Source organism: Riemerella columbipharyngis (assembly GCF_900101995.1).
Lineage (GTDB): Bacteria > Bacteroidota > Bacteroidia > Flavobacteriales > Weeksellaceae > Riemerella > Riemerella columbipharyngis.
Genome location: NZ_FNAS01000013.1, coordinates 1 through 57671 on the forward strand (window position 1 = coordinate 1; position 57671 = coordinate 57671).

General features: G+C 36.9%; 48 protein-coding genes (1 of these 48 running past the window's edge). 18 read left to right on the forward strand and 30 right to left on the reverse strand.

The features are described from left to right. Positions 1 to 287 precede the first annotated feature (287 nt). Both BLS89_RS07385 and BLS89_RS07390 read left to right on the forward strand, forming a co-directional pair. Positions 288 to 497, forward strand: a complete 210-nt coding sequence (locus tag BLS89_RS07385) for a hypothetical protein (protein ID WP_092737079.1) — start codon at positions 288 to 290, stop codon at positions 495 to 497. A 10-nt stretch (positions 498 to 507) separates the two neighbouring features. Further along, positions 508 to 1245 (forward strand): Mom family adenine methylcarbamoylation protein, encoded by a 738-nt coding sequence (locus BLS89_RS07390; protein ID WP_092737193.1) that lies wholly within the window; start codon positions 508 to 510, stop codon positions 1243 to 1245. A gap of 1137 nt (positions 1246 to 2382) precedes the next feature. Here BLS89_RS07390 and polA read toward each other — a convergent pair. From polA to BLS89_RS07410, 4 genes are all read right to left on the reverse strand, one after another. Continuing rightward, complete coding sequence (polA, locus tag BLS89_RS07395; RefSeq protein ID WP_092737081.1) at positions 2383 to 5190, reverse strand: DNA polymerase I; 2808 nt, start codon at positions 5188 to 5190, stop codon at positions 2383 to 2385. A 672-nt stretch (positions 5191 to 5862) separates the two neighbouring features. Beyond that, entirely contained in the window at positions 5863 to 6432 is a 570-nt protein-coding gene (locus BLS89_RS07400) for a hypothetical protein (RefSeq protein ID WP_092737083.1), read from the reverse strand. Positions 6433 to 6489: 57 nt separating this feature from the next. Further along, a complete protein-coding gene (locus BLS89_RS07405) occupies positions 6490 to 7071 on the reverse strand; it encodes a DUF3109 family protein (protein ID WP_092737085.1) in 582 nt (193 codons plus the stop codon). Then, the gene (locus BLS89_RS07410) at positions 7068 to 7988 is read right to left on the reverse strand and encodes a DUF6427 family protein (protein ID WP_092737087.1); all 921 of its coding nucleotides are present in this window, start codon (positions 7986 to 7988) and stop codon (positions 7068 to 7070) included. The genes BLS89_RS07405 and BLS89_RS07410 overlap by 4 nt, the downstream gene beginning before the upstream one ends. Before the next feature lie 42 nt (positions 7989 to 8030). On the opposite strand from BLS89_RS07410, the gene BLS89_RS07415 reads away from it, so the two are divergent. Continuing rightward, positions 8031 to 8264 (forward strand): DUF6341 family protein, encoded by a 234-nt coding sequence (locus tag BLS89_RS07415; protein WP_092737089.1) that lies wholly within the window; start codon positions 8031 to 8033, stop codon positions 8262 to 8264. A gap of 77 nt (positions 8265 to 8341) precedes the next feature. Here BLS89_RS07415 and BLS89_RS07420 read toward each other — a convergent pair whose 3' ends face one another. The 6 genes from BLS89_RS07420 to BLS89_RS07445 all read right to left on the reverse strand — a co-directional run bounded on the left by BLS89_RS07420 (position 8342) and on the right by BLS89_RS07445 (position 12997). After that, entirely contained in the window at positions 8342 to 8776 is a 435-nt protein-coding gene (locus BLS89_RS07420) for a universal stress protein (RefSeq protein ID WP_092737091.1), read from the reverse strand. Positions 8777 to 8860: 84 nt separating this feature from the next. Then, entirely contained in the window at positions 8861 to 9280 is a 420-nt protein-coding gene (locus tag BLS89_RS07425; protein ID WP_092737093.1) for a DUF2147 domain-containing protein, read from the reverse strand. A 64-nt stretch (positions 9281 to 9344) separates the two neighbouring features. Further along, positions 9345 to 11267 (reverse strand): LTA synthase family protein, encoded by a 1923-nt coding sequence (locus tag BLS89_RS07430; protein WP_092737095.1) that lies wholly within the window; start codon positions 11265 to 11267, stop codon positions 9345 to 9347. A 241-nt stretch (positions 11268 to 11508) separates the two neighbouring features. Then, positions 11509 to 11763, reverse strand: a complete 255-nt coding sequence (locus BLS89_RS07435) for a hypothetical protein (RefSeq protein ID WP_092737097.1) — start codon at positions 11761 to 11763, stop codon at positions 11509 to 11511. Between the two features lie 84 nt (positions 11764 to 11847). Continuing rightward, positions 11848 to 12444: an RNA polymerase sigma factor gene (locus tag BLS89_RS07440; RefSeq protein WP_092737099.1), complete on the reverse strand. Its 597-nt coding sequence runs from the start codon at positions 12442 to 12444 to the stop codon at positions 11848 to 11850. A 259-nt stretch (positions 12445 to 12703) separates the two neighbouring features. After that, positions 12704 to 12997 (reverse strand): hypothetical protein, encoded by a 294-nt coding sequence (locus BLS89_RS07445; RefSeq protein ID WP_092737101.1) that lies wholly within the window; start codon positions 12995 to 12997, stop codon positions 12704 to 12706. Positions 12998 to 13175: 178 nt separating this feature from the next. Between BLS89_RS07445 and BLS89_RS07450 the strand changes: the two genes are divergently transcribed. Both BLS89_RS07450 and BLS89_RS07455 read left to right on the forward strand, forming a co-directional pair. After that, positions 13176 to 14288: a hypothetical protein gene (locus BLS89_RS07450; RefSeq protein ID WP_092737103.1), complete on the forward strand. Its 1113-nt coding sequence runs from the start codon at positions 13176 to 13178 to the stop codon at positions 14286 to 14288. Next, on the forward strand, positions 14285 to 14890 hold the full coding sequence (locus tag BLS89_RS07455; RefSeq protein ID WP_092737105.1) for a hypothetical protein: 606 nt from the start codon (positions 14285 to 14287) through the stop codon (positions 14888 to 14890). Before BLS89_RS07450 ends, BLS89_RS07455 begins: the two co-directional genes overlap by 4 nt. Here BLS89_RS07455 and BLS89_RS07460 read toward each other — a convergent pair. The 4 genes from BLS89_RS07460 to BLS89_RS07475 all read right to left on the reverse strand — a co-directional run bounded on the left by BLS89_RS07460 (position 14824) and on the right by BLS89_RS07475 (position 18440). Continuing rightward, entirely contained in the window at positions 14824 to 15390 is a 567-nt protein-coding gene (locus tag BLS89_RS07460; protein WP_092737107.1) for a 5-formyltetrahydrofolate cyclo-ligase, read from the reverse strand. The two genes, BLS89_RS07455 and BLS89_RS07460, sit on opposite strands and share 67 nt — an antisense overlap. Beyond that, on the reverse strand, positions 15387 to 15617 hold the full coding sequence (locus tag BLS89_RS07465; RefSeq protein WP_092737109.1) for a ferredoxin: 231 nt from the start codon (positions 15615 to 15617) through the stop codon (positions 15387 to 15389). The genes BLS89_RS07460 and BLS89_RS07465 overlap by 4 nt, the downstream gene beginning before the upstream one ends. Before the next feature lie 10 nt (positions 15618 to 15627). After that, a complete protein-coding gene (locus BLS89_RS07470) occupies positions 15628 to 16872 on the reverse strand; it encodes a peptidase U32 family protein (RefSeq protein WP_092737110.1) in 1245 nt (414 codons plus the stop codon). 65 nt (positions 16873 to 16937) lie between these two features. Further along, a complete protein-coding gene (locus tag BLS89_RS07475) occupies positions 16938 to 18440 on the reverse strand; it encodes a GH3 auxin-responsive promoter family protein (RefSeq protein ID WP_092737112.1) in 1503 nt (500 codons plus the stop codon). 266 nt (positions 18441 to 18706) lie between these two features. Here BLS89_RS07475 and pepT point away from each other — a divergent pair, with 266 nt between their 5' ends. Then, positions 18707 to 19993, forward strand: a complete 1287-nt coding sequence (pepT, locus tag BLS89_RS07480; protein WP_092737114.1) for a peptidase T — start codon at positions 18707 to 18709, stop codon at positions 19991 to 19993. Positions 19994 to 20037: 44 nt separating this feature from the next. Here the strand turns inward: pepT and BLS89_RS07485 are convergent, their stop codons facing one another. The 9 genes from BLS89_RS07485 to BLS89_RS07525 all read right to left on the reverse strand — a co-directional run bounded on the left by BLS89_RS07485 (position 20038) and on the right by BLS89_RS07525 (position 32322). Next, on the reverse strand, positions 20038 to 20874 hold the full coding sequence (locus BLS89_RS07485) for a mechanosensitive ion channel family protein (protein ID WP_245688928.1): 837 nt from the start codon (positions 20872 to 20874) through the stop codon (positions 20038 to 20040). A 31-nt stretch (positions 20875 to 20905) separates the two neighbouring features. Then, positions 20906 to 21433 (reverse strand): RNA methyltransferase, encoded by a 528-nt coding sequence (locus BLS89_RS07490; RefSeq protein ID WP_092737118.1) that lies wholly within the window; start codon positions 21431 to 21433, stop codon positions 20906 to 20908. A gap of 1 nt (position 21434) precedes the next feature. Next, complete coding sequence (locus tag BLS89_RS07495; RefSeq protein ID WP_092737120.1) at positions 21435 to 23483, reverse strand: S9 family peptidase; 2049 nt, start codon at positions 23481 to 23483, stop codon at positions 21435 to 21437. Positions 23484 to 23554: 71 nt separating this feature from the next. Beyond that, the gene (locus BLS89_RS07500; protein WP_092737122.1) at positions 23555 to 24295 is read right to left on the reverse strand and encodes a uroporphyrinogen-III synthase; all 741 of its coding nucleotides are present in this window, start codon (positions 24293 to 24295) and stop codon (positions 23555 to 23557) included. A gap of 16 nt (positions 24296 to 24311) precedes the next feature. Continuing rightward, complete coding sequence (locus tag BLS89_RS07505; RefSeq protein ID WP_092737124.1) at positions 24312 to 24953, reverse strand: DUF4271 domain-containing protein; 642 nt, start codon at positions 24951 to 24953, stop codon at positions 24312 to 24314. Positions 24954 to 25092: 139 nt separating this feature from the next. Beyond that, entirely contained in the window at positions 25093 to 26349 is a 1257-nt protein-coding gene (locus BLS89_RS07510; protein WP_092737126.1) for a T9SS type A sorting domain-containing protein, read from the reverse strand. Positions 26350 to 26375: 26 nt separating this feature from the next. Further along, a complete protein-coding gene (locus BLS89_RS07515; RefSeq protein ID WP_092737128.1) occupies positions 26376 to 30665 on the reverse strand; it encodes a T9SS-dependent choice-of-anchor J family protein in 4290 nt (1429 codons plus the stop codon). A 181-nt stretch (positions 30666 to 30846) separates the two neighbouring features. Next, positions 30847 to 31521, reverse strand: coding sequence for a 16S rRNA (cytidine(1402)-2'-O)-methyltransferase (gene rsmI, locus BLS89_RS07520; RefSeq protein WP_092737130.1), 675 nt, complete (start codon positions 31519 to 31521; stop codon positions 30847 to 30849). A gap of 9 nt (positions 31522 to 31530) precedes the next feature. After that, positions 31531 to 32322 carry a hypothetical protein gene (locus tag BLS89_RS07525; protein ID WP_092737132.1) on the reverse strand — a complete coding sequence of 264 codons (792 nt, stop codon included), beginning with the start codon at positions 32320 to 32322 and terminating at the stop codon, positions 31531 to 31533. A 61-nt stretch (positions 32323 to 32383) separates the two neighbouring features. On the opposite strand from BLS89_RS07525, the gene BLS89_RS07530 reads away from it, so the two are divergent. From BLS89_RS07530 to BLS89_RS07555, 6 genes are all read left to right on the forward strand, one after another. Further along, entirely contained in the window at positions 32384 to 32971 is a 588-nt protein-coding gene (locus BLS89_RS07530) for a thymidine kinase (protein ID WP_092737134.1), read from the forward strand. 3 nt (positions 32972 to 32974) lie between these two features. Continuing rightward, positions 32975 to 35419 carry a bifunctional UDP-N-acetylmuramoyl-tripeptide:D-alanyl-D-alanine ligase/alanine racemase gene (locus BLS89_RS07535; protein ID WP_092737136.1) on the forward strand — a complete coding sequence of 815 codons (2445 nt, stop codon included), beginning with the start codon at positions 32975 to 32977 and terminating at the stop codon, positions 35417 to 35419. A gap of 919 nt (positions 35420 to 36338) precedes the next feature. Beyond that, on the forward strand, positions 36339 to 36923 hold the full coding sequence (locus tag BLS89_RS07540; protein WP_245688930.1) for a TetR/AcrR family transcriptional regulator: 585 nt from the start codon (positions 36339 to 36341) through the stop codon (positions 36921 to 36923). Continuing rightward, complete coding sequence (locus BLS89_RS07545; protein ID WP_092737140.1) at positions 36913 to 38250, forward strand: TolC family protein; 1338 nt, start codon at positions 36913 to 36915, stop codon at positions 38248 to 38250. The genes BLS89_RS07540 and BLS89_RS07545 overlap by 11 nt, the downstream gene beginning before the upstream one ends. Positions 38251 to 38261: 11 nt before the next feature. Then, positions 38262 to 39317 (forward strand): efflux RND transporter periplasmic adaptor subunit, encoded by a 1056-nt coding sequence (locus BLS89_RS07550; protein ID WP_092737142.1) that lies wholly within the window; start codon positions 38262 to 38264, stop codon positions 39315 to 39317. 75 nt (positions 39318 to 39392) lie between these two features. Next, positions 39393 to 42548 carry an efflux RND transporter permease subunit gene (locus BLS89_RS07555; protein ID WP_092737144.1) on the forward strand — a complete coding sequence of 1052 codons (3156 nt, stop codon included), beginning with the start codon at positions 39393 to 39395 and terminating at the stop codon, positions 42546 to 42548. 318 nt (positions 42549 to 42866) lie between these two features. On the opposite strand, the gene BLS89_RS07560 is transcribed toward BLS89_RS07555, so the two are convergent. Both BLS89_RS07560 and BLS89_RS07565 read right to left on the reverse strand, forming a co-directional pair. After that, a complete protein-coding gene (locus BLS89_RS07560; RefSeq protein ID WP_143017747.1) occupies positions 42867 to 43127 on the reverse strand; it encodes a hypothetical protein in 261 nt (86 codons plus the stop codon). A gap of 82 nt (positions 43128 to 43209) precedes the next feature. Continuing rightward, positions 43210 to 44223 carry an NAD(P)H-dependent glycerol-3-phosphate dehydrogenase gene (locus tag BLS89_RS07565; RefSeq protein ID WP_092737148.1) on the reverse strand — a complete coding sequence of 338 codons (1014 nt, stop codon included), beginning with the start codon at positions 44221 to 44223 and terminating at the stop codon, positions 43210 to 43212. Positions 44224 to 44406: 183 nt separating this feature from the next. Between BLS89_RS07565 and BLS89_RS07570 the strand changes: the two genes are divergently transcribed. Next, entirely contained in the window at positions 44407 to 46518 is a 2112-nt protein-coding gene (locus tag BLS89_RS07570) for a S8 family peptidase (RefSeq protein WP_092737150.1), read from the forward strand. Positions 46519 to 46607: 89 nt separating this feature from the next. Here BLS89_RS07570 and BLS89_RS07575 read toward each other — a convergent pair whose 3' ends face one another. The 5 genes from BLS89_RS07575 to idi form a co-directional block, all read right to left on the reverse strand. Next, positions 46608 to 47924, reverse strand: a complete 1317-nt coding sequence (locus BLS89_RS07575) for a hypothetical protein (protein WP_092737152.1) — start codon at positions 47922 to 47924, stop codon at positions 46608 to 46610. Positions 47925 to 47929: 5 nt separating this feature from the next. Continuing rightward, positions 47930 to 48475 (reverse strand): LptE family protein, encoded by a 546-nt coding sequence (locus BLS89_RS07580; RefSeq protein ID WP_092737154.1) that lies wholly within the window; start codon positions 48473 to 48475, stop codon positions 47930 to 47932. Between the two features lie 4 nt (positions 48476 to 48479). Continuing rightward, positions 48480 to 49751, reverse strand: coding sequence for a sigma-54 interaction domain-containing protein (locus BLS89_RS07585; RefSeq protein WP_092737156.1), 1272 nt, complete (start codon positions 49749 to 49751; stop codon positions 48480 to 48482). A gap of 53 nt (positions 49752 to 49804) precedes the next feature. Beyond that, positions 49805 to 51238 (reverse strand): tRNA (N6-isopentenyl adenosine(37)-C2)-methylthiotransferase MiaB, encoded by a 1434-nt coding sequence (miaB, locus tag BLS89_RS07590; protein ID WP_092737158.1) that lies wholly within the window; start codon positions 51236 to 51238, stop codon positions 49805 to 49807. Positions 51239 to 51402: 164 nt separating this feature from the next. Next, positions 51403 to 51918 carry an isopentenyl-diphosphate Delta-isomerase gene (gene idi, locus BLS89_RS07595; protein ID WP_092737159.1) on the reverse strand — a complete coding sequence of 172 codons (516 nt, stop codon included), beginning with the start codon at positions 51916 to 51918 and terminating at the stop codon, positions 51403 to 51405. Positions 51919 to 52371: 453 nt separating this feature from the next. On the opposite strand from idi, the gene BLS89_RS07600 reads away from it, so the two are divergent. The 5 genes from BLS89_RS07600 to pheS all read left to right on the forward strand — a co-directional run. Next, entirely contained in the window at positions 52372 to 52650 is a 279-nt protein-coding gene (locus BLS89_RS07600) for a hypothetical protein (RefSeq protein ID WP_092737161.1), read from the forward strand. 358 nt (positions 52651 to 53008) lie between these two features. Next, positions 53009 to 54049: a recombinase RecA gene (gene recA, locus BLS89_RS07605; protein WP_092737163.1), complete on the forward strand. Its 1041-nt coding sequence runs from the start codon at positions 53009 to 53011 to the stop codon at positions 54047 to 54049. Between the two features lie 59 nt (positions 54050 to 54108). Continuing rightward, on the forward strand, positions 54109 to 55011 hold the full coding sequence (locus BLS89_RS07610) for a GYDIA family GHMP kinase (RefSeq protein ID WP_092737165.1): 903 nt from the start codon (positions 54109 to 54111) through the stop codon (positions 55009 to 55011). A gap of 134 nt (positions 55012 to 55145) precedes the next feature. Then, a complete protein-coding gene (gene pckA / locus BLS89_RS07615; RefSeq protein WP_092737167.1) occupies positions 55146 to 56735 on the forward strand; it encodes a phosphoenolpyruvate carboxykinase (ATP) in 1590 nt (529 codons plus the stop codon). A 670-nt stretch (positions 56736 to 57405) separates the two neighbouring features. Continuing rightward, positions 57406 to 57671, forward strand: the start of a protein-coding gene (pheS, locus tag BLS89_RS07625) for a phenylalanine--tRNA ligase subunit alpha (RefSeq protein ID WP_092737171.1). Its footprint extends 745 nt past the window's final position; only the first 266 of its 1011 coding nucleotides appear in the window; the start codon lies at positions 57406 to 57408; its stop codon lies off the right edge, out of view.

Genomic DNA, 57671 nt, shown 5'->3' on the forward strand with positions numbered 1-57671 from the left:
AATTTCAAGTATTTGCTGTGGGTGGTTATTCTGTTCGGAATCGCTTTTATCGGATATTCCAGCGGTATTTTTGGAGTGTTTAAAAGGCTTTTAAATAGAGATTAAATCCCGCTTAAACTTCTTTTTTTAGGAGGACGAGAAGTAAAAAAAGTCCTCCGCTTTTTAAAAATCTCTGACCACTTTTAAAAACACGAGCCACAGGCTACGGAGGACAATATGTCTTCTGTACCTGTGTTTTTTTTTGTGTTAAGTAGTCAGAGCGACAAAGATAATAAAAATTAAATAATATGAATAAGTATCATCAAATTTTAGAGAAAATTTTAAAGAAAGGGAAAGTACAGGAAAATAAAAAGGGCAGTATCAAATATCTGCTCGACCAACAACTAAAACCGCCATTAAAGAGCATCACGCTAAATCTCTGTAATGTGCATATTTACGAAAACAATATAAAAGGAACAAAACAACAGTTACAAGGAGAAAAAGTAAAATTTGAATAAAATGTGTAAGATGGAAATACGAATTAAAACGAAATCATTGGGTAGCTTGGTTATAAAACCCATAAGTAAAGCAAAAGCTAAGGATTTAATAATTAAAAATCATTATTCGCACAAGTGGAATAATGCAGGCTTTGGACTATATAACTTTGGTATATTCAGAGAGGGTAAAGAGTTGGAGACTCAATGTTTAGGCGTTGCGGTTTACGGATATATGAAGAATCTCAATGCGAAAATATTTACACATCCAAGCCCCGATGCGATAATGTTAGAATTAAACAGGATGTGGATAGATGATTCTTTAGGGAAAAATGCAGAAAGCCTGCTCATTGCTCATTCTCTGAAAGCGATTAAGAGATTAAACAAGAATGTGGTTGCAGTGCAGTCCTTTGCCGACGGGCGTTTAGGATGCGGTACTATATACAAGGCATCGAATTTTAAGTATTACGGAAAGCATCAAACAGTTTTCCTGCGTAACAAGAGAACTAAGGAAATAACACATCATCAGAATTTGACCAATACAACATGCCGGTCTATTTATGTGCGTGAAAACATTGCATATCTATTGGGGGACTTCGAGCATTTCAAGGTGGATACTTATCGGTATATTTTTCCGCTTTGCAAGCATTTTAAGTTCAAGAATCCCGAGAAGCCTTATCCTCCATATAATAAAGGAGAATATCCATTTGAATGGGTAAGAGATAGGGCAAAGATAAAAGAGCGGTTAAAGAGGTTTATTGATGAGTTGTAAAAGCCCTCAAATAAGAGGGCTTTTTTACGACTTATTGTAACGAAAAAAGTTACAACCATGCCTCTAAAAAATTGCACATTTCGTTTTGCGGATTATAATATTGTTAATATTTATACTGCTTTCATTCAACTTTGTTATTTTTTTTGTTTGATTATCTAAAAAATTTAACATTAAGAATGAAATAATTATTATTGCAGATATAGAAGCAATAGCAAATATATTATTGTTTCTTAAACAAATTAACTTATTATTCATCTTTTACACCAATTATTAAGAAATCACCATATTATTTCAATAATTCACCTATATAGCTTTAAAATATTTATACCTTAAAAAATATTTATTTCTCATTTATTATTTTATTATTTAAGCTATCTATCCTCGTTAATAGTTTCCTTATCTCTACTCTTTGGTTTGGTAATTCTTCATATTTGATTTGATTTGTTTTATATGCCAATCTTTTTTTCATTACTAAAACTCTGTCTTAGTTCTATAATTTTATATTCAAAAGAAATTGTGAGAGCATATTTTGTAAATTGGTAGATTATAGTTATTACTACTATAACTATTGGGATGAAAGACCACCACCCTCCAAGAACTTTTTTACACTTATTTAATATAAGTGTAGAATTTTTACTTAATTGGGAGACTTTAACTTGGATACAAAATCAAATAAAAAACTCTTATTAATCTATTTTGAGGATACATTCAACCAATGCGATAATTGATAAAAGAGGTCTTTCGGAGTTTCTAAAAGTTAAGTTTTCCCTTGGTCTTCGATTATTTCTTTGATATATTCATTATCAATGATACTAAATTCTGATGATTTCTAAATATGTTGTCTGACTCATTTATTGCTGTATTCATTCAATATTCTTTCCCATAAACTATACAGATGTGCAAAATAAAATTCAAACTACAATTTTTTTATATCCTTTTGATGATGAGCAAACTCAACATCATCACTGGTAATAGACTTTAAGGCAACAGCATACTTATCACGGTTTGTGCCAGTGCTTCTGCATTTTCCCCTTAAAAGAATCCCCTTAATAAAAATAAAGCTTCTATCTCATTTGTCGCTTTTTATATTCAAACTTAGGAGAGACTTATTTCTAAATTATTACCCCAAAAACTATTCTAATGTGCTTTCAACCAATTATCTCCTACACCTACTTCGGTGAGCAACGGTACTTTGGACGAAAATGCGTTTTCCATTTCGTTTTTGATGATTTTTGAGGCATCTTCTACTTCTGCTATCGGACTTTCAAATACCAATTCATCGTGTACTTGCAGCAGCATTTTAGTTTCCATTTGCAACTGTGCCAGCCGTGCATCTATCTTTATCATTGCTACTTTTATAATGTCTGCAGCACTCCCTTGTATAGGGGCATTTACGGCATTACGCTCTGCATGGCCTCTTACGACGAAGTTGCTGGAATTAATGTCTTTCAGATGGCGTTTTCTCCCCATAATCGTTTCTACATAGCCTAATTCTCGGGCTTTATCCACTTGCTCTTTCATAAATTCTTTCAGCCTTGGGTAGGTTTCAAAGTAGGCGTCAATCATCGCTTTGCTTTCTGCACGAGAGAGATTGGTCTGTTCGCTCAGTCCAAATGCTGATACCCCATAGATAATCCCAAAATTAACCGTTTTGGCTTGGCTTCTTTGCAGCCGTGTTACTTCATTGATAGGGACATGGAATAGCCGTGATGCTGTAGCAGTATGGATATCTTCGCCTTTTTGGAATGCTTCTATCATATTTTCTTCACCTGAAATCTCGGCAATCAGTCTAAGCTCTATCTGGGAGTAGTCTGCGGCGATGATTTTCTTCCCTTCTCCTGCCACAAAAGCACCTCGCACCTGCTGTCCCCGAGGGGTGCGGATAGGAATGTTTTGCAGATTGGGATTGGTGCTTGATAGCCTTCCTGTAGCCGCTACGGTTTGCATAAAGTTGGTATGCACACGGTGGTCTTTTTTGTCAATCTGCTCGGGTAGTGCATCTACATAGGTAGATTTTAATTTTTGTAGTTGTCTGTATTCCAGTATTTTTGATATGATTTCATGCTTGGAGGCGAGTTTTTGCAAGACTTCTTCGGAGGTAGAGTATTGTCCTGTTTTGGTTTTTTTAGCTTTAGCGTCAAGTTTTAGTTTATCAAAAAGAATATCTCCGAGTTGTTTTGGAGAGTTCATATTAAAGGCTTCTCCGGCAAGCTCAAAAATACCTTTTTCTAAAGTAGTCAAATCTTGTTCAAGATCAATACTTTCTTGTTTCAAGAATTTAGTATCCAGAGCTATTCCCTCCAGTTCCATTTTGGCTAAAACTTTCAGCAGGGGGATTTCTATTTTGTAGAATAGATTTTCCAGTCCTTCTTTTTTTAGTTGAGGTGCAAAAAGCTCGTAGAGCTGAAAGGTAACATCGGCATCTTCGGCGGCATAGTCGGTTTGGGCTCTTAGATCTACGTCTCTCAGGGTAAGTTGTTTTTTCCCTTTTTTACCGATTAGAGATTCTATGGAGATAGGGGTGTAGTTGAGGTAAACATCAGAGAGATAATCCATATTGTGTCTGCCATCGGGGTTTAGCAGATAGTGGGCAATCATAGTGTCAAACAGATTTCCGGCGACCTCTATCCCGTATTGTTTCAAGATTTTATAGTCAAATTTCAGATTGTGGGCAATTTTAAGGATATCCTCTTTTTCAAAAAACGGGCGGAATATTTCTACTACATTTTGAGCCTGTTCTCGTCCTTCGGGTATGGGTACATAGTACGCCAATCCTTTTTTGTACGAAAAACTAAACCCTATAAGCTCTGCTTCCAACTCATTGAGGGAAGTAGTTTCCGTATCAAAACATACGGCTTTTTGCTGCAACAGATTTTCCAGCAAAACCCGTTGCATTTTTTCGTTGTCTACATATTGGTAGAGGTGGTCTGTGTTTTCTATGTTTGTACGGGTGGTCGTGGCACGTTCCAATTCTTCGAAATCCGAAAATAAGTCTAATTGGACAGAATTATTTTTCTCCGATGCTTTCTGAATGGGTTCATTGTTTGTCCCTACAGAGAATGTACGGTACAGATTTTCGTAAAGTCTTTTGAACTCTATTTCATCAAAAATTTCTTTGACTTTTTCAAAATCAGGAGTATCCATATTATACTCCTCTTCTTTGAAATCTATAGGGGCGTCGCATAGTATGGTTGCCAGTTTTTTGGACATAATGCCTCTTTCTGCAGAGGCTTCTACTTTTTCTTTCAATTTTCCTTTCAGTTGGTCTGTATTGGCGAGTAGATTTTCCATAGAGCCAAATTCTTTCAGGAATTTTTTTGCCATTTTCTCACCTACGCCTTCCAGCCCGGGAATGTTATCTACGCTGTCGCCCATCATTCCCAGATAATCTATAATCTGTTTCGGGTCGGATATTTCGTATTTTTCTAAGACCTCTTTTACGCCAAGAATTTCTGCCTCTCCGCCTTTTATTGCGGGTTTATAGATTTTTATATGTTCTGTTACCAGCTGGGCAAAATCTTTATCAGGTGTTACCATAAACACATTATATCCTTGTTTCTCTGCTTTGCCGGCTATGGTCCCAATCACATCGTCGGCTTCATAGCCCTCTACTCCCAAAATAGGGATATGCATTGCTTTAAGAATAGCCTCTATGTAAGGTACGGCTACTCGGATTGCTTCCGGCGTTTCGGCTCTGTTGGCTTTATAGTCGGTAAAATCTTCGTGTCTTACATTCTTTCTACCTACATCAAACGCCACTGCGATATGCGAGGGACGCTCCTTTTTGATGAGTTCTATAAGTGAATTGGTAAAGCCGTATATGGCAGAAGTGTCCAAGCCTTTGCTCGTTACTCTCGGATTTTTGATAAATGCATAATAACCTCTGAAAATCATGGCATAGGCATCTATCAGATATAGTCTTTTGTCTTTTTGCTCTGTACTCATAGCGACAAAGATACAAATTTTAGAAAGGCTCTAAGTTGATGTTGTTTTATAAATTGCTGGTTGCGTATTAAAAAAGTTGCTTAAATCGTTAATGATGATTGTATGATATTGGTTATAAGTTAGTTGCGCGCTGTCTTGTACCTAAGTTTTGAAGAGAGAATAACAGCTGATAAGCCGTATGAACAGAGCGTTGGCATAACAGTAAAAGGAATCTCGGGTTGATGAAAATGGCAGGCATTAAGGCGGTTTATTCTAATGCTGCATACAAGTATATAAGTGTAATTTGTATCAAATTTCGTATTTAAATAGTTAAGGCAAATCCGTTATACTACCAATCAATGGGAATAATGGTTTTATTTTTAACTGAAAGTATAATTAAAACTGTAAGTAAAAGAAGCCTAATACTACCCAACCAATTCCTCAGTATGATAATTGATTAAAAATTTCGTAGCTAAAAATGCTATTCCATCAGCAGGACTGTTAATCTAATTTTCTTTACATTTTTATTAGAGTTTAAAAATAGTAGGAATAACTTTTTTAGACAATAATTTCTATCCAAAGAAATATAGAAACATTTTTTGCACTACTAGATAAAAATCTATTTATCTTGGATTTCATTTAGCAATGCAATATCTTAAAGAGTTTATAGCTTATGAAAAAAACTATTTCCTATTAAAAATACTTCCCTCTGTGTCTCATCTGAGGATTGTGAAGATGTTTTTGCATAGAAGGCATTTTCAGCTGGTCTTTCATCATTTTGATTTGCTCTGTCATCAGCCCTGCTTTATCTAATCTTTTTGCCTCTTCCAAAAGTTTTTGTGCCTCTTGTTTTCTACCTCGCTGTATTGCTCCGGCAGCAAGATTTAGAGTTGCCATAGCTCTGTCTTGTCTCATATTAAGCCCGTATTCCAAGGCCTTTTTCATATGCGGCTCTACTTTTTTAGGCTCCTCTTGTGCAAAAGTCAGCCCCAGCAGATAGTGGTAATATCCGTATTGGGATTTATGAAGCTGAGATTTGGAATTCGTAATTTTCGAGAGCCACTTGCGAGCTTTTTCAGAGTTTTGTTTTCTCAAGAACCAAAAGGCGATGAGGATGTATTCGTTTTTATAAAACAACAATATAGGAATAGCCGAAACAAACACAAGCATAATCCCCCAGCCAATGTTTCTGTGGAACATAAGATAAACAGCTGCTGCCAAAATAAGTGCCGTAAATACGAATTTAATATATTTGTTTTTCATTGTTAGATTTTATCGGTGCAAAGATAAGTTTTTTAATCTATAAAAAATAGTGTATTCTTACTTTTCCATTTCTTTGAAATACTCTGTAGCAACTGCCGAGAGCGTTTCGTAGAAATCTTCTCCGTATTTTCGGATAAGCGGATTTTTCAGAAATTTGTAAACGGGGACTTTCAGTTCTTTCCCCAATTCACAGGCATCGCTGCAGATGGGCCACTCGTGATAATTGAATGCCGTGAAAGTGGTGTATTCCGTTACCCTAATCGGGTACAAATGGCAGGAAATCGGTTTTTGCCAATCTATCGCGCCCTCTTCGTAGGCTTTTTCTATACCGCATTTTGTGATGCCTTTTTCATCAAAAATAACATAGGCACAATCTCTGTTATCAATGAGCGGCGTTACCAAATCTCCTTCAAAATCTTCCACACTTGTGCCTTGTTTTTCTATGGCTTCCACCCCTTCTGGACGAAGATATGGTTTAATTTTAGGAAAAATCTCCTCCAATATATCCAATTCCGAAGCCTCCAGCGGTGCACCGGCATCACCCTCTATACAGCACGCACCTTTGCATTTGCTGAGGTTACATACAAATTCTTCGCTGAAAATATCCTCCGAAATTAGTTTGTCTTCTATCTGTATCATATATTCAATAAATATCTCGTATTCAAAAGCGGACTGATTTTGAACAATATTAAACTTACAATAATAATCCAAAGCCCCAATTCTTTCATCCAATACTTTGGCATAAGATTAAGTGCCCTACTGACGATAATACTGACGGGGAGCACTAAAAACAAAAGATACTCGTAAGTTTTCCCCATATACATTATGACAATGAAAAGCTGTGTAATGGTATATAATAGGACAAAGGTATATCTAAATCTCGTGGTAGGGCTTTTCTGCTGAAAAGTCATAAAATGATTAGCAATAGCCAATATCAGTAATACAGCAAGCGGAGATATGAAATAAAGCGGATAGAAATCGGTCTGAAATCCCATAGAAACAAACGGAACATATTCAGGATTAAAAGAATCATTGCCAATGAGATACATCACACCCAAATAAGAAAGAATGATAAGTATAAAACCAAAAAACAACCTGAAAATATTAAGCCCTATCCTATCCGAAGTAGCAGACAAATGCATCAATACAAAAAAAATGACTGCCCAAGTAGTAGGCAGAAACAGATATCCTATTGCCAATAAAGAACCTACTATAAGATAATAGTCTTTTTTTGTCACTTGATCTCTTGTGCTAAGAATCAATAAAATAAAAGCATTGGTAAAAAGGTTTACCGAAATCCCTATATCCAAATCCCCATTGTAAAATGCAAACACTAAAAAAGTATAAATAAAAAGCGGTAGATGGGTGCGATGGTTTAAGCCAATCGAATTAAAAGTAAAATACCCCAAAGCAATCCCCGCAAAACTAAAAACGCCCGAAAAGACATTAAACAAGCGGAAATCCAGCGCATTAAATACCACTACCATCAAAAACAAAAAGATGACATACAGAGGGATAGAAAAAATTTTGATTTCTTTTGACAGTAATCTAAACATTTTTTATAACTTTGTGCAAAGTTAAATTAAAAAAGAAAAACAATGACTTCTTTCTGGTTATTTTTAAGCGGTTTATTTAAATGGTCTTTTGGTTTCTATGACTACACAGCTTATTTTTTAAATTGGGTATTGTTCATCGTAGGATGTTGCTATTTCTTGTATTGGTGCTATGTATTAGTAGCTACTTTGGGTAATAATAAGGACAAAACATACTTCTCTCCTACAGAGGGGCATTTCCCTTACTACGACCCTAAAATTTATAAAAAAGAAGACTAAAATATCCCGTTTTAATATAAGAAAACGCCCTATCAAATACATAGGGCGGTTTTTCGTTGTAAAAAATCAATCTTCAATCAATGACAAGGGATTACCAGCACAGGAATGTGGGAATTCTTCGTCAAATCTTTGGTAAGACTGCCCACAAAAACATCGTAGATTCCACTTCTGCCGTGGGAACCCATTACGATATATTCTGCTTTTTTACTATCTGCATAGTCTAATATCGTTTCTTTAGCATTTCCTTGTCTTAATATATGTTCGCATTCCAAACCTTGAGCTTTAATTTTGGTTTCTATTTCATTTAGAATACTTAGTTCTTGTTTAATCTCATTTTGCTCCATTTCGGGAAAATACTGAAATCCCATATCTCCAATAGCAAAGCCAATGTCTGTAGGTGCAACATGGATAATGCAGATTTTCCCATTCATATCTTTTGCAAACCTGATGGCAGCATCTACCAATGTGTTTGTAGAACTTCCAAAATCTACAGGTAAAATAATGTTAATCATATCGTTATTTATTTTATACACAAATATACGAATATTTTATGGAAAAGAAGCAGAGAATTCTCCATAAGTAAACATTATCCAAGTTTAATCCACCTTAAGCCAAGTTTGTGTCCTTCCGAGCAATGAAAATCCGATATATCCTCTTACATTAAGTTTGTTGCCATCTCTGCTAATGGTACATTTGTAAACCTTCCCTGTTTTAGGGTCTGTGATAGTACCGCCGTCAAAATCACTTCCGTCTTTTTCTATGCCTCGGATAACCTCCATACCAAGTATTGGCGTATTTTTTCTATCATCTGTACACTTAGAGCACTTAGGATCTGCCGGAGTTATCAGGAGTTTGACCACCTTGCCATAATACCTCCCATCAGATTTTTTGTAGATTTCTACAATGGATTTGGCTTTTCCGATATTGTCGTCTATGGTTTTCCATTTGCCTTCTATTTGCGCAAACGAAAGAGAACTAAAACACAATACCAACATTAAAAAAAGTAATTTTCTCATATTCAATAATTTTTGATAAAGATAATCATTAAAATCAAATTAACAAAATGAAGCTCCTGCTTATTTAGTTTAATTTTTTGTTAATCACCCTATTCATATAGTCTTGATACCACGCTTTACACATCATTTTTCCTTTTTCTACATCTTCGGAACGGAGTGTTTTCATAAGATTGTTTTCCAATCCTAAATCATTAATATGATAAACCCCCGTAACCTCCTTGCCATCGAAGCGATAAATATAATCCCCTATCATAAACTGCTCTTGGATACCATCGGAGTTTACAATGATGGGGTGCTCGCTTTTATCTGATACCAAACTTCTCCCCCAGCTCCTTACCGACTTATTATACCCGATAAGGTCTGCCAGCGTCGGATAAATATCCGTCTGCTGTGCGAGGTCTGTACGCTTTCCAGAGAGACGATACTTGGGATTAGGCGAAAAGAAAATAAGCGGCAGTGCAAAGCGGTTCATTTGTTTTTCGAATTCCTTGTAGTAAATTTGATTGGTATGATCTCCTGTAATAACAAAAATGGTATTGTTGTACCAAGGCTGTTTCTTCGCCGTCTCAAAAAACCTTTTCAGAGAATAGTCCATATATTGAATAGGCTTGTGCATAGGGATATGCCCTTTTTTGAACTTGCCGTTATATTCCTCCGGAATTTTGAAAGGATGGTGAGATGACGCCGTAAATACGGTCGCCAAAAACGGCTGTGTCTTGCCTACATTCTTAGCAAAGTATTGCAAAAACGGTTCATCCCAGATCGCCCAAATTCCATCGAAGTCTTTATCATTATTATATTCTGTTTTACCGAAATAATGCTTAAACCCAAGAATATTACCAAAACCCAAAAATCCCATAGAGCCGTTAGGCGCACCATGATAAAAAGAAGTATCGTAGCCCAAATCATTACAAACCGAAACGATGGATTGTATCTTTTGATTAGAATAAGGCGAACTGGTAAACGCATCTACCAAACTCGGAATTCCCGCAAGAATACTACTCATCGCGTGTATAGACTGCCTGCCATTGGCATACGCATTGGTAAAATAGAGACTTTGTTTTGCAAGGCTGTCCACAAAAGGGGTATAAGACTCGTAGCCATTGATATTTTTCCCTTCATTGAATGTGCCGGAATACTCTCTGCCAAAACTTTCCACAATGAAAATCACAATATTGGGGCGGGGATTAGGCACTTCTCTCTCATAGTGTTTGTAAGGGTGAATATTTTTATTGATATAGTCTTCATCCACAAAATGAACCAGCTTAAAGCCGTTGGTATTTATAGTTCTAAAAAAAGAAAATGTACTATTAAGGACAATGTTTGCTTGTACCGGATTTTTAATGTGTCGGTTGGCATCTACTAAGTTAATGGGGCGCGTACTATGCTTAAAATCCCCACGAATACCACCCACCACCAAAACAGCTGTAACGCAGAGGGTAACAATAGACCATACAAAATAGGGAACCATTCGCTTAGGGGGCTTCGGTGCGACCTTTATCCGTTTGTACAAAAATACCCAAAGTGCCATCAATACCACAAACCAAATAATCACAAAAGGATGTTGATATACAGACTCTAAGCCGACACTCCCAAGATTATCTTCGTGCTTTACAACATCTAAAACCGCCGAAGTCAGCCTTGCTTGGCTAAACTTGAAGTAAATAAAATCCCCGAAGTTCATAGCGTAAGCAATTCCATTGGTGATAAAATACAGCCAAAACAGCATTTTTTGATACCCCGCCTTAGTATTAACAACCACCGGAACCAAACTCAAAAATATGAATAAGGCATTCACATAGAGAATGGCCGTCGTATCGAACGCCGTTCCGTAATAAGCTAATTTCAAATAGTCTGTAATGCCGTCTAAAGTAATGACATCTTTATTAAAATACCAAAACAGAAAACGAGCGATTTGATAGAAAAAATAAGCCAATAACAAACGATAAATAAGAGCCAAAACCTCTTTAGCACGAAATTCTTTCATAGAAGAATAGTCAGATTATATGTATTGTTAATGAAGTCCCGCAGTTAAAGCAATTATTCCAAAAATAAAAATAAGAATATATACACAGATAACAATTATCGTAAATATCCCCAAAAACTTATAAAACGACTTTAAATTACCAAAACTCAAACTAAGAATAGATTAATTTCTATTCTTTATAGCTACCGTTGCTTTATCAGCAAATACAAACAAATAATAACAAGGAATAAACGACAATAGATTACTGATAATATAATAGCCGCCAATATCCCCTAAAATACCCGATATTTCCTAATACAATCGCTTCACTAAATGCAGAAGACGCTACTGTACTAAAAGCCAATCCAACAATCAGACCTATTGCGATAAAAACAAAACCTATAATAGCTAAAAACTTAGCCCACTTAGCGGCTGTTAATAGATAGCTTTGTGCTTGAGCATCCAAAACCATATCCTGAGAATAGGTTTCGGCTTTTTGTAAATAATCTTGGTTCATAATTTATGGTTTTTATTTAGCCCAAATATAAACTAATTTTCAGACATCTACCAAACTCATTTCTCTTAACTTGAAAACCCACAACTATCTCGTGAGGACAATTTGATTTTCGTTCATTATTTTTCGAAGATTAAAAATGGCATAGCGTACTCTGCCCAGAGTCGTATTGATACTCGCTCCCGTATGCTCAGCGATTTCCTTAAAACTCAACCCATCGTAGAAACGAAGTTTTATAACTTCTTTCTGAATTTCAGGCAATTCATAAATCATCTTATTCAAGTCTTCTTGTATCTGCATAGACACCAGATATTCTTCTATATTTTCGGAAGATTCGTATAGAAAATCAAATATCGTAAACTCGTCATCGCTGTATCCACCGCTTATTTCCGATATTTTTCTAATTTTGGAATTAACACGATAGTAATCTACAATAAGGTTGTAGGCTATTCTTTTTACCCAAACAAGAAATTTCCCCTCATCTCTATATTGCCCGCTTTTTAGTTTGGTAATCACTTTAAGCAATGTATCTTGAAAAAAATCATCAGCCAAAGTTTTATCCATCACTTTATAAAAAATGAAGGCTTGTATATCTTTATGGTATTTTGAAATTAATTTTGAAAGAGCAGACTCGTTTCCCTCTTGGTATTCTCTGATAAGAACCTCATCTAATAATGTTTCCATAACAATACTTATTTGGACAGCTTTCCGGCTACCGATTACACATACACGATGAAAAAAATAAGTAATTATAGAACTATATAGATTGGTTTTGTAACACAAATATAATATTTTTTTCTAATAACAAAAGGGGTTAAGAAATTTTAAATCCGTATTTCCACTAAAAAACTCTAAAATTGAATAAAAATACAAACAATTATCAAAACTTAATAAAAAAAGAGTACCTTAAAAAGGCACTCTTAGTCAAAAAGCAAGTTAAAAACTATTTTGTAGCGTTTTCAACTTCAGCTTTAGCGTCTTGTGCAGCTTCTGTAACACCTTGTGCAGCGTCTTGTGCAGCATCTTTAACACTTTGTGCAGCGTCTTGTGCAGCATCTTTAACACCTTGTACAGCAGAATCAGCTTTAGTAGAGTCTGCTACTACAGGAGCAGTAGTAGAATCAGCTACTACAGCTGTTGAATCTTCCCCAGTTACAGTTGCATCAGCAGCTTCTTTTTTGTTACATGCTACCACAGCTAAAGCAGCAATAGCTGCTACGAATAATGATTTTTTCATAATAAATTAAATTTAATTTGTTAATGTTATTTTAATCGTTTTCTCTTGTTCATCAATTTGATCGCTGCAAATGTAAATCAAGAATTAAATTTGCATTAGAAAAATTATTGTAATATCTTTGTAAAATAGTTTTACAAATTTTTACATTTGAAAATCAATCAATTAACAAAATAAGATTTTGACTGATTTAGAATTATTACACTTTGAACAGCTTAAAAAAGAGGTTCAGAATCGTTTTTTAGAAAGACATACCCCTTCTGAAGAAAATATTTCGAAGTGGAAAGGCATTGATATTGTCTATTTCCAGGAAGACTTAAGAAAATTAGCTAAAGGAAGTCTTAGCGAAAAGTCTTTTTATACTTATTTCAAAACCTCTCCGGTAACTAAAATACCAAGAATAGACCTACTGAATATATTGTCTATATACTGTGGATACGCTTCTTGGCACGAATTTAAGAAAAATCATTTATTCAGCAATGAAATCCTTAAAGATACAGAAATTATCACAGAAGAGAAAGATTTAATCCCTCAAGAAATAGAGACTGACGATAGTATAATCAACGAAAAAAAATTAACGGAAAGTAAAGCCGAAAAACAAGATTTACAAAAAACATATTCTGAAAAACAGAAATTTAACCAAAATACAACAAAAGAAAAAAGCACTCCTCCATTAAAGAAAAGAAAACGAATTTTGATACTCTTGAGTATTTTGTTAGTCCTCCTCTTGGGAGTAGGGATTACATATTCCGATAACCTATTTATAAATAACTATTCTTTCAAGTTTATAGATGCAGACAGAAACTCCGCAATCAATGATTACTTGGACATCAAAGTATTCAAAGAAGGAGAAACGCCTCTGCTGTTCAAGGTAAAACCCAATGAAATTTTCACATATAAAACAAAAGAATCTTCATTAGCAATGGAAGTTTCATCTCCTTATTACAAAACGGATACGATAGTTCGAAATTATTCAAACAACGATTTTTCCGAAAAATACGAAACCATTGAACTCAAGCCTAATGAATATGCACAGATGCTCTATTATTATTCTCGCTCCCCAAAAGATTTAAAACGGAAAATAGAGCAGCTCAATGAACTCATCAGCGATGAAGCTCTAATATACCAAGTTTACGACAGTAATGATTACGGCGTAGAAACTCTAAATAAAGAGCGGTACATAGCTTTAGTTACTACCCCTACAAACTCACTCAAACATTTGGATGTCATTAACACTAAAATGAAAAACGGGAAAATAATCCTTATAAAATTTAAAATCAGTACAGAAAAATGAAAACTGCAAAATACCTAAGCACCATTTCTATTATACTATTATCTTTATTGGCTTGCGAAAAGCCCAAAGACTCTATGAGCGTATTAGAAAGATTGAGACAAAGCAATAATAAAAAAACATATTCCTCTGCCACTATGGATAGCTTGCAGGCCATCAAAAGTATTACACAACAGAAAGTTCAAGATGTCTTAGATCTATCCACCCTATACCTCTCCGGAAAAGGCGATACGGAAATAGATTCGGCAATTTATAAGCAATTAGACCGATACTTTGAAAATCCGGCAGACACCACTAAACTAAAATGCTTGTTTGAAGAACTGGACAGCCTAAAAGTAAAAAATGCAAAAGTCTTATCTTTAGATGTTTATAAACAAGAAAAAAATAAAGACACGCTGGATTTTGCTAAATTCGATGTTCAATATTTTGATGCAAACAACAAACCAATAGGCACTTACACAAAAATTGCCCAATATATATTAAAATCCTCTCCTGTAAAATTTAAAAAAGAATTTAAGTTTTATTTTCTGAATTTTTATCAGAACTCAAAAGACAGTACCTCGTCGGGTAAAACCAAAAAATTCAAAGAAACATCGGTACAGTAAAGATCTGTAATATTTTCATCGGGAGAAAAAAAACCTACTCCTACTCTCTTACAAGAAGATGCAATTTGAGCAAAAAAATTATCATAAAATCCTTTGCCATAACCTACTCGGTTCCCTCTGCGATCACAGTAAAGAAGAGGCGTAATCACAAAATCATAGTCCGAAATCTTTGAGTCCTCATCGCCTAACGGCTCCAATATTCCCCAGCTGTTCTTCTCCAAAATCGTATTTTGATTGAGTTTTATCGCAATCAGATTATCCTCTACCATTTTAGGAACATATACTTGTATTTTCTTTGAAAAAAAATAATCAATAAAAAAAAGTGTATTTACTTCATTAAATTTTTTAATCGGTAAAAAAATATGAACTTTCTGATTTTCAATAGGATTAAATTGTAAAATAAAGTTTTCTAAGATTTTCTTGGAGAGACAGTCTATCTGATTTTGGGATAAAGATTTCCTCTTTTCCAAATATTTTTTTCTTAAAGCTGCTTTATTCATATTTTTTTCACAGAAATAATGTTTACAGGGCAGGCTTTAGACGCTTTATCACAAGGCTCAAACGCATCGGGAAAAGGGGTCTTTACCGTATGAAATCCCTTTTTCTCCTTAGATTTCAATAGTACAGACTTGCCATCTTTCTTAGACATACGAAAGAACTCCGGAGCAAATTCTGCACAATAATTACACCCTATGCATTTCTCTCTTTGTAAAGTGATGATGATCATTTTAATCCTATTAAGCCTTAACAATCTTATATAGTTTGTCGCTCGGACGAACTCTAAACGGCGTAGGAAAAGTAATGACGTCAGCCTTAGAAGCTCTTTCGGCATCTCCCTTTCCATCTATCATCATAGTAGTAATTTCCATTTCTTGAGAGCCTGTGGTAGGTCCTTGTATAAGGACTTTATCCCCTATATTCAAATCATAAGCCTCAATTAAAAATTCAGCAATACCGGACTTTGGATAAAAATGTCGCCCTTTTCCTATATACACTTTTTTCTGGGTGGCATTAGATCCCGGATTAGGCGACCACTCGCCGAGCTCTTGACCTAAATAGTAACCACTCCAAAATCCTCTGTTATATACGGTCTCTAACATTTTCATCCAATTACCTATTTGCTCTTGGCTGTAAGTTCCTTCTGCTATGGCATCTATCGCTTCGCGGTAACATTTGGTAACAGTAGCCACATATTCCGGTGCTCTACCCCTGCCTTCTATCTTAAGAACTTTAACGCCCGCATCAATAATTTGGTCTAAAAACCCTATCGTGCAAAGATCTTTTGGAGACATCATATATTCATTGTCCAATTCTATTTCAAAACCACTTTCTTGGTCTATAACAGTATATTTTTTACGACAATTCTGCTTGCAAGCTCCTCTATTAGCCGAAGAATTGTGAGAATGTAAACTGAGATAACACTTACCGGAAACTGCCATACAAAGAGCTCCATGCCCAAATATTTCCACCTCTATAAGATTACCAGAGGGGCCTTTTACCTGCTCACGCTCTATTTGAGTACATATCTTTTTTATCTGACTGATACTTAGCTCCCTACTCATCACCATAGTATCCGCAAACATAGCATAGAACTTTACCGTTTCTATATTGGTAATATTGATTTGCGTAGAGATATGCACCTCCATTCCTATCTGCCTTGCATAGGAAATAACCGCCTGATCCATAGCAATTACTGCGGTAAGATCTGCTGCTTTAGCCTTATCCAAGAGTGTTTTGATAATGGACAAATCGTGGTCATAAATAATGGTATTAAGTGTGAGATAAGTTCTAACCCCTTTTTCCTTGCACCTCCTGGATATTTCCGGAAGATCGTCCAAAGTAAAATTGATAGAAGCTCTTGCCCTCATATTAAGCTGTTCCACACCAAAGTAAACAGAGTCTGCACCATTATCTATAGCTGCCTGAAGAGATGTAAAGTCTCCGGCAGGTGCCATTAGTTCTATTTTTCCGCTCTTTGTCATTTAAGAAAAATTTGTGCAAAGATAGGAATTTTGATTTTTCAAAAAGACACTGATTTTCAATATCTCTAAATTTTATAATTTTCCAAATATTCCGCTATTGTTCTGTCATTTGCCAATCTCGGTATTTTATTTTGTCCTCCGAGTTTTCCTTGGGACTTGGCATACTCTTGAAATGCATTTTTCTTAAGCCTTGTAACCACTAAAGGTTGTAGAATATTTCCGGAAATAAGGTCGTCGTAATAAGTATTCTTAGCTCTCATTTCCGTATCTAATTTTCTTGCAAAAGCAGTTAGGTTTTCCGGTTCTTTTTCAAACTCTATAAACCATTCATGATAAGGTAATTGCCCGTTTTGAGGCGATACTTTCGGGGCAAGATGAAACTCCGTAATACTGCACGGATAGGCCTCTACTGCAGCTTTTATAGATTCTTCTGCCTCGTAGGCAATGACATGTTCTCCAAACGCCGAGGTGTAATGCTTAGTCCTCCCAGATACCAATACTCTGTATGGATTTTTAGAGATAAATCTTACCACATCACCGATAGCATACGCCCATAGTCCGGAGTTGGTGGTAAGAACCATTGCATAATCTTTATTAAGCTCTATCTCCTCTATTGTAAGCCTTCGAGCATTTTTCTTTCCATACTCTTCCAATGGGATAAATTCATAAAAAATCCCGTGATTGGTCTGTAGCAGCAATCCCTCTTTCTGATAATCGTCCTGAAATGCAAAGAACCCTTCGCTGGCAGGAAATGTTTGTACAATATCCACCTTCCTGCCCAGCAATTCTTCCATTTTCTCCCGATAAGGTTCGTAATTTACCCCTCCGGTAATAATGAGTTGTAAATTTGGAAATAGCGAGGTGATTTTTTTTCCTGTACGCTCTATTAGTTTTTCAAAATACATAATCAGCCACGGTGGAATCCCCGAAATCAAGGTCATATCCTGCGTTTCTGTTTCCTCTACTATCTTATCTACTTTTGTTTCCCAGTCTTCTATACAATTGGTTTCATAGCTCGGGAGCCTATTTTTCTGAAGATATGAGGGAATATGGTGTGCTACAATTCCGGAAAGCCGACCTGTTTTCACCCCGTAGATTTCCTCCAATTTTGGAGAACCTTGTAAAAATATCATTTTACCGGAAACAAAATCTGCATTATTTTTTTTTGTAATATAATGAAAAATAGCACTCTGTGCCGCTTTTATTTGATAGAGTATTCCTTCTTTTGAGATTGGGATATACTTAGCTCCAGAAGTTGTACCGGAAGTTTTCGCAAAATACTCTGGGTGTCCTGGCCACAAGATATTAGCTTGTCCTTTTTTCATCCGCTCAATATAAGGTCTTAGCTCTTCATAGTCTATCACAGGAACCTGTTTCCGAAAATCTTCGATTGAACGAACATCCTCAAAACGATGTACCCTCCCAAACAGCGTTTTCTCTGCCATACGAACCATCGAAAGCAATAGTGCCTCTTGATCTTTAGGGGCATTATGCTTATAATATTCTGAGCGTTTCAAATGTTTTTTTGCCCAGAATTTGGCAATTTTTCTTTTAATAAAACTTAGCATAAGGCAAAGTTAAAGAAAAAAGTGGTAAGCAATAGTTTTTATAAATTTAACAGCAATAAAAATGATTCCTTGAGCAAGCAAAAAATTGTTTTCAAAATAATATTTATTATCAAGTTTCTCTATGTCAATGGTAAAGAAATTACTCACAAGCATCATATATTAATGATAATATGATATAGATTAATCCTTGCAAAAGAAAATTTATTCATTTCATTGCTGTACTTTTCTATAAATATTCTAATTTTGTTGAAATTTAATTTGCATCTATGACAACAATAGAATTTAATAACGAATGGAAAGAGCGGTTGCTCAATCGCTTTTTGAAGTATGTGAAAATTTACTCTACCAGCGACCCTGAATGCGAATCTACCCCATCTACTCCCCAGCAGTGGGATATGGCAAACCTTCTTTTCGAAGAGCTGAAATCCTTGGGGCTTGATGATGTTTCTATGGACGATAACGGCTATGTTTTTGGCTATGTCCCTTCTAATCTTGACGGTGAAGATGTGCCTACCGTAGGATTTATTTCTCATTATGACAGCTCACCGGATTTTAATGGCAAAGGGGTTAATCCTTTGGTTTGGGAAAACTATAACGGTAAAGACCTATTACTGAACGAAGAAACAGGATTTACACTTTCCCCTTCTAAATTTGAATCACTTAAAGACTATGTAGGGCAAACCCTTATTACTACAGATGGCACTTCACTTCTCTCTGCAGACGATAAGGCAGGAATTGCTGAAATTGTTACGGCAGTAGAATATCTTTTGGCACATCCGGGGATAAAACACGGAAGAATTGCAGTAGCTTTTAATCCTGATGAAGAAATAGGAAGAGGCGCTCACAAGTTTGATGTGGCAAAATTCGGTGCTGAATGGGCTTATACTATGGATGGCGGCGAGGTAGGAGAACTTGAATATGAAAACTTCAATGCAGCGGGTGCTGTCGTAAAAATACACGGGCTAAGCGTTCACCCCGGCTACTCTTTTGGAAAAATGGTAAATGCCTCTCTCTTAGCTGCAGAATTTATTCAAATGTTACCAGCGGGCGAAACCCCTTCTACTACCAGAGGCTATGAGGGATTTTATCATCTATTAGATGTTACTTCCGATGTTTCCGAAGCCAAACTCCAGTACATCATCAGAGACCACGACGCGGATAAATTTGAACAAAGAAAAACCTTTATGGAAAAGGTAGTGGCAGATTTCAATGCTAAACACGGCGAAGGAACTGCCGAAATTGAAATAAAAGAACAATATCGCAATATGAAACAGCAGTTTGAGGGGAAAATGCACATTGTAGATATTGCGGAACAAGCAATGAAAGAAGCCGGCATCACCCCGAAAATCAAAGCTATACGAGGCGGAACGGACGGAGCCCAATTGTCTTATATGGGACTGCCTTGTCCAAACATTTTCGCAGGAGGGCTGAACTTCCACGGTCCATACGAGTATGTCCCTCTCGAAAGTATGGAGAAAGCTGTAAAAGTAATTATCAATATCGCACAGTCTGTAAAAAAAATATTAAACAACATAGAAAAAACAAAAGGTTAGCTTCGCGGCTAACCTTTTAAATTTTAAACCTAAGCTTTTCGTTATTAAGATTCCTTTTTATCCGGTACGATATGAATATACCTCTGAGGGCAAGGTATGTCTATTCCATTGGCATCAAATGCTGTCTTTACTTCTCGGTTTAGTTTCCACCGAGTAGCCATATAGTCTGCCGATTTTACATAAGCATATATGGCAAGATTCACACTGCTTTCTCCAAACTCATTGATTTCCACCACATAGCCTTTATCGTGTATCAGAGTTGGTTCGTTCTTTAAAATATCTAATAAAATGGCTTTAGCTTTATCAAAATCGTCTTCGTAACCAATGCCTACCTCCAGCTCAATACGCCTTTCGCCCGATTTGGAATAGTTGATAATGACACTATTAAATACGCTCCCATTTGGTAATATCACGGTTTTCATATTCGGCATTAGCATTATTGTTTGTAGTATGGATATTTCTTGCACAGTTCCCGTATTCCCCATTACTTCTACGGTATCTCCTACCTTGAAGGGCTTAAACAAAAGGATCAAAAGCCCTCCTGCAAAATTTGCCAAACTCCCCTGTAGTGCCATACCAATCCCCACAGCTAAACCACCTAAAAGAGCGACAAAAGAAGTCGTCTGAACGCCAAGCGTATTCATTGCAACAAGAATCACCAAAATACGGATAAGCATCGCCACTAAATCTGCAATAAAACTTCTGAGAGAAACAGATAGTTCCGAACGCGTAAATTGTTTTTTAATGAGCCTGCCTACCCAAGAGGCTATCCAAAATCCTATAATGATAATTAAAATCCCTACCACCAGACTAACGCCAAAGTTCACTATTTTATCTTGATAGTGGCTGATATTTATATCACTCAAATTTATATTTTTCATTAACATCATTTTTTGAAAATAAAATACAAAATTAGATAAAATGTTTGAAGAAAGTCCACATCACAATTCCTCCACACACACTGACATTAAGAGAGTGTTTTGTGCCCAGCTGAGGTACTTCTAAAAACTTATCATAGTACGGCAGGGCTTCTTCACTCAGCCCCTCTACTTCATTACCCAAAACCAAAGCATATTTCTTATCCTCTATGGGAAATTCCTGAAGCGAAATACTATCCGTAGTCTGCTCCACTCCAAGTATCTCATAGCCCTCTACTTTAAGGCTTGATAAAGCCTCCTTTGTGGAAGGAGAATATTCCCACGCTACACTCTCCGTAGCACCAAGAGCCGCTTTGTGGATTTCTCTATGCGGAGGTACCGGCGTAATGCCGCATAATACGATCTTCTCTACCAAAAAAGCATCTCCTGTTCGGAAGACTGCTCCTACATTATGCATACTTCTCACATTATCCAGAACAATTACCAATGGTTTCTTTTCGGTCTTTCTGAATGTTTCTACATCTATACGCCCCAGTTCCTCTAATTTTAGTTTCTGAGCCATCTTAGTCTTTTATATTTTCTAATTTTAATAAAAATGCATACTCCAGGGCATCATCTTTCAAGCTCTCGAACCTGCCGCTTGCCCCTGAATGTCCGGAAGAGAAATCCGTTTTGAAAATCAACAGATTATTATCCGTTTTCAAATCTCTGAGCTTTGCCACCCATTTTGCAGGTTCCCAATATTGTACCTGGCTGTCATTAAACCCTGTCGTTACTAATATATTAGGATAAGATTTTGTGGCAACATTATCGTATGGAGAGTAAGATTTCATATAATGATAATATTCTTCATTCTTAGGATTCCCCCACTCGTCAAACTCTCCGGTAGTCAATGGAATATCCTCGTCCAGCATCGTGGTTACCACATCTACAAACGGTACCTGTGCCACTATTCCATTAAACAAATCGGGGGCTTCATTCATTACTACTCCCATCAACAGCCCTCCTGCACTTCCTCCCATCGCATAAAGGTGTTCGGCAGAGGTGTACTTACGGTCAATCAAAAACTGTGCACAATCAATAAAATCATAAAAAGTATTCTTTTTCTTAAGCATTTTCCCATTTTCATACCAAGCACGTCCTAAATATTCGCCCCCGCGAATATGGGCAACAGCAAAGATAAACCCCCTGTCTAATAAAGACAAACGCCCACGAGAGAAAGACGCATCTACGGTATGCCCATAGCTTCCATAGCCGTAAAGCAGCAATGGAGTCTCTGGGGATAATACTGTGTCTTTTTTATAAACTAAAGAAATCGGTATAAGGGTTTCCCCGTCACGAGATTTTGCCCAAATCCGCTCTGATTGGTAATTATTTTTATCAAACTTTCCACCCAATACTTCTTGTTCTTTCAAGAGAACTTGGGTCTTGTTTTCCATATCGTATTCAAAGGTGGCAGCAGGCTGTGTAAGCGAAGTATAGCCATATCTTAAACCTTTGGAATCAAAGTCTAAATTAACCCCAATATACGCCGTATAAGTTTCTTCCGAGAAAGGTAGGTAATAACGATTATCCCCCTCCCATTTTCTTATATTGATTTGCAGAAGCCCTTGTTTACGCTCTTCCACTACCAAAAACTCTCGGAAAATTTCAAAGCCTTCCAGCAAAACATCTTCTCTGTGCGGCAGTATTTCTTCCCAATTCTCCTTTGAACATTGATTTACAAGTGTTTTTACAAGTTTGAAATTGGCTGCCCCTCCTTCATTCGTCAAAATATAAAAACAATCTTGGAAATGTTCTACTGCATACTCTAAGTCTACCTCTCTGGGCTGGACGACAGTCCAGTCCGAAAAGATATTATTCGCTGGAATAAACCGATGCTCATCAGACACCGTACTGGAACTGGAAATAAAGATATACTCCCGAGATTTCGTTTTAGAAACGCTTACATTAAAAGTAGCATCCTCTTCGTGATACACCAAGACATCCTCTTCTTGAGCTGTTCCCAGACGATGACGAAAAACCTGAAACGCCCGTAGATTTTTATCTTTTTTAATGTAAAAAAAATGTTCATTATCATTCGCCCAAACTACATTACCTGTCGTATTTTCTATAATGTCGTCCAGCAAAATACCTTTATTTATATCCTTTATGTAGATGGTGTATATTCTGCGTCCTGTCTCATCAGTGGAATAAGCGAACAGTTTGTTATCTTCCGTAAATGACACACTTCCCACACTGAGATAATCTTTGCCTTCTGCTATTTTATTAACATCTAAAATCAACTCCTCGGGGTTCCCCAAAGATTGAAACTTTCTAAAAAAAAGCGGATAATCTTTACCTTTCTCAAACTTCACTAAATACCAATAGCTATTGTAGAAATAAGGAAGCGACTCATCATCTTCTTTATACCGAGCTTTCATTTCTTCAAAGAGCCTATTCTGAAACACCTCTGTATCCTTCATTTTATTCTGTGCATAATTGTTTTCTTGCTCCAAATAGGCCTTCACTTCAGGATTTTCTCTTTGGTTAAGCCAAAAGTAAGGGTCTATTCTCTCATCATTGTGAATGAATAATCTGTGTGGAATTTTCTTTGCTTTCGGTGCTTTCATAGGGTATTTATTATACAAAAACCATCAAACCCTTTAAGGCAAGATGGTTTTTAGTTTTTTTATGGTTAAGGTTATTTTGAATTATTTATAAACTTTTCTATTGCCATTGTCATAGAAGGATTTTCCTTCGTAGGTGCTTTTACATCAACGCTAAGCCCTGCTTTTTTTGCCTCTGCTTCTGTAGTATTTCCAAATACAGCAACTTTGAATTTTTCTTTTTTGTAGTCAGGAAAATTTTCTACCAAAGATTTTATCCCAAGCGGGCTAAAAAATGCAAGCAAATCATAGTTTGATAATTTAAGGTCTGATAAATCACAACTTACCGTTCTATACATTATCACTCTTGTCCAGTCTATTTTTGAATCCTTCAGTGCTTTCTCCAAACTCGGATTCAAACTATCCGAAGAAGGCAAAAGAAACTTTTCGCTGCTGTATTTTTTGAAATAAGGGAGCATATCTGCTGCTGTTTTTTCCCCGAAACAGATTTTTCTTTTTCTATATATAATGTGCTTTTGCAAGTAGTTTGCTATCGCTTCCGACTGGCAGATATACCGCATAGAATCCGGCACGGCAAATCGCATTTCCTCTGCCAAACGGAAATAATGATCTACCGCATTTCTACTGGTAAGAATAATGCATGTATAGTTAGAAAGATCTACCTTCTGTGCTCTGATTTCTTTAGCAGAAGCACCTTCAAGCTGTATAAAAGGGCGAAAATCTACCTCTACACCGGCATTTCTTGCCATATCTAAATATGGCGAGGACTCCGTAGCAGGCTCAGGCTGTGATATAAGTATAGATTTTATCTTCATCCGAATCATTTTCAGTTTATAAAAAAAGAAATTTCCAAAGCACCAAAATAGGTAAAATTTGGAGTGCGCAAATATACAAAATTTTATAATACCATTCGGAGGGTAAAATTTGCAGATTATTAAAGAGATAGATTAAGTTTTTTAATACAAATGAAAACCCGAATACCACGACATAAGGATACAGCATATCACTGCCGTCCGGCAACAAAAAATTCTGAACCAGCACCAATATCATTAACACTAATGATAACGCAAAATAATACTTGGCAGCGACATAATAGAAAGAACCCCAAATCTTAACCTCTCCTATGCTTAAAAAAAACAATAGCGTAAAGACAGACCTTACGGAAAATAACGCTACCATACAAATCCAAAATACCCCGAATTTATTCAACTGATATCCAAAAGGAGCACAGCTTCCGAAAATTTTAGGTATAATAGGCATAAACTGAGAAAAAGCCAAACTCATAACGATACTCAAGCCCAAACTTGAAATGACCCAAGTCTGAAAACGGTTGCTTACAAATTCTTCTTTTAGTGTGTAAAATTTGACCACCGAAATCTCCCTAAGCAATATACGAAACATAAATACATACAAGAAACTTATCCCCAAAAGGGTATAAATAATCCAATCTTTATTTTCTACGATCCGAACCAAATTTATTTTTTTTGCAAAATTATACTTTTTCCTTCACAATATGATTAGAACAAGAACAATTGTATTTCTCCACTACAAAAAACAGGCTCGGACAATCTGCCGAGTCTGTAAATATTAGTCTTGCTACAAAAAATCTTTATTAGTCTTTTAGTAGTTTTACACTATATTGGTTGTCTCCTGTGGATATAGATACTAAATAGATACCTTTTGGCAGAGATGCTACATTGTATTTATCTTGATTTCCTGAGAAGGTTTTCACCAGTTTACCTGAATTGTCATATACTGAAACGGACTTAACTGTAGAAGAGGTTTTCAAGCTGAAATAATCTTTAGATGGGTTAGGATAAAGAACTATATTCTGATATTTTGCACCCACTTCTGAAGTTGCCATTACATCGATAACATCATAATCATAGTTGTTTTCCGTGTGATTCAAATACTGCCATTCTTCTTCTAAATTGGAATCGTGCTGGTAAAAATCATACCCGATGCAAACATTCTTTGATGGGATAACATTGTTCCCTTCGCTTTCGCCTATTAAAACATCCTTATCTTCGTAGCTGTAAACGTCTTTTTTTAATCTTTCCATATCATACTCCATATTTAGCCACTTGTAGTTCCCTACCCAGTTTTTTCCATCATATGATAGATAAGTAATTCTGCTCGTGGCATTACCATTTGTATCGTATGTTAAATCATACTTATAATCAGGAATAAATTCAGATGCTCTTTCATCGTATCTATATCTTAGATAATTTGTGAGTTTTCCCTCAGAATCATAAGTATAAGTTTTCTTTCTAATAAAACCGCCTCCTCTGCTTTCATCTATTTCTCTTACTACGGATAGTTTGTTCCCTGCTTCATCATAGGTGTAATCATCGTGGAACAAAACGCCCCATTTGCCGTCAGTCCATTTTATAGAACTTGGTTTATTTGGATGCTTGCTGTCGTTATAGGTAAAATCATATCTTCTACCAAGTACATAAGCACGTTCATCTTCATCCCAACCATAATCAAGTAAAACAGAAACCTTTCCGTCTTGATCATATTCATACATTTCTTTATTAGATGGAATAAATTTACCTTCATAGAGTTCTTTTCTCTCAACAGTACTTATTCTGTTGTTACTGTCATAGGTGAAAGTATCTATGTATCTCACATAATAGTCTTTTCCGTTATCGATAATTTGTTTAGTTTCTTCTTTGATGATTCGAGAGTAATCTTCATTATAGAAAAATCTATGAATCTGATAAGGATCCTCCATATTACCATTATTGTAGTGATAATATTCATTTACCGATGATAAGAAACTTTTGTACCCGCCGATGCTGTTTTCTTTGTTTTGAGCACTCATTACAGCACCCGCCATTAAAAATGACAAAACAAGTTTTTTCATAATTTTATTTTACTTGAGTGTTATTACTATTTTACGATTATTTTTATTGACGATTTTGTTCCATTTACTTTTACCAAATATACTCCTTTAGGGAACCTGATGAGGTCTATCTTATTGTGTTCTTTGGTAATTTTAGCATTTAGAACTTGCTCTCCGGAAGCACTATAAACGCTTACAGAAACTTCTTTGCCTAAATGGCTTGGAATGTTTACGAAGAATATTCCTTCGGATGGATTCGGATATACCGCCACCTCTTGGTTATTCACTTGTGTTTCATAAGTAGCCAGATGGCTTAAATCCACTACGGTTTCTCTTTGCTCTGCGAATGTTCCATCAGAATATTTTGCACGAACATCATAGTGGTATACTCCCCTCTTAAGGTTGCTTTCTGTATAGACTAAGTTATTTTTACCGTCTATATCGGCTACCTCGCTGCCTTCTTTGCGAACGAAATAACCAATCAACTCTGGTTTTTCTATGATGCCCATAGTCTTCTTGTTATCTGAATGAGCCAAAGGAGCAGAGGTGTTCATTCCTTTTTCTAAAGGGTTATCGCTATAACCTACCGAAATATTATCTAACATTAGATAAGAGGAATCTGGGTCTGTCGCCTTAGAGTTATGACGGAACGCTACATAGAAATCCTCCCCTGTATATTGGTGAACATCTGCAGAAAGCTGCTTGAATGAAGGATTTGTAGTTACTGCTTCTTCCGAGAAGACTTTGTGCCCTTTAGAGAGAATGTCATCTGCCGTAAGTTCGCCGGCAGAAGCAGGCATTACATATACTTCGTATCTTTCTTTTCTTGGGTGTCTTACATCAAACTTCACAACCTCTGCTCCTTTTTTCAACGCCGGGGTTATGAGCCAATCGTCTTTCTCTACCGCAGCAGCATTTTCCCAGCTGCTAGATCCTACCGCATGCTGTTCTCCCGCTAAAACCCAAGTAATTCCATCATCGTCATTATCGATTATTTTCATATCGGAAGGAAGTGCTTTTCCATTAAACTTCTCACTATAAATAGGAGCCAGCATTGGTCTGTCCCATTTTAGTTTAAGTTGATTATCTTCTACTTTGTAAGAAAGATTTCTTACAGGGTTATAGATAGAGTTTACTGTCAAATAATCTGTTTTAGCGACTGTACTTTCGTTCATCGGCGAGGTTGCCGTAAGTTTTACGCTATAAGTACCCGGCTGGTTAAACTTAACAACAGGATTTTCGGAAGAAGCATTAGTTCCTTGCGTATATTCTACCCCGTCTGACGGTGTAATCTCCCATTTGAAGCTGTTAGGTTTAGGATTTCCTGAAGATGTATTATTAAATAATACTTCATCTTTTTGATAATACTGAGTATCATCTGTAGTAAAGTCTGCTACCGTCTTTTTATTTTTAACCCTAATATAAACTTCTTTCATCCGAGAGTCTGCTCCCTTAGCATTGGTTGCTTTCAGTGTGATAGTATAAGACCTTTCTTTTTGAAATCTTACTTTAGGGTTTTGTGAGCTAGCATTCGTATTATCCACATATTCATAATAGGACGGCTCTATCTTCCACTGATATTTGATAATAGGCAATGTAGAAGCTGTAATGGTTTCGTCTTTTAAACTAACTACATCGTAAGTAGATGGGTACGTATTATCTGCTGTAAAATCTGCTTCTGGTTTTCTTTCTGAATGATGTACACTAACATCATCCAAAAGAACAGCAAAAGAACCTTCATCCTGCTTATGTTGAAAACCTATGTAATATGTCCCTTCTGTACTACCTGGAATCTTGAATTCATAAGAGTATTTAGTATACTGACCGTCTTTTGCTTCTATGGTTTCCGGCGTGATATAAGTCATTGCTCCTGCATCTGCCCTGTTTCCGATAGCCAATTTCAAATACTCTTCTTTGTCCGTAACTTTTCTAACATAGAATGTCACTCTGTATAATGTTTCCGGACTAAATTTAATAGGATTGGAGAACAGCCAGTTATTAATAGGCGTTTTGGTATCTGGATAATCTACCGCAATAGTACTGCCTCCGTGAGAATATCTGGAATTAACAAAGCTTCTCCAAGTAATACCATCTCCATCTACATCTTGAGAAGTCCATCCATTTTGGATGAAATCACCTTCAAAGCCGAAATCATCTCTGGCATCAGCCACTGTAAGATCTGAAACAACACCAAAAGTTTTGATATTCGAATAATTATTAGTTTTAATCCTATCTTCTGGATAAACTATCTCTCCTTCTATTCTATAGTTTACAAAAGATTTTGATAAATCTATATATCCTGTTTTATCTATAAGTGCTCCAGGTTCAAGATCTTCCAATGGTATCTCTGAAGTGCTTACTACTGCATTGGTGTCTTCGTTAATAAGTTTATAAGTAAGTTTTGCTCCTGTTGCTTTTTCTTTTCCTATATTATAGATTTTGAAGTTCACCGGTGTTCTCTCTGAGAATTCATTTTTAGGAACTCCCAGTTCTATTTTATTCAGAGACAAATCATATTTTATTTCGCCTAAATTGATCCCTGTAATTATCATAGAGAAATCCTGAGATTCTGCATCATCTAAACTGTATCCAGCACGAGACGACGGTTTTTTAAGCGTTCCTTTATGAGTTACGGTGATGGTATATGTAGCCCCCGGTGTAGGGTTTGGGATATACACCTGCTCTACATTATCCACAATATTATCCCCTGTAGTAGCGGCATCACCCGGACGCTCTGGATTTAGAACCCAAGGAAAGTAAGTTTTTCCATTTTCTGTAACTCTTATATCCAAATCATTTACAAGCATTTTCGTACGGTCATTCAGTTTTTCCTCATCAGACAGCGTTACCGGTGCTGGATCGGTCCAAACGATAGTAACTTTTAACGGTTCTGTCCCTGAAGCTATAACATCTTTTGAATATGTTTTATTATTTTCAAGTTTATTTTCTTCGATAAGAGAGTAAATACCATTAAGAGAAATAGTATTCGCCGCTTTATATGCATTCAGCAACCCCCATCCTGAAGCATAATCCGGTCCCGGAGCATTCCCTGCTTCGTTGGCTGTTGCAATAGCCAAACCTTTTAGGGTCGCTGATTTCATAAACGTTCCATTATTATTCTGACTGTAATGCTGTTGTAATAATATTAAGGTTCCCGTAACATTAGGGGATGCCATAGAAGTACCACTCAATGTAGTATAGCTGGCATCTCCCGTAGAAGTAGTAGAAAAAAGATCAACACCTATACCTGTGATATCCGGTTTTATTCTTCCGTCATCAGTAGGACCAAAGGCACTAAAACTAGCCATCTCTACATCTGAGGGTTTAGAATATTCTCCTTTTAACTTTTCAGCCGCACCTACGGTAAGTATATTCTTTGCCAAAGATCCGGTAACGATACAATCAAAACCATCATCACCTCCATTTTTTTGTTTCGGCTTGTTACTAGTCGTCCAAATTGTATTCCCCTGAGCATCTCGTCCTGTATTAACATAGTAAGATTCTCCGGGTCTAGGCCCATCTCCTCTTGGATTACCTGCCGCTTTTACAGGCAGATAATAAGGTGCTCTATAGGCCAGTATATCCCAATTTTTATCTGTGCTTCCATACTGCCCATAGCCGTAGAACTCGGTATCGTCTTCATCTCCAAACCAATACCAGCCTACTTTATTTCCTCCTGCAAAGTTACCATATTCAAAGCCGCCTAAGAAACCGTAAGAGTGGTTAGAAACCAAGGCCCCGTCCGTTGCTGCCGCTGCCATTTCATTAGTATCGCTATTCCAATCATAAGCATTTAGTTTTGCTTTATATGCCATCCCTCGTGCTGACTGATTGACACCTGCCGCTACCATCGTTCCTGCTACGTGTGTAGAGTGCTCACTTAGAGCAGACGGAACATCTTTCTGCGTTACTCTTCCGCCGAATTCTCTGTGGGTAGTTCTCACTCCACCGCCGTCCCATTCGTGGACAGTCATCCCTTCTCCTGTAAGGTTATATTCCCCCGAATGCAGCTTATTAGTCTGGGTACCTGCTGCTGCACCTACATTATAGGTCTTTAGATAAATAGGCAACCCTGTTCTTTTATCGACAGAATAAAATTGGAAGTATTTCCCATTTATTTCTCCGGAAAAAGGAACATTCATCTTCTTAGCTTTTGCCTTCAGCTCTTGTACAGAAGGCGTAGATTTAAGAAGTTCTCGACTGAATTTTTTCAATTCGGTAACATCCGTATGTTGTTGGATTTTTCTTATTTGTTCTACATTCTGAGAAAAATAGAACTGGGAGATGAACATCGCAGATATTCCCCCTAACCTGAATAGGTGTTTATTATAAATCATAAAATAGTAAATTTTATTCCAAATTAAACAAAGTTTAGATGCTGCGAATTTATACAATTTACTATTTATATAAATACTAATTCTAAATTAAAATAATAAAATATGACAAAAATCACAAATACTCATTATTTATAAAAAGAATTATTGTGCAAAAAAAAAGATAAGAATAATATGGTATCTACTACTTGGTATTATTGATAACAAGCACTATTTCCCCTTTCAAAGTTTTGCTTTTGGAAAAATCTATCAGTTCATCAATAGTTCCCCTTTTGGTTTCTTCAAACTTTTTGGAAATTTCTCGGCTCAAGCTAATTTTTGTATCATCGCCAAAAAATAATTTTATCTGTTCAAGTGTCGTATTGATTTTATGCGGACTTTCGTACAGCACTATCGTTCTTTTTTCTTCTGCCAATTGTTTAAGCTTGGTTTGTCTTCCTTTTTTAGGGGGTAAAAAACCTGCAAATAAAAACTCGTTGTTCGGAAGCCCCGAAACCACTAAAGCAGGAACAAAAGCCGTAGCACCAGGCAGGCAAACCATCTGTATATCATTATCTGAACAAGCTTTGGCAAGAAGATATCCGGGATCTGATATACCAGGAGTACCCGCATCTGTAATTAAAGCAATAGTAGCACCCTCTTGCAAATCTTTTATAATTTTATCTGTCGCTTGGTGTTCATTATGCAAATGATAAGATTTAAGCGGCTTGGATATTTCGTAATGCTTGAGCAACACTCCCGAGGTCCGCGTATCTTCGCAAAGGATATAATCCGCTTCCCGAAGTACTTTTATTGCTCTAAAAGTCATATCCTCCAGATTGCCTATCGGCGTGGGAACAAAATATAATAATCCGCTCATTTCTTAGATTTATAAAAACTTACTCTCTACCAAACTCCACAGCCTCTGGGCATACTCATCTACTTTCTCCCATTCTCTATCGTAGTAAATATCACTCAAATACTCTTTGGCTTCGTCTATTGTCTTGAAAGTATTTAGTTTTTTCACGACATTATTAAGCTCGGTTTGGCTTCCGCCAAAAAGTTTTTTAGTAAAAGCCACCCTGTCGTTAAGGTCAAGTTTGAATTCTCGGTGAGCACTTTCTGCTTCTTTTTCTTTCTTTTCTTCCGCCTTCGAAGCCGTAATTTCCAGCTCGTGCAAAGTTTCTTCATCAAACAAACTTTGGGTACTGAATCCTTTAATATGGGCTAATTTTATTTTCCCTTCCGAAGTTTCTTTTGGTTTTTCTTCCTCTTCGTGTTCAATAGGCTGATTTTGAAATTCCTCCATATGCACGAGATTATCTTCGTTTACTTCCTCCTCTACCGCTTCCGAAACCACAAATTCAAACATGGAATCTTCATTTATATTCAATTCCAATTTTCGTTTTTCAATCTCCAAAAACGTCTCTTCTGCATCTTTGGACAGCTGTTCCTCTTCAATTGCTCTATCGGTGATTTCGTACGGTGAAACTTCTTCTTGAATTTTGTTTTCAGAAACAAGAAGGGTTACGCCTTTCAGAAAAGCTGTTTTTTCATAAAGCTCCGAGATAATATTAAGTTTTTCTACTAAATCCGCAGATATTTGAACATTAGCAATCTCTTTTATAATAGCTTGACAATCATAGAATACAATCTTCTCAATCTCGTTTAGGTTTGACATAACAATTTCTTAATTAAAATTCCTTAATTTTGGGGTAAATAATTTACGGCTAAATTAACAAATGTTTTTAGAAAATACAATCAATCACGCAAAACAAAGTGGATGGATGGAAGTCATCTGTGGCTCAATGTTTTCCGGAAAAACGGAAGAGCTTATCAGAAGACTGAGAAGGGCCGAAATGGCAGGACAGCATGTGGAAATCTTCAAACCAAAGATAGATAACCGCTATTCGGAAGTGGATATTGTCTCTCACAACGACAATAAAATCCGAAGTTCAGCCGTAGAGAGTTCCAACGAAATATTACTACTGGGTTCCAATTGCGATGTAGTAGGCATAGACGAAGCACAATTCTTTGACAACGGGATTGTAGAAGTGGCTAATAAGCTCGCTAACAACGGCATAAGAGTAGTCATCGCAGGGCTGGATATGGATTTTATGGGAAGGCCCTTCGGACCTATGCCCTTCCTAATGGCTACAGCGGAATATGTAACCAAAGTACACGCCATCTGCAAAAGAACCGGAAACCTAGCCCATTACTCTATGAGAACCACCGGCAGCAAAGATTTGGTACAGCTGGGAGAAACCGACATCTACGAAGCGGTAAGCAGAAAAGTTTTTGTAGATGAATTTATTACAAAAAAAGACTAAAAAATGAACTACACTGCAAACCAAATATCAAAAATCACCGGAGCAAAAATAATCGGAAACAAAGAGGCTATCATCAAAGACTTTGCATTTGATACACGCCATATTTATTCTGCCAAAAATACAGCATTCATCGCTCTGAAAACAACTAATAATAATGGCGAAAACTATATCCCGGAGGCAATAGAAAAAGGCATCAAAATCATCGTAGCAGAAAAGAAAACCACAGACACACCCAATATCACATGGATTATCACAAATGATAGTTTGGCATTCCTACAAAACTTAGCACAGTTTCACGCTGAAAATAAAAAAATCAAAACAATTGGCATCACCGGCAGTAACGGGAAAACTATAGTGAAAGAATGGCTCTACCAATGTCTCAACGAAAAATACAAAATTGTAAAAAGCCCTAAAAGTTTCAACTCCCAATTAGGACTGCCTTTGTCTTTGCTTAAAATAAATGATGAACACGAGATAGGCCTTTTTGAAGTAGGTATTTCCAAGCCCCAAGAGATGGAAATACAGCAGCGGACATTCTCGCCGGAAATAGGCGTCCTCACCCATATAGGTACCGCCCACCTTATCAATTTTGAAAGCACAGAGCAGCTTATCAGAGAAAAAATAAAACTATTCGCTCACTCCCAAACCATTATTTTTAATGGCGACCAACCTTTGGTTTTAGACATTATCCAAAAAACTTATCCCGATAAACAATTGATTTCTTATGGTCTCCTACATCACAATGACATTCATCTAAAAACACCTCTCAAAGAGCTTAATTTATATGCTGAAGTTTCCTGCTATGGGGATATACTCCGTTTCCCTGTCCATCAAAAGAATGAAGCCACGCTTACCAACGCTCTGTGTGTCATATCAGTCCTTAAAAAATTAAATTTCGGGAATGATGAAATTGTGGAAAAGATCAATGTGCTAAAAGCAATAGAGATGAGGCTGGAAAGTGTAAATGGTATTCGGGATAATCTCATTATTAACGACTCTTATATCCTTGATTTGGACTCTCTGAAAATAGCCTATCAGTTTATAAATGAATACAATAAACCCTGCAAATCTTTAGTTATCACAGACTTTGCAGAACAAAATAATGAATCGGGACTTTACCAAGAAGTAGCAGCACTGACGAATGAACAAAACTTCGACAAAGTTTTCCTCATAGGAACAGAAATAAAAAAATACAAGCCCCTTTTCAAAGCAAAAACTTTCACCTTCAACGACATTGACGAACTAATCAAAAACCAAATCCTCAATAAAATCAGTAATGAACTCATTCTGTTAAAAGGGGCACGTAAGTTTGAAATTGAAAAACTCAAGAACCACCTCGAACTTCAAAAACACGACACCGTTTTAGAAATCAATTTAAATAAAATCTTACACAACATCAATGTCCACAGGGAATTCTTAGAGCCTAAAACCAAAGTAATGGCAATGGTAAAAGCCTACTCTTACGGATTGGGAGGCTATGAAATAGCTGAGTTCCTACAGCACCATCATATTGATTATCTCGGTGTAGCGGTGGCAGACGAGGGCATCGATTTGAGGAAAAACGGCATCTCCGTACCCATCATTGTGATGAACCCCGAACAGCACAGCTACAATGCCGTGATTGACTACAACTTAGAACCCAATATCTACAGCTTTAGAGTATTAGATCTATTCGTAGAACAGCTTAGAGCAAGTGGATACAATGGCAAATACCCTATCCATATCAAGATAGAAACCGGTATGCACCGCTTGGGCTTCAAAGAAAACGATATAGACGAACTCATCACTAAACTCAATACGCTCAATGTGAAAGTCGGCAGTATATTCAGCCATCTTTCAAGTGCTGATATACCAGAAGAAAAAGGCTATACCGAGTATCAATTAAAAGTATTCAGAAAAATTTCGGATAAGATTATCGATGGAATAAGCTACCAACCTATAAGACATATACTAAATTCCGCAGGGATCACTAATTACCCTAAACATCAATATGATATGGTAAGGATTGGCATCGGTATGATAGGCATATCGTCCAACGAGAGTATAACCCCTCTTTTACAGCCGGCCGTCTCTTTTAAAACAGTCATCTCACAGATTTCAGAAATTAAAAAAGGAGAAAGCATAGGCTACGGCAGACGCCATATTGCAGAAAACAATATGAGAGTAGCAACCATACCCGTAGGCTACGCAGACGGCATACCGAGAAGTATCGGTATGGGCATTGGATATGTAGGCGTAGGCGAAAATCTTTGTCCGATATTGGGAAGCGTCTGTATGGATATGATGATGATAGATCTGAAAAATATTTCTGCACAAGAAGGAGACAACGTCATTATCTTTGACAAGAATCCATCGTTAGAAGACTTTGCAAACTATTGCAAAACCATTCCCTACGAAGTACTTACCTCTATATCCCGCAGAGTGAAACGTGTCTATGTGAAGGATTAAAAAGAGTATCTTCAAAAACGCATTTGACATTTTTGACTATTCCAAATTTTTAAGGTTTTTATTTCCCTCCGAAAGAAGAATTTCCAATCAGACTGCATAAGCAGAAAGCTGTTTTGTGAGGAAGAACAGATAAAACAAATCTATCTCAACAATCTTATATCACTGTTGTACAAAGATATATAACTTGATTTAAGACAACTTAAGAATATCTATAGCTACTTAAATCATTTTTTATCAATGAAAAATAAGTATATTGTCCGTTCTAGGATTTCCGAGACAAAATTTAGAGAAATTCTAAACCTAGCACATTCAACCAACCAATGTAATGCATTGATAAAAAAGGTCTTTCAGAGTTCTAAAATTTAAGTTTTTTACTTGGTCTTCGGTTACTTCTTTGATATATTCATTATCAATTATACTAAATTCTGATGATTTCGAAATATATTATCTGACTCATCTATTGCTGTATTCACTCAATCTTCTTTCCCATAAACTATACGGATGTGCAAAATAAAATTCAAACTACATTTTTTTGCAACCTTTTGATGATGAGCAAACTCAATACCATTATCACTGGTAATGACTTTATCGAGTCTTTGTAAGGCTACAGCGTATCTATCACGGTTTATACCAGTGTTTATACATTTTTACCTTAAAAGAATTCTTTTAATAGAAATAAAACCTTAATTTTCATCATTTTTTACTTAAGTTTAATAATTCAGAGACTTACAAAATAATTAGAGAGTAAAAAAGAAGATTTTTCTATATAAGTAAATCATAATCAAACAACTATTTTTAGGAAGTAAAATCAAGATAAAAAATCTACTAAAAAACTTGGAAACTTTTTTTGTTTTTCAGTTTCTTTATTATAAATTTGCCCCCAAGAATTATGAATGATAAAAAAGTTTTTTTGAAAAACGTGTCAGAGCTCTTTATGTTTAATGGAGCTAAAACACTAACGATGGATGACATTGCCAAAGCTTTTTCTATGTCGAAGAAAACCCTGTATCAGTATTACAAAAATAAGGAAGAGCTGTTGGTAGAGGTTTTAGATTTTGGGCTTAATCAAACTATAGAACAAATTCAGATGTTCGAAAAGAAAAAAGATCTAAACGCTATACAAAAAATATTCTTTAGCAAAAGCGATATTAAAGAATTGTGTGAAGAGGCAGGCTCTATCTTTATGTTGCAATTGATCAAGTACTACCCAAAAATCTATAATGCTCATAAACTCAAGGTGTATAAAGAAATCTTGAGAATTATGAGAAAAAATATAGAAAGCGGGCGTAGAGAAAGACTTTATAAGGAAGACTTTAGTATAGAAAATTATACTAAGTTTCTCTTAGAGCTGATGTTTGCATATGACAGCTCTGTATTATTTGAAGAGAGCAATGCAAAAAACTGGACGAAACATAGCAGGAAAGTAATGCTCTTTTTCTTGAATGCTATCGTTACGCCAAAGGGATATGAAATTTTAAAAGAAATAATATATAATGAAAAATAGACTGAAATTAGCGAGCGTTTTAATGCTTTTCTTTCAAGGGATGCTATGGTCTCAGGAGACAAGAACGCTCACGCTGCAAGATGCAGTAGGCTACGCCTTGGAAAACAAGGCGGATGCGGAAAAGGCACGCCTCAACATTCAGAAGGGCGATGCTCAAATAGCAGAGGTAAGGGCTAATGCTCTGCCCAAAATAACGGTGGTGAGCAATACCTCGTACAATCCGCTTACGCAAAAGGTAATTTTGCCCAACTTCCTAAATCCTACACAAACGATGGAGGTGTCACTCGGGCAGAAGTGGCAGTCCAGCAATATGGTGCAGCTGCAGCAGGTACTGTTTAATCAGTCGGTATTTATGGGGCTGAAAGCGGCTAAATCTACCAAAGAATTTTATTTGGTAAATGCACAGCTTACAGAAGAACAAATTATAGAGAAAGTAGCAGATGCTTATTATCAAGTGTATCAAGCGGAGCAGATGCTCAGAAATTTAGAGGACAACCTTGAGATTACTCAAAAAACGGTAAATGTGATAAAAGGTCTCTACGATGCGGGGCTGGCAAAGAAATTAGACTATGATAGAAGTGTGGTGGCTCTTAATAATATTACCGCAAGTAAGCAGCAGCTTCTGAATACCGTAGAATTGAGCAAAAACGCACTTAAATTTATGATAGGGATGCCTATGGACAAAGGGATAGACCTCCCGGAAGGGACTTTTGAACCTTCTGTTTTGTTATCAGAACAAGCAGACATTAGCGAAAGAACAGAAATGAAAGTTTTGAATAAACAATTAGAGCTTCTTAAGTGGAAAAAGAAAGCCTCTATCACAGATCATTATCCTTCCGTAGCACTTGTGGCAAACTATGGCTGGCTGGGGCAGGGTCCAAAATTTCCGTTTTGGCACGGTAAAAAAGACAAAGTCTATTGGTCTGATATGGCTTCTATCGGCTTGGGTATCAATATTCCTATTTTTAACGGGTTTTCTACCAAGTCTAAAGTACAGCAAGATGAAATAGAAATAGAAAAAGCAAAAGCAGATTTGAAGGAAACCAAACTCGGATTGGATATGGCGTACAAAAATGCCTTAACCCAAATAGAGAACAGCAGAATAACTATAGAAAATCAAGAAAACAATGTGAAATTAGCAGAGAAAGTAATGTCTGATACCCGATCTAATTACCAATACGGATTAGCTACGCTTAATGACATTTTAGATGCAGAAAGAGATTTGGCTGATGCCAAAAATAATTTGACAAAATCAAAATTAGACTACAAATTAGCAGAAATACAATTATTAAAATCCGAGGGAAAACTAAGAAATTTAACGAAATAAAAAATCATATCATGAGTAAAAAGAGTATATTATCAATATTAGTAGTGGCGGCTGTTGCAGCAGGGCTTTTTTTTATTCTAAGACACAACAAAAAGAATAATGAAAACCAAGTCGCTATTGTCGCTCAAGAAAATGCATCTGTTGCCGTGAAAGCAGAACCCGCAAAAATACAAGAAATAGCACAAGGTTTTAGTGTAAACGGAAATTTTATTCCTAAGACAGAAGCACAGATAGCCGCAGAAATGGGCGGGCAGCTCGTAGCGTTGTATGTCCAGGAGGGAAGCTATGTAAAAGCAGGGCAAGTTGTCGCAAGGCTAAAAGGCGATAAAATAGATGTCGGTTTAAATAATGCTAAGGCTAATTTGGCACAAGCTCAGTCTGCGTTACAGCGTTTCGAAGCGGCGTATAAGACGGGAGGTGTTACGGCATTACAATTGGACCAGGCGAGACTTCAAGTAAAAAATGCCAGAGCCCAAGTGCAGTCTGCACAGCTGCAGTCCGGAGATACCAATGTCATCTCTAAAGTCAGCGGTATCGTGAGCCAAAAAATGGTAGAGCTGGGCAGTGTGGTAGGTGCGGGAACGCCTATCGTGAAAATAGTAGATATATCTTCGCTTAAACTGAAAGTAGATGTAGATGAAAGAGTTGTAAGTACAATTTCTGTCGGGCAAACGGCAACAGTTCAACCAAGCGTATCGGATACGCCTATCAGCGGTAAAATAACCTATATAGCACCCGTTTCTAACGGAGGCCTAAAGTTCCCTGTGGAGATCACCGTTCCAAATGATTTAATGAAACTAAAAGCCGGAATGTATGCCACGGCAGATTTTGATGCCAATCAAAAAGCGGAGGCTTTGGTTATTCCTCGTTCTGCTTTCGTAGGGGGCGTAAGCAGCAATATGGTGTTTGTGGTAAAAGACAATGTGGCTTATCTTACCAAAGTGAAAAGCGGTACCAATTATGGTGACGAGGTTCAGATTCTTGACGGACTGAACTCCGGAGATATGGTGGTGACCAGCGGACAAATCAACCTTTCTGATAAAACAAAAGTGAGTATTATTAAATAAAAACAAAACTTACTTATCCTTATTGTTAAACTAAAATAATCTTCTTTTAAGCAGAGAAGAACTAAAGAAACGAATATGAAAATAGCAGAAGTATCAATAAAAAGGCCGAGTTTGGTTATTGTAATGCTTGCCTTGCTCATCATTGGGGGGCTGTTCAGTTACAAGAGTCTAAGCTACGAGCTGATACCGAAAATAGAAACGAAAGTCATCACAGTGGCAACGACTTACCCCGGTGCATCACCTTCGGAAGTGGAGAATACCGTAACCAAAAAAATAGAAGATGCCGTATCTTCCCTCGAGGGTATAAAGCACCTTCAGGCGCGTTCCTATGAGAGTGTTTCGGTCGTTATTCTTAATATGAATAATGATGCCAATGTGGATAATACGCTGAACGAGGCACAGAGAAAAATCAATGCCATCCGCTCTGATTTGCCGGACGGAGCCAAAGAACCGTCTCTATCCAAATTCTCGCTTTCGGATTTACCGATTCTTAATATGGGGGTTACGGCAAATCTTCCGGAGAAAGAACTTTATGACCTTATAGACCAAAAGATACAGCCCGAATTTTCAAGAATACCGGGGGTAGCTCAGGTGAATATCGTAGGGGGGCAAGAGCGGGAAATCAAAGTAAATTTAGACCCTAATAAATTAGAGGGCTACGGGCTTACCATTCCACAGGTTTTGCAGATTATTTCTGCATCTAATTTGGATTTCCCGACCGGAAATTTGAAAACGAGACAAAATACTACGCTTATCCGTCTTTCGGGAAAAATTGCCGATGTGCAGCAGTTTAGAGATTTGACATTGGTGTCAAGAAACGGTATCAATATAAAACTTTCTGATGTAGCAGAGGTACAAGACGCTCAAAAAGACGCTAAAAAAATAGCGAGAATTGATGAAAAGAGTACGCTTTTGCTTCAGGTACAGAAGCAGTCTTCTGCCAATGCCGTTACGGTAAGTGATTTGGTAAAAGAGAAAATGAAAGAAATCCAAGAGGAATACAAAGCTCAAGGATTAAAAATAGATTTAGCGAGTGATAACTCAGAATTTACCTTAGCGGCTTCGGATTCCGTTATCCACGACTTGTTCATAGCGGTGGCTTTGGTGGCGTTTGTGATGTTGTTCTTCTTGCACAGTTATAGAAATGCCCTCATTGTGATGGTTTCTATTCCTACTTCGCTTGTCGCGACCTTCATTGGAATAAATCTCTTTGGCTATTCGCTGAACTTGATGAGTTTATTGGCGTTGTCCTTAGTAGTAGGAATATTGGTGGATGATGCCATTGTGGTTATTGAGAATATCCACCGCCATATGGAGATGGGGAAAAACAAGGTAAGAGCCGCCTATGATGGAGCCAGCGAAATAGGATTTACGGTAACGGCGATTACTTTGGTAATTGTGGTGGTATTCCTTCCGATAGCATTGAGCTCGGGATTGGTATCCGATATTATCAGGCAGTTTTGTGTTACGGTGGTTATTGCCACGCTTTTATCTTTATTGGTCTCTTTTACGGTGGTTCCTTGGTTATTTTCAAGGTTTGGTAAATTAGAACTTATCAGAAAAGAGTCTCTTCTGGGAATAATGATTTATAAATTTGAGGAGGGACTCACTTGGTTTACCCATCGTATGACTGAGCTTCTGAAATGGTGCTTATCCAATAAGATTAAAACATTTATGGTCATCACTGTTTTATTTGTAAGTTCCATTGCTTTGATAATGATGGGGTATATAGGCTCGGACTTCTTTCCAAAAACAGATAAAGGAGAATTTCTGGTTCAGATAGAAATGCCTAAAGATGCTTCCATAGAGCAGACCAATTTTATGACTCAGAGGGCAGAGAATTTTTTGGCGAAAGATAAAGATGTTGCTTCTACAATTACTACCGTAGGGCAGTCTAGTAGCGGCTTAGGAGCTTCGCAATCTGTGAACTACAAATCCGAAATAGATGTAAAATTGATAGACAAATCCGAAAGAAACGAATCTTCGGATATCAAGGCGGCAAAGGTAAAAAGAGAATTAGAAAAAGTATTGGTAGGTGCTAAAGTAACCACCAATCCGGTTGGTATTTTAGGAGCTACTCAGGCACCTATTATGTTTGTGATAACAGGAAACAGCTTGGAAGATGCTATGGACTATGCCAAAAAAGCCGAAACGCTTCTGAAAAAAATCAGTGGGGCATCACAGGTGAAACTTAGTGTAGAAGAAGGAAACCCGGAAATTTCTGTTTCTGTGGATAGAGATAAAATGACGGCTCTCGGTCTTAATGTCGCAGTGGTAGGCCAGACGCTTCGTACGGCATTTAGTGGTAATACGGATAATAAATTCCGTACGGCGGATAACGAATATGATATTAACATTATCCTGGATGAATCTCATCGTAATAGCATAGATGATGTTAAGAATATCAATTTTGTTAATAATCAAGGACAAAAGATCAACCTTTCTCAGTTTGCTACGGTGAAGATGTCTTCCGGTCCGGCGGTATTAGAGCGGTATGGGCGTTCTCCTTCCGTAACGATACAGGCACAAACTGTGGGGCGTTCTACGGGAGCAGTGGCTCAAGATTGGTTAAGACAGCTGGAAAAGATTAAAAAACCGACAGGCGTTAAATGGTCTTGGAGCGGGGATATGGAAAATCAAGGAGAAGGTTTCGGTACGCTGGGGGTAGCATTATTAGCAGCCATAATGCTGGTGTATATGATTATGGTTGTACTTTATAACGATTTTGTGAAGCCGTTTATCGTATTGTTTTCTATTCCGCTGTCTTTCATCGGAGCATTGTGGGCATTGGCACTTACCAACCAGAGTTTGAATATCTTTACTATTTTGGGGATTATTATGTTGATTGGGTTGGTGGCTAAAAATGCCATTCTTTTGGTAGATTTTGCCAACCACCGTTTGGAGCAAGGTGAAACGATAACGAATGCTCTGGTACAAGCTAATCACGCGAGGCTTCGTCCTATTTTGATGACTACCTTTGCGATGGTAATCGGTATGCTTCCAATAGCATTGGCGAGTGGTGCAGCTGCAGAGATGAACAACGGCTTGGCAATCGTGATTATAGGGGGACTGCTATCGTCTTTATTTCTTACTCTGGTGATAGTTCCAGTGGTTTATTACATCGTCGTGAGGACAGAGGATAGATTTTCCCAAAATGACAAAAAAGACTACGATGCTATGATGAAAGCTGACTATGAGCACCTTCATCCGAGCGAAGAAATAGAGTTTTAAAATTATAAATTCAATTAGGAAGGGGATTATTCATTATAGATAATTCCCTTTTTATCTAACTAAGAATGCCGTCCCTGTTTTTGAGGCGGCATTTTTACTTTTGTGTTTGGGGAGGGGCTAAAAACTTGGTGTCATAGTAGCCTTAAGCTCTTTTTTGCAGTTTCCACCAAAAAACTTAGCACTACAGATAATAGGGTCACATTCTTTAGAAGTATATTTACATGTCTTGCTGTTATCTTCTAACCTATTTTCTTTCACTCTAAATAGCCGAGTAATACTTGATTTTCTATCTTGTGTTGTTGCAGTTATAACATACATTTAGTTGTTATCATCGGCTTTTGTCTTTTCTGATTTATTTAATTTTTTTAGACTAAGCTCTATGAATTGTTGGTTTTTGCCTAAATTGGCATCCTTGGCAATTCTTTCAAGCATTTGTTCGGTTCCTATAACCTCATTGGAATTTTTGTCCAAAAATACATTAGCCAAAGGCTTAGAGGTATTGATGCCGTGGGCAGTATTGCAAGAGGTTTGCATTAGCAAAATGCAAAGCATAGGGAATAAGGAGAATAATTTTTTCATAAGTATTAAATTTGATGAGTTAATGATTATTCAATACTATGAATATTTTTTTGAAATTTGCAGTAGAGGAGCAAAAAGCCAATCAGGTAAGTTTGTTTGTTAGTTTTGCAAATTGTTTTTCTACATTTTTTTCTTCATACAGCACATTATAAATAGCATTGATGATAGGTAATTTCATTTTTTTTTCGGTGGCGGTTTCATAGATGGATTTTGCCGCATAGTAGCCTTCTGCTACCATACTCATAGATTGGATAGCAGATTTTACGGTGTATCCTTTTCCTATAAGATTACCAAGATTTCGATTTCTGGAAAATAGGGAATAGGCTGTTACTAATAAATCTCCTAAGTATGCACTCTCATTAACATCTCTTGGGAGTTCTCCATAAATGGCATCAAGGAAAACTTTCATTTCTCTGATGGCGTTAGATACAAAAACAGCTTGGAAATTATCTCCATAGCCGAGTCCGTTTGCCATACCGGCACCTATGGCATAGATATTTTTGAGAATTGCACTGTATTCGTTGCCAAGGATATCGTTACTCGTATTTACTTTAATGTAAGAAGATGAGAATAAGTCTTTTAGAGTTTCGGCGTATTGGTCTTCCGCTGCTGCAATGGTAAGATAGGAAAGTCTTTCCATTGCTACTTCTTCGGCGTGGCAGGGTCCGGCTATCACGGCTTGATTTCTGAAGCCGATTTTGAAAACATCTCTTAAGTAATGGGCGACAATATCATTATGTTTCGGGATAATTCCTTTAATGGCAGAGACGAATAATTTATCGGAATAATTACAATTCATTTTTTCCAATGCATCTGAAAGGTAAATGGAAGGCGTCGCAAGTATGATAATTTCACAAGCCTCTACGACTTCATTGATGTCGGTAGAGATAGATAAATCCCGCGTGTTAAAGGTTACAGTCGTGAGATAATTAGGATTATGCTTTCTTTGCTCTATTACACCTTTTACAAATTCGCTACGCACGCACCAATGAATGGTTTTGCAATTCCCCGATAGTATTTTTACAATTGCTGTAGCAAAACTTCCACTCCCTATAACACCTACAGAAATTGTAGATTTTTTATTCTTTTTAGCCATTTTTTTCTTTAATTTAGCACAAACTTACATATAAATTTTTCTCTAAACAAATGATATCTCTCTTGCTTAAATAGAATAATTGGCAATAATTTGATATACTGTCTGTATATTTTTTTTATCGAATTAAAAATTAGTATTATAGAAATAAAGTTATACATTTGCATCAATTTTAATTATCAAGCTATGAAAAAAATAGTACTATTTTCATTTTTAGCCTTTAGTATTTGGGGGATGGCTCAAAATACGAATGCGGAACTAAAAGTAAAACTCGAGAAATCTAAACAAAAGAAGCTTTCTGAATATAATTTGTATGTAAAAAAACGAAAGTCTAATCAGGAGCTTGATCTTGATGCAAAGTCAAGAGCAGAGGAAATGTCTAAATTGAAAAAAAAGAGAAAAAGTCTTGCTTTTTTTGCGTTTGGGCGGCCTTATTATTACATTCCTATGGATACGGTACAAAATAGAAATGTAAATGCAGATCTTATCCAAGAAGGGAAAATAAAAGGTCTTGCTCAAGCGTTTAATGGAGAGGGAATTCATGTCGGGGTGTTCGATGGAGGCAGGGTTTATGCCGAGCATGAGGACTTTGGGGATGCTTCAAGAATAACGAATAAAGAAAAAGATGAACAGCCATACAGCTCACACTCTACAGGAGTTACAGATATGATGGGAGGTATCGGACATACATTACAAGATGGGCAAGGCGGTATTTATAATACTAAAGGCGTGCTACCCAAAGCTACTTTTGAAAGTTATTATTTTGATGACTCGGTACTCAAAGGACAAACAGAGGAGCTTACCTTAATACAAAAAATCCAGCAGTCTAAGAACTATCTTTCTAATCACTCTTATGGAATCAACGGACAGTGGGAATATGATTCGGATCTTGATAAATACATATGGTATGGATACTATTCTCCTACCTCCAAAAAAGCATATAACTTTGACGGAAGCTACTTTGACGAAGATCAGAACTATGATGATATAGTTTATACAAACCCAGAAATGGTCATTGTAAAAGCTGCCGGAAACTCCTATGGAGACGGGCCGAATGGCTCTGCAGAAGATGCGTATTATTATGATGATAACGGAAATAAAAAGAAGTTCAAAAAATCTGATGTCGTACCATCTAACAACTGCTCGAAGGGTTATGACTGTATTAGTCCAGGCTCTTTAGCAAAAAATATTATTGTAGTCGGAGCTACTGAAAAAATCTTGAAAAATGACGCTAGATTCAAAACGGCTTCGGATGTAAAAAAAGCAGGATACAGTAGTGCCGGACCTCGTGATGATGGTGCTGTAAAACCGGATATTGCAGGTGTGGGTTCTGATATAATTTATGCATCTTATGATTCAGGAAAAAAGAAAGGCTCTTGGTCAATAGGTGATGGAACTTCTTTTGCTACACCGCAAGTGACAGCAGTAATTGGTCTTTGGATGGAAATTTCCAAAAAACTATTTAACAAACAGCTTTTAAATGCCGCAGCCGCTAAAACACTACTTATACACTCTGCCCACGATGTAGGCAATGTAGGTCCTGATTCATGGTCTGGATGGGGATTTGCCGATGCTGCCGAAGGAGCGAAAATATTAGTAGGAAAGTCTAATAATACAGCTATCTTCGAAAATAAAACCTTAAAAGACGGTAATACAGATGAGATAGAAGTAGAAACAGATGGAAAACAGCCCCTAAAGGTAACTGTATCTTGGATAGATCCTTCTTATAAGGGATATGGAGATACTTGGGGAGAAATCTATAATAATAGGAAATCTTGTTTGGTTAACGATTTAGATGTAAGAGTGATTGATGAGGAAGACAATACCGTTTACTATCCTTGGAAATTGGATGCCGACCACCCTCTGACTGTAGCAACCAAAGGAGACAATACAGTGGACAATGTAGAGCAAATTCTTATAGATGCACCAAAAGCAGGGAAATATAAAATAAAAATAACCAATAAAAAGCATTTATTGGATAACGATGGTAAAACTACAGATACCCAAAACTATAGCATTGCGGTAACAGGTTATACTAAATCGAATTTAGGAATAAACGAACTAAATGCTGATCAGGGTATTGAAATCTATCCTTCATTGGCAGTTGATTTTATTACTTTTACTCACCCGGAAGATATCGCAAAAATTTTCATCTATGATACATCGGGGAACATTGTATACAGTAGTTCGGCAATTCTGGATGGAAAAATTAATGTGTCGGCTTTTCTTCCAGGGTTATATGTAGTGGATATATTTATGCCTCATGGTAAAGTAGTGAAAAAGTTTATAAAAAAGTAGACTGAATTACATTTAACAATATCAAAAAAGTAACCGCATCAGAATTTGATATGGTTACTTTTTTTTGTCTATTCAATAGAATATATTGTTTATTTTCCTGAGCGTAGATTTTTGATTTCTCGGATTTTCTTTTCGTACTCTTTCTTTTTTTCTGGGTATTTTTCTTGTAAAATCTTAAACGAAGTAATCGCTCGTGCATAGTATTTTTGTTCCACATAAAGATTTGCCAAAGTTTCTGTCATAAGGTGCGAAATATCGTCACCTTTATCTTTATAAACAAATTCGTACTCTACTTCCTCGTCTTTGTTGTTTTTTTTCGGTTGATAGTTACTTTCTATAAATTTATCTACCAAATCTGTTTTAGTATTTTTTTTGTTGGAGCCAAGTTCCAACCATTTTTGCCAAGTGTTGATAAACGAAGAAACATTGCTTTTTTGTTCTTCTTTTTCAGATTCAATGGAGAGAGAGTTAGCAGAAGTTTCTATTTGCTTCTCTTCTTGTTGTTGGTTTTCTTGGTATAGGTCTTTTTCAATGGGCTTAATACTCTCTTTGGGTTTTTCAGAAGTTGTTTCTACACTCTTATTTGTATCATTGTTTTTTCCAATGAGTGCATCCGGAGTACGAACTTCGATAGTCATAGGCTGCCAGTAGCTTTGTTCTTTTGTTTCCGGCTGAGAGATATTTTCGGCTTCCATAGTTTTTTGTTCTTTAGTATTTATAGGAGTTACAAGTTCTTGAGGTGTGTTTTCTTCTAATGTTTTTTTATATTCTGCAGGGCGGGGAATATTAAACTTTACATTCGGGAAAAAAGCGTCTGTAGTATGGAAGCTTATTTCGCTGTCTTCTTCAGATTTTTCCTCGTTGGTTTCATTTTTCTTGTTCAATACGATTTTAGGAACAAATGCATCAGAAGAAGTTTCCTCTTTTACAGGATTTTCCTCCGCTATTTCGGCAGATGATTTTTCTGGAATGTCCTCTGCTGTGCCTATGTTTTTTCTTTCTATTGTATTCTCAGACCTTATTATTTCGTCGAAATTTTCTTGGCAGCTTTCTATTTCGCCTACTATTAACCCTGGCGTTTCGTTTGGCAGCTCTTCTGTTTCTGTTTCCTTTTGTTCAGGTAGTGTAGTTTTTTTTGTATAATCCTCTTTTGATATTATCGTTTTCGCCTTGTTGGTTTTTCCAAAGATCAATTGGTACAGTATTTTTTTATCCGTAGTGAAGGCAGCCGTTTCAGACAAAACAGAGGTGTAATTCTCTTTATCGAAATGATATGTGCCTACCAGTTCTAAGGCACGCAAACTCTGCATATAAGGGGTGTTGTCTATTTCGTTTCTCAGAAGAGGCAGGTCCTCTTTGGTTAGTAATTTCGGGTCTTGTATAAGGTCTAAAATTCTTGTATTCATAATCTTTACCAATTGGCGACAATGTCGTTGAATATTTTATTGATAATCCTATCTGTCACTATATTTACTTGTGATGATTCTATCTGGTTTATATCCAGATTACTACTAAAAACGACTTCGTCCGTATAGGTTTTGTCAAAATTTAGTTTTGGGTCAATGGCGTTTTCATAATGAACTTTCACACTGATGCTCAGCTTGTTTTGAGCTGCCTGAACGACGCCGTTCTGAGCTTGTACTCCTGTAGTAATAGAGGTTGGCGAGATATTGTAATCCGTGATTTCGCCCTCTAATAAAAGGTCTGGCTTGGTATTGGTTCCTTTTAGAGTAGTTCTCTGTAAAAAACGATTTTGTAGGTCAATAGTAAATTGCTGGCTAAGCATAGGATTGGTTACCAATGGTGCATTATTAGGAAAATTTTTAATTTGAATGGTTTTCATTTCGGGCGTCAGAGAATTTCCTATAAAGCTGTAGCAACCGCAGAGTATCGTAAGGACCATTAGAGCTAATATTGACCTTAAAAACGATTTTTTATATTTGGATAAAATATTCATAGCCTTAGACTTCTAAATTGTATTCATTTATTTTTCTATAAAGTGTTCTTTGTGAAATACCTAATTCCTCCGCTGCCTTATTTCTCCTACCTTTATTTCTTTTCAGTGCTTTTATGATTAAGTCTTTCTCGTTTTCTTGTAAAGAGAGAGATTTTGGAGACGCTTCTTCCACTTCTATATCTTCCGTATAAGTCTCCTCTTCCATAGGCTCTACAACATCAGGGGTAACGACAGGTTTGTTATTCTCAAAATAGAGTAAAGAATTATTAAGATTATTATTTTGTTCGGAAGTATAAATTCTATCGATTAAGGTTTGTTCTTGATTACTAAAATCGCTGTTGCCTCTATTCTTGATGAGCATAGAAGTTAATGATTTCAGGTCGTTGATATCATTCCTCATATCAAAAAGAATTTTATACATAATTTCTCTTTCTGAATTGAAATCACCGGAATTGTTATTGCTCCCCGTCTGTACCACTGCCGGCAGCTGTTCGTTCATCGGGATATATTCGACTAATTTTACAGCATTTACTTCTCGGGATTGTTCCACTACGGTCATCTGTTCTACGAGGTTTCTCAGCTGTCTTACATTACCGGGGAATGGGTAGTTTTCCAGATATTTTACGGCGTCATCGGTAAGTTTTAGCTCGGGCATTCTGTATTTTTCGGCAAAATCAATGGCAAATTTTCTAAATAAGAGGTGGATATCTCCTTTCCGCTCTCGTAGCGGCGGCATATCTATCTGTACGGTATTTAACCTGTAATACAAATCTTCTCGGAATCGCCCGTTCTGAATGGCATTTACCATATTGACATTTGTGGCGGCTACAATACGCACATTGGTTTTTTGTATCTGCGAAGACCCTACTTTCATAAACTCTCCGCTCTCTAAAACTCGGAGTAACCGCACTTGGGTTTGTAGCGGAAGTTCGCCTACTTCGTCCAAGAAGATGGTTCCGCCGTCTGCTACTTCAAAGTATCCTTTCCGTGTAGAGGTCGCTCCTGTAAAAGCGCCTTTCTCGTGTCCGAAAAGTTCGGAATCTATCGTTCCTTCGGGGATGGCACCGCAGTTCACTACGATATAAGATTTGTGTTTTCTCATAGACTCCGAGTGGATGATTTTAGGGATAAACTCTTTCCCCACACCGCTTTCGCCTATTACCAAAACGGATATGTCCGTAGGTGCTATTTGTATCGCTTTCTCCAAAGCCCGATTGAGGGCAGGATAGTTTCCTATAATTCCGAAACGGTTTTTTATACTTTGTAAATCGTTCATCTTTTTAGTTCGTACTTAAAAAATAAGCCCTTATTGTTTGATATTAAAATTCTTTATACCGTCCTTGCCAAAAGTGTTCCTTGTGTGTTGTCAAAGACAAAAACTTTCACTATATCACCTACTTTCTGCCCTTCCTCTTTGTTAAATACGCAAACGGCATTTTGGGAATTTCTCCCTTTCCATTGGTTTTTGTCTTTTTTACTTTCGCCTTCTATTAGTACGGTATGCTCTCTCCCTACATAAGACTGCATTCTCTTTCTGGAAAGCTCTCCTTGTAGGTCTATCACTTCTTGCAGACGCCTTTTCTTCACTTCCATTGGCACATTGTCTTCCATCTTTTTGTGGGCAGGAGTACCCGGTCTTTCCGAGTAGGCAAACATATAGCCGTAGTCGTACTCTACCTCTCTCATTAGGGATAATGTAAGCTGGTGGTCTTCCTCTGTTTCGCCGCAGAATCCCACTATCATATCCTGAGAAAAGGCAATATCCGGAACAATGGCTTTGGCTTCTCTTATTAAGTTGAGGTACTCCTCGCGGGTGTGCTGTCTGTTCATTGATCTTAGCATATTATCCGAGCCGCTTTGTACAGGCAGGTGTACATATCTGCAAATATTTTCGTGCTTCGCCATTACTCGGAACACATCTATGCTCATATCCTGAGGGTTGGAAGTGGAGAAACGGATTCTCATCTCCGGAAGTGAGGTAGCCACCATATCCAAGAGCTGCACGAACTTTATAGCCGTAGCCTTCTGCATTTCAGATGCTTTTGCAAAATCTTTTTTGGGACCGCCACCGTACCACAGATAGGAGTCTACATTTTGCCCTAATAGAGTGATTTCTTTGTATCCGTTTTCCCACAGCTCTTTACATTCTTCCAGAATGGAGTGAGGATCTCGGCTGCGTTCTCTCCCTCGTGTGAAAGGAACCACGCAGAAGGTACACATATTATCACAGCCCCGTGTGATCGTTACGAAAGCCGTTACGCCGTTACCTCCCAGCCTTACAGGATTGATATCCGCATAGGTTTCTTCTTTGGAAAGGATAACATTGATGGCGTCTCTGCCGTCTTCGGTTTCTTTCAATAGGTTGGGCAAATCCCGATAAGCATCCGGCCCTACCACCAAATCTACCAAGTGTTCCTCTTCTAAGAATTTTGTTTTCAAACGCTCTGCCATACAGCCCAAAACCCCTACGGTGAGGTTGGGTTTTTCTTTTTTTAGATTTTTGAACTGAGAGAGCCTCATTCTCACTGTTTGTTCCGCTTTTTCTCTGATGGAACAAGTGTTCAGTAATATCAAATCCGCTTCCTCTTGACGAAGGGTAGTGTTGTACCCCTCATCGCTGAGGATAGATGCCACAATCTCACTATCCGAAAAATTCATCTGGCAGCCGTAGCTCTCCAAGAATAATTTTTTGGAATTTTCTTTTTTCTCTGCAATAGCGTATGCTTCTCCTTGTCTGGTCTCGTCTATATATTTTTTTTGCACTATTATCGTCTAATTTAATCTGTTTTAATAAGAGTTTAAAAATAAAATCTCCTGCAAAGATAAACAAAATTATGACAGAATGTCATATAGAATTTATCGAGAATTTGCAGCAATCCAGTAAGCATATTGTAGGAGCAGCCTGAATGTTTTAAGCAAATCTAAGTTTAGACATTTATTTTATCTCGGGATTTTCCGAGTATAATTTTGAACCACTCCGTAAAATGCTCCGGATGGTCTTTTAGCTCTTTATCCAAATTTTCCATAGAGATATACCGTACTTCAGACACTTCCTTTGGGTTGAGCTGGAATTCTCCGTTGTAGATTCCTGTGAAAACATAGTCCAACTCGTGTTCCCAGAGTCCGCCGTCTACTTCGGCTTTATAAATAAAATGGAAGCGTTCTGTGAGCAGAGTTTCTATTCCCAGTTCCTCTCTTAGGCGTCTTATAGCGGCATCTTTGTAAGTTTCGTTCTCTCTGGGATGGGAGCATACGGCATTGGTCCACAGGTTGGGAGAATGATATTTTTCTCTGGCTCTTTTTTGCAAAAGCATATTTCCTTGTTTGTCAAACAAAAAAATAGAAAAAGCACGATGCAATAGACCGAGTCTGTGTGCTTTCATCTTTTCCATGGTTCCTATTACCGTGTCGTCCTCGTTTACTAAAACTACGCTTTCTTCCATATCATAATTTGTTCAAAGATAAAGATATTTGTTTTACCGAAAAAATATTTGCCACAGATGAGCCAAAATTTGCGGATTTTTGGATTAAATATAAATTGTTAGTTATATTTTATTTTTATGTGTTTATTTTTTACATTTGTGAAGTATAAGTTTTTGTTTGAAAATCGATAATTTATAATATTTTTTCACTAATTATTTCAACAAAATAGATCCTGTTATGTAAAATTTAATAAAAATCATAAATAAAAAATATTATCTACGTTGTATATCGCCGTTTTAGTGTTTTCTCAAGAAGAGAAAAAAGACACCCTTCCTACAACCAAAAGAGATACAGGGAGTCATCCTGAAATACCAAAAGAAAAGGCAATACACCGATTACACGTCTTATACCTTTAACAAAGAGGTTAAAAAAAGCGAGGCATTCCAAGGATTTGCATTGTAACACTTCCCGAGTTGCAGCTGGACCCCGTGAGCAATATGGTAACGAGTATCAAAGGCAGAAAGGTACTTTTCCTTATCAACGGAGTAGAGATATCGGATAACCAAATCAAAAGCGTGACTCCGACAAATGTAGCTCGTAATGATGCTTCCGTGAACAACAGCAACCAGTCTTATACCAATCCGTCTTTGGATCTTTATTATTCCCAAAAATTGGGTAAGAAAGACGAATTGAGTTTCAATTTAATCGGTTCACGTTATACCACCAATTCGTCGCAGTTTAAGCACGAATAGAATACAGCGGACAATGTAGATGTGTTTAATAATGATATGAACCTGAACGGATATCGTCAGTGAGGCAGCACACATACATCTGTCTGGAAAAGAGAAACTAAACTTGGGATACCGTACCCTGTCGGTATCGAAGAGTTTGGTCAATTACGATGATACCACTCAATTTTTTAACAACAAAAATATGTTTGTACTTGTGTTGAGTTATGATTTTTCTTCGGGCAAAAAACTACAAATAGATAAAAAACTGGAAAACTCTACCGCACCCGTCGCAACTTTTTAATTTGAAATGTAATTTTTCTCTCTTTAGAATTTGAATTAAAAATAAAAGTTGTATTTTTGGAGATAAAATTAAATCATAATGAGCAAAGCAGAAGATAAAAAAGCAGGAGATAAGACTATCGATAAAAAGAAAGAGGCATTACAATTAGTCTTGGATAAACTGGACAAGGCGTATGGTAAAGGAACCGTAATGAGAATGGGGGACGATGCCATTGACACCTCTATAGATGTTATTCCGTCCGGTTCTCTGGGATTGGATTTGGCGTTAGGAGTAGGTGGCTATCCCAAAGGAAGAATTATAGAAATCTATGGTCCGGAGTCTTCGGGTAAAACGACTTTGACGCTTCACGCCATAGCAGAAGCTCAAAAAAATGGCGGAACTGCCGTTTTTATAGATGCAGAGCACGCCTTCGATAGAAGCTATGCAGCAAAGCTGGGAATCAATTTGGAAGATCTTATTATTTCTCAGCCCGATAATGGAGAGCAAGCCTTAGAAATTGCGGATAATTTAATTCGCTCCGGTGCTATTGATATGGTGGTGATAGACTCTGTGGCTGCTCTTACCCCAAAAGCAGAGATAGAAGGGGAAATGGGAGACTCCAAAATGGGGCTCCAAGCACGTCTTATGTCTCAAGCCCTTAGAAAATTGACTTTCAATATTTCTAAAACAAAATGTACCGTTATTTTTATCAACCAGCTTCGTGATAAAATAGGTGTTACTTATGGAAGCCCAGAGACAACTACCGGAGGTAATGCACTAAAATTCTATGCTTCTATAAGATTGGATATCAGAAAACAAAATCCGCCGATAAAACAAGGCGACGAAGCGATAGGAAGCCATGTGAAAGTAAAAGTGGTAAAAAACAAAGTAGCACCGCCTTTCAAGTTTGCAGAATTTGATATTATGTACGGCGAGGGAATATCCAAAACCGGAGAGCTGTTGGATATAGGTGTGGATTTGGGAATTGTGAATAAGAATGGTTCTTGGTTCAATTATGAGGGTACTAGACTAGGACAAGGAAGAGATGCCGTGAAAAATGTACTCAGAGATAACCCTGAGCTGTCTGAAGAAATCGCAGAGAAAATAAGAGAGAAACTTAAAAACCCCGAAGGGAAGTAATATTTGAAATAGTTCATCATTATGGTGGGCTATTTTTTTATCTTTACAAATCTATTCTTATGGAAAAAATAGCTTCGCCCGGGAAATTGCTTTTGACTTCGGAGTATGTGGTATTAGACGGTGCTTTGGCACTTGCGGTCCCTTCCCAGTGGGGGCAATCTATGGAGGTAGCAGAAACGGAGGGCGCTCCCTCTGCGATATTCTGGGAAGCCCGCCATCAGGGGGAGAGGTGGCTAAGTGCGGAAATAGATTTTTCTAAATGGGAAGTGAAGTCCGCCAATATGTTGAAAGCAGCAGAATTTATTTGCCATACGCTGAAAACATTACAAGGAATAAAACCTTCTTTTCAGAGTGGTAAGGCTTATCATTTTAAGACCAATCTAGAGTTTCTGGCAAACTATGGCTTAGGCAGTAGCTCTACGCTAATGGCAAATCTTGCAAAATGGTCTGGTGCTGATGCATTTTTACTCAATGAAAAAGCATTGGGAGGGAGTGGTTATGATATTGCGGTGGCAATGGAGCAGCACGCTCTTTTGTATCAAATAGGACAAGAAAAAAGAAAGATAAAACACGTGGATTTTACACCTGACTTTAAGGACGAATTGATATTTGTACATCTCAATCAGAAGCAGGACAGCAGAGAGGGCATCAAGCTGTATAAATCCAAAAACAAAAACTCTCGGTTTATAGAGCGATTTTCCGAGCTTACCAATGCGGTATTGGAAGCTCCATCTTTATCCGATTTTTCAGAATTGATGCAGTCCCACGAGGCTTTGCTCTCAGAGTTCTTAGGTTTAGAAACGGTAAAAGAAAAGTATTTCCGAGATTGTCCTGTTTTTATGAAAAGCTTAGGTGCTTGGGGAGGCGATTTTATTCTAAGTGCTAAGTTTTCGGGCTACAAAGATTATTTTTCGGAGAAGGGATTTGAACATTTATTTGAATACAAAGATATAATTCTTTGATTTACAAAAACTAAAGCATAAAAAAAATAAAATTGTTTTTTCTGATGAATATCATTAAATTTAAGCTCTCTAATCATCATTAGAATAGGTAAATTTGCAAAATCGAATTAAAAGTAAATTATTATAATATTATCATGGAAAAAATCAAACAGTATTTGGAGAAAATTGGAATTACCAATGCCAAAGAAATCATCTACAATCCATCTTATGAGCAGCTCTTTCAAGATGAAATGAGCGATAAAAACGAAGGCTACGAAAAAGGGCAACTTACAAAATCCGGTGCTGTAGCCGTAAAAACAGGTGTCTTTACAGGGCGTTCGCCTAAGGACAGATATGTGGTAAAAGATGCTACTACAGAAAATACGGTATGGTGGGGAAATGTGAACAGGCCTACGACCAACGAGATCTTCCAAAGCTGTAAAAAATTGGTAACCGATGAACTTTCTGGCAAAAAGCTCTATGTAGTGGATGCTTTCTGTGGAACCAATCCGGATACGAGACTAAAAGTAAGATTTGTAATGGAAGTGGCTTGGCAGGCTCACTTTGTTACCAATATGTTTATTCGTCCTTCTGTCTATGAACTTGAAAACTTCGGAGAGCCGGATTTCTTGGTTATGAACGGTTCTAAAGTTACTAATCCGAACTGGGAAGCTCAGGGACTTAACTCCGAAAACTTTGTGATGTTTAACCTTACAGATAGGATTCAGATTATCGGCGGTACTTGGTACGGCGGTGAGATGAAAAAAGGGATGTTCTCTATGATGAACTACTACCTCCCTCTAAAAGGTATGGCGTCTATGCACTGTTCTGCGAATGTGGGCGAGAATGGCGATGTGGCGGTATTCTTCGGACTTTCCGGTACCGGTAAAACGACTTTGTCTGCAGATCCTAAAAGATTCCTTATCGGTGATGATGAGCACGGCTGGGATGATAACGGCGTGTTTAACTACGAAGGAGGCTGTTATGCAAAAGTGATAGACCTTTCTGCAGAAAAAGAGCCGGATATCTGGGGTGCTATTAGAAGAGATGCACTCCTCGAAAATGTAGTGGCAGATGACGAAGGAAATGTAGACTACAAAGACAAATCAATTACGGAAAATACAAGAGTGTCTTATCCTATTTACCATATTAACAAAATCGTATTGCCGTCTAAAGCAGGGCATGCAAAAAAAATCATCTATCTTTCTGCGGACGCATTCGGAGTATTGCCACCGGTTTCTATCCTAAGTGATGAACAAGCACAGTACTACTTCTTATGTGGATATACTTCTAAACTTGCAGGTACAGAGAGAGGTATCACAGAACCTACGCCATCGTTCTCACCGGCATTTGGAGAGGCATTCCTTTCTCTTCACCCTACGATGTATTCCAAAACGCTTCACAGCAAAATGAAAGAGCACGGGGCTAAGGCCTATTTGGTAAACACAGGATGGAACGGAACAGGAAAAAGAATTTCTCTAAAAGACACCAGAGCGATTATTGATGCTATTTTGGACAGTTCTATCGATAATGCAGAGACTGATGTGATCCCTGTAATGAACCTAAAATATCCTAAATCTTTACCTAAGGTTTCTGATATTTTAGACCCTCGTTCTACTTACGCATCTCCTTCTGAATGGGAAGCTAAAGCCAGAGATTTGGCAGCGAAATACATTAAAAACTTTGAGAAATATTGCGACACCGAAGAAGGTAAAGCATTAGTTCCAGCAGGACCTCAATTGTAAAATTAATATTAAACATAGAAAGAGGCTATCCAACTAAGGGTAGCTTTTTTTATTCCTTTTCCTAAAAAAGTTTCACATCTTTAAAGTTCCTTCAAAGAAATAATACTTCAATATAGTCCGTTATTGATTTTTTTCTCGGCTTTCTTATGAGATATAGAAACAAAAAACTCCCTTATAGAGAGGGCAGGGGAAGGTATTGTATTAATTCTTTAAATGATTATATTTACTTAATTAGTTGGGAACTATATAAAAAAATTAAAAATTTTATTGAAGAATACCATCATAGAAAACACCAAGACATTAATAACAAAAAACTAATAGAATTATTTAATTTTGAAAAGAAACAATTTTTCAGAAATATCAAATATGATTATATTTACTTAAGTGTCATAAAATCTGGTTAGAGTTATACAAGAGAATTAAAAATTTCATTGAAGAATATCATTATAGAAAACATCAAGGTATTAATAACAAAAAACAATAGAATTGTTTAATTTTAAACACACCCTAATCAACTTAAATCTGCTTACCCTGATCCAACATTTTGAGATAGTCCCCCTCTTAATCCCACTCTATTAAACGATTTACAATGGAAAATATAGAGTTTTTATAATACTTTTGAGAGTATTATAAAAAGAAAATCTTATTTTTGTACCTTAAAGCTACTCAAATGTTAGACAAAATAGATGAATACCTGAAAGAAGTTTCTCAGTTTCATTCGGAAACGCTTTCTGAAATAGAGGAATTTAGAATATCATACAATGGTAAAAAGGGGATTTTGAACTCCATTTTTGAAGAGTTCAAAAAAGTACCGAATGACCAAAAGAAGGCATTCGGACAAAAAATAAACACTTTGAAACAAGCCGTAAATGCAAAGCTGGAAGAATTAAAAAGTGGGATATCTATGGATAGCACTACGGAAAAACAGGATTTAAG

What these genes read in the sequence shown, in the direction of transcription:
- BLS89_RS07385 (WP_092737079.1), top strand. Translation starts at nt 288, where the DNA reads ATGAATAAGTATCATCAAATTTTAGAGAAAATTTTAAAGAAAGGGAAA.
- BLS89_RS07390 (WP_092737193.1), top strand. Translation starts at nt 508, where the DNA reads ATGGAAATACGAATTAAAACGAAATCATTGGGTAGCTTGGTTATAAAA.
- polA (WP_092737081.1), bottom strand. Translation starts at nt 5,190, where the DNA reads ATGAGTACAGAGCAAAAAGACAAAAGACTATATCTGATAGATGCCTAT.
- BLS89_RS07400 (WP_092737083.1), bottom strand. Translation starts at nt 6,432, where the DNA reads ATGAAAAACAAATATATTAAATTCGTATTTACGGCACTTATTTTGGCA.
- BLS89_RS07405 (WP_092737085.1), bottom strand. Translation starts at nt 7,071, where the DNA reads ATGATACAGATAGAAGACAAACTAATTTCGGAGGATATTTTCAGCGAA.
- BLS89_RS07410 (WP_092737087.1), bottom strand. Translation starts at nt 7,988, where the DNA reads ATGTTTAGATTACTGTCAAAAGAAATCAAAATTTTTTCTATCCCTCTG.
- BLS89_RS07415 (WP_092737089.1), top strand. Translation starts at nt 8,031, where the DNA reads ATGACTTCTTTCTGGTTATTTTTAAGCGGTTTATTTAAATGGTCTTTT.
- BLS89_RS07420 (WP_092737091.1), bottom strand. Translation starts at nt 8,776, where the DNA reads ATGATTAACATTATTTTACCTGTAGATTTTGGAAGTTCTACAAACACA.
- BLS89_RS07425 (WP_092737093.1), bottom strand. Translation starts at nt 9,280, where the DNA reads ATGAGAAAATTACTTTTTTTAATGTTGGTATTGTGTTTTAGTTCTCTT.
- BLS89_RS07430 (WP_092737095.1), bottom strand. Translation starts at nt 11,267, where the DNA reads ATGAAAGAATTTCGTGCTAAAGAGGTTTTGGCTCTTATTTATCGTTTG.
- BLS89_RS07435 (WP_092737097.1), bottom strand. Translation starts at nt 11,763, where the DNA reads ATGAACCAAGATTATTTACAAAAAGCCGAAACCTATTCTCAGGATATG.
- BLS89_RS07440 (WP_092737099.1), bottom strand. Translation starts at nt 12,444, where the DNA reads ATGGAAACATTATTAGATGAGGTTCTTATCAGAGAATACCAAGAGGGA.
- BLS89_RS07445 (WP_092737101.1), bottom strand. Translation starts at nt 12,997, where the DNA reads ATGAAAAAATCATTATTCGTAGCAGCTATTGCTGCTTTAGCTGTGGTA.
- BLS89_RS07455 (WP_092737105.1), top strand. Translation starts at nt 14,285, where the DNA reads ATGAAAACTGCAAAATACCTAAGCACCATTTCTATTATACTATTATCT.
- BLS89_RS07460 (WP_092737107.1), bottom strand. Translation starts at nt 15,390, where the DNA reads ATGAATAAAGCAGCTTTAAGAAAAAAATATTTGGAAAAGAGGAAATCT.
- BLS89_RS07465 (WP_092737109.1), bottom strand. Translation starts at nt 15,617, where the DNA reads ATGATCATCATCACTTTACAAAGAGAGAAATGCATAGGGTGTAATTAT.
- BLS89_RS07470 (WP_092737110.1), bottom strand. Translation starts at nt 16,872, where the DNA reads ATGACAAAGAGCGGAAAAATAGAACTAATGGCACCTGCCGGAGACTTT.
- BLS89_RS07475 (WP_092737112.1), bottom strand. Translation starts at nt 18,440, where the DNA reads ATGCTAAGTTTTATTAAAAGAAAAATTGCCAAATTCTGGGCAAAAAAA.
- pepT (WP_092737114.1), top strand. Translation starts at nt 18,707, where the DNA reads ATGACAACAATAGAATTTAATAACGAATGGAAAGAGCGGTTGCTCAAT.
- BLS89_RS07485 (WP_245688928.1), bottom strand. Translation starts at nt 20,874, where the DNA reads ATGAAAAATATAAATTTGAGTGATATAAATATCAGCCACTATCAAGAT.
- BLS89_RS07490 (WP_092737118.1), bottom strand. Translation starts at nt 21,433, where the DNA reads ATGGCTCAGAAACTAAAATTAGAGGAACTGGGGCGTATAGATGTAGAA.
- BLS89_RS07495 (WP_092737120.1), bottom strand. Translation starts at nt 23,483, where the DNA reads ATGAAAGCACCGAAAGCAAAGAAAATTCCACACAGATTATTCATTCAC.
- BLS89_RS07500 (WP_092737122.1), bottom strand. Translation starts at nt 24,295, where the DNA reads ATGAAGATAAAATCTATACTTATATCACAGCCTGAGCCTGCTACGGAG.
- BLS89_RS07510 (WP_092737126.1), bottom strand. Translation starts at nt 26,349, where the DNA reads ATGAAAAAACTTGTTTTGTCATTTTTAATGGCGGGTGCTGTAATGAGT.
- BLS89_RS07515 (WP_092737128.1), bottom strand. Translation starts at nt 30,665, where the DNA reads ATGATTTATAATAAACACCTATTCAGGTTAGGGGGAATATCTGCGATG.
- rsmI (WP_092737130.1), bottom strand. Translation starts at nt 31,521, where the DNA reads ATGAGCGGATTATTATATTTTGTTCCCACGCCGATAGGCAATCTGGAG.
- BLS89_RS07525 (WP_092737132.1), bottom strand. Translation starts at nt 32,322, where the DNA reads ATGTCAAACCTAAACGAGATTGAGAAGATTGTATTCTATGATTGTCAA.
- BLS89_RS07530 (WP_092737134.1), top strand. Translation starts at nt 32,384, where the DNA reads ATGTTTTTAGAAAATACAATCAATCACGCAAAACAAAGTGGATGGATG.
- BLS89_RS07535 (WP_092737136.1), top strand. Translation starts at nt 32,975, where the DNA reads ATGAACTACACTGCAAACCAAATATCAAAAATCACCGGAGCAAAAATA.
- BLS89_RS07545 (WP_092737140.1), top strand. Translation starts at nt 36,913, where the DNA reads ATGAAAAATAGACTGAAATTAGCGAGCGTTTTAATGCTTTTCTTTCAA.
- BLS89_RS07550 (WP_092737142.1), top strand. Translation starts at nt 38,262, where the DNA reads ATGAGTAAAAAGAGTATATTATCAATATTAGTAGTGGCGGCTGTTGCA.
- BLS89_RS07555 (WP_092737144.1), top strand. Translation starts at nt 39,393, where the DNA reads ATGAAAATAGCAGAAGTATCAATAAAAAGGCCGAGTTTGGTTATTGTA.
- BLS89_RS07560 (WP_143017747.1), bottom strand. Translation starts at nt 43,127, where the DNA reads ATGAAAAAATTATTCTCCTTATTCCCTATGCTTTGCATTTTGCTAATG.
- BLS89_RS07565 (WP_092737148.1), bottom strand. Translation starts at nt 44,223, where the DNA reads ATGGCTAAAAAGAATAAAAAATCTACAATTTCTGTAGGTGTTATAGGG.
- BLS89_RS07570 (WP_092737150.1), top strand. Translation starts at nt 44,407, where the DNA reads ATGAAAAAAATAGTACTATTTTCATTTTTAGCCTTTAGTATTTGGGGG.
- BLS89_RS07575 (WP_092737152.1), bottom strand. Translation starts at nt 47,924, where the DNA reads ATGAATACAAGAATTTTAGACCTTATACAAGACCCGAAATTACTAACC.
- BLS89_RS07580 (WP_092737154.1), bottom strand. Translation starts at nt 48,475, where the DNA reads ATGAATATTTTATCCAAATATAAAAAATCGTTTTTAAGGTCAATATTA.
- BLS89_RS07585 (WP_092737156.1), bottom strand. Translation starts at nt 49,751, where the DNA reads ATGAACGATTTACAAAGTATAAAAAACCGTTTCGGAATTATAGGAAAC.
- idi (WP_092737159.1), bottom strand. Translation starts at nt 51,918, where the DNA reads ATGGAAGAAAGCGTAGTTTTAGTAAACGAGGACGACACGGTAATAGGA.
- recA (WP_092737163.1), top strand. Translation starts at nt 53,009, where the DNA reads ATGAGCAAAGCAGAAGATAAAAAAGCAGGAGATAAGACTATCGATAAA.
- BLS89_RS07610 (WP_092737165.1), top strand. Translation starts at nt 54,109, where the DNA reads ATGGAAAAAATAGCTTCGCCCGGGAAATTGCTTTTGACTTCGGAGTAT.
- pckA (WP_092737167.1), top strand. Translation starts at nt 55,146, where the DNA reads ATGGAAAAAATCAAACAGTATTTGGAGAAAATTGGAATTACCAATGCC.